Genomic DNA, 55,242 nt, shown 5'->3' on the forward strand with positions numbered 1-55,242 from the left:
ATGGCTGTTTTGTTGTCTGGCTGTGATGGTGGTAAATCTGTGGATTCTTTATCCTGCGAGAATCCGCAGATTATTTCTCAGGCGACCGAAAGCCTGACAAAAGACTTATTTAATAACCTGCCAGAAAAACAGCGCGGTTTCTTTAAAGGCTTCGACGATTTTGTCCAGCAGAACCACATCCGGTTTACTTATCAACCTGATGGCAAACCGCAAAGCACTTTCCCCGGCGAATTTAATAATCCTGACGTTAAAGGTTGCGTGTTCTCCTGGACGGCTTCTCCGGTACTGACGAAAGGCAAAAAGGTCAGTGACGAATTCACCGCGACCATTGGGAAAAAGCCTGAAGATAAAAGTCAGCTGTATATCGTCGCCATTCCGCATCAAATGAACGTAGCCAACAGTGCCGAGGGTGAGCCAACTCAGGAGCAGACGGCATTTGATGAGTTTATGTTTGGCGAAGAGCGTCGACAAGCCGCTCAGCAACAGGCTGAACGGGCTGCAAAAGTGAAAGCGGTTAAGGATATTCCGCTAAACCGCTACAGTTATGCAACGGCTGAACAACTGCAACTGGCTTATATCGCACATAATCCGCAGATGACTGACGATGAAAAAATGAGTCTGTTATCGGAAAAATATCGTCAGACGAATGACCCGTTCACCAAACAAGATTTACTCAAATCAGAACTTCCACGGCTGCTGTCAGAAGCAGAAAAATATAAAGATATCCAATATATTAAATATGTTGAGTCTTATCTGACCGACCGCCCGGCGGATGTCCCTGATGATGCGGTGTTTGTTAAAAGTTATACTAAAAGCGGCTTCTATTATCCGGAAAATTATGACTTTGACAAAAAATTATTTACCGTTGAGTCGGGAATGGGCTGTGAGAAAAATGACAGAGCGGCGTGGCGCGGATTTAATCTGACTAATGCCAACGGAAATTATTCTGTCGTGGTGCCGAAAGATAATGTGTTATTAAGCTGCACCAGCATTCCCGCCGATGAAAACCAGGCGCGCGAATGGAGTAAAGTATTCTCTGCGGGCAGTTTCAGAATGTTCCAGGTGCTGTATGTGGCACTGGATAACTGGACGCCGCAAAAAGAAAACGGCGTGGTCAGAAATAATGTGCAGGGTTTGCTGACGCATGTTGAATATCATATTATTGATAATCAAACCTCCAAAGATGTTGTAACAGGTCAGATAAATTAAATTATCAGCCCCTTTGCCGGGGCTTTATTTTTTGGCTTAAGGGGCGTCTGAGCTGAACCATCAGTCGGCAACAGACCGCTTCGCGCCTGTTATGTGCGCTTGAAGTTAATTTTTCTGGCAACAACTGTCGCTTTTTGTCACTGTAACTGACACATGCACAACGCTGGGATCGTTAACCCATGAAAAAGATCGGATTTCTCTCGTTTGGCCACTGGAACCCGTCACCACAGTCCGCGACGCGGTCGGCGGCTGATGCACTCCTGCAATCCATTGATCTCGCCGTCGCCGCAGAAGAACTGGGCGCGGATGGGGCGTATTTCCGCGTGCATCATTTCGCCCGCCAGCTTAGCTCGCCGTTTCCGCTGCTGGCGGCGGTGGGCGCTAAAACCCGGCGTATCGAGATTGGCACCGGCGTGATTGATATGCGCTATGAAAATCCGCTGTATATGGCCGAAGACGCCAGTGCTGCCGACCTGATTTCAGGCGGGCGACTGCAATTGGGTATCAGCCGTGGTTCGCCCGAGCAGGTGATGGATGGCTGGCGCTACTTCGGTTACCAGCCGGCAGAGGGGGAAACTGAGGCGGATATGGCGCGTCGCCATACGGAAGTTCTGCTGGATACCCTGCGTGGCGAAGGTTTTGCCGAGCCAAATCCGCAACCGATGTTCCCCAATCCGCCGGGCTTGCTGCGGGTGGAGCCGTTTTCTGCCGGATTGCGTGAGCGCATCTGGTGGGGTGCGGGCTCTAATGCCACCGCGCAGTGGGCGGCAAAGCTGGGAATGAACCTGCAAAGTTCGACGCTAAAAAATGACGAGACCGGCGAGCCGTTTCATATTCAGCAGGCCAGCCAGATTCGTGCTTATCGTGCTGCCTGGAAAGAAGCAGGGCACCGCCATCAGCCGCGCGTGTCGGTCAGTCGCAGTATCTTTGCGCTACTCGATCAGCGTGATCACGCTTATTTCGGCAATAGCGGCCAGCAGGGAGATCAGGTCGGTTATCTCGATCAGCAGACCCGGGCGATCTTCGGCCGTAGCTACGCGGCTGAACCGGAGGTGCTGATCAAACAGCTGGCACAGGATGAAGCCATTGCTGAGGCCGACACCTTACTGTTAACGGTGCCAAACCAGCTGGGCGTTGAGTATAACGTGCATGTTATTGAGTCGATTCTGAAGCATGTGGCCCCGGGGTTGGGCTGGCGCTGATTGTCGAGCCACCATGCCTGGCGTGACGTATCAGAAATCCTTTAGCGCCGAAAGAATGCGCTGGATCAGCGGCTTGGTATCATTTCTTTTCCACACCGCGTGAATCGAGACTTCCAGTGGGAACCAGGGCAGCTCGACGATCGACACATTAGCCGAGCTAATACGCGCCAGGCTTTTCTGCACAAAGGTGAATCCCAGACCGGCCTCGACGCAGGAGAGTGCCGCCAGCGGGCCGCTGACCTCTAATCTGATATTTGGCGTAAAACCACTGGCGGCGCAGGCGTTAAGCAGGCGAGCGCGCGCTGCGGGATTCAGTCCTTCCTGATCGGCAATCCAGGGTTGATGATCAAGATCTTCAGGTTGCGGAGCGGAGAGGGTCATATTTTTCGGCATGGCGAGAACGATCGGTTCAGAGAACACCTTCCGCTGCTCAAATTCTTCACTGGTCGCCGGTGGCGTGTGCAACAACGCCAAATCCAGTGTTCTGTCTCGCAGGCATTCAATCTGCTGTTTTGAACGGAAACCGTAAAGTCGAATATCAACGTCGGAAGTACAACCGAGACGAGCGAGGGTGTCGGGCAACAGGCGAGAATGAATGGCGGCTTCGACATAGCCAATGTCCAGTCGACCGGCGAGACCTTTCCCCAGATTTTTACCGCGATCTTTTAGCCGGTCATGATGTTTCAGAAAAGCCTGCACTTCACTGAGAAAGTGTTTTCCCTCCGAGGTCAGACGCAGACGTTTTTTTTCACGATGAAACAGTTCGACACCCAGCTCATTTTCCAGCAGCTGTATTTGCCTGCTTAAAGGCGACTGAGAAATATGCAATTTTTCAGCAGCTTGCCCGATATGCTCCAGTTCACCTACCACGGAGAAAGATCGGAGTATTCTTATGTCCACAACAATTTTGGTCTCAAATGTGCCAATTTTTAGTATAGCCGAGCCTGGCATTTATCACCATTATGTTTTAGCACCAACATCTTGAATGAGATGGCGTGGGCGAATGGGGTTATTTCAGTACACCAAAATTCAACAAAAAAAACCTGAAAATGGAACCGGTTCCATTTCATTACAGCAAATTAAAAGGGATGGTTTTAGCGATGCTAAACATAAATGAAATTCGTGTTGAGTCGGGTAAGCCGAATGGGCCACGCGCGGTGATGCTTTCGCCGATGATGGCACAATGGGATCAGGGTGCTTTTTGCCAGCCACTGCTGGATTGGCTCGCCGCTGCCGGTTACAGCGTGGCGGTCTATGACACTGTGGGTCTCTGTAAAGGCACAAAAGATTTGCAGGAAGCCACGGCGATGTGGGCAGACTTTCTGCGGGAACACGAGCCAAAGATTGATCTGCTTATTGGCCAGGCTTACGGTGGTGCCATTGCCCAGCACCTTCTGGCTGACGAACTTGCTTATGTGCCAGCATTTGTCGGTATTTCGGCTCCCACTTATTGCGACGCCAAACTGCGCAATAGTCTGAACGAAGTACTGATTGAACTTACCGAAGTTTCTGCTGAAGCCGGCTTGAAAAAACTGCTCTGGCGCATTCGCCCTGATACCGATAACACCATTCCTGAAGTTGAAGGTGTTGCACCGCAGGGCACCGTGGAAAGGCTTGCGACAGGATTACAACAGCTGCAAGCCGCAGATGCGCGCAGCATTATCGCCAATTATCGTGGCAAAGCATTATGGCTTTATGGCAGTCAGTCCAGGCTGGTCAGTACCATTAATATCGTCCCGGCACCGGCGCGTAAAGATCATCAAAGTGTCATGCTGCCAGAGTGCGGCATGCATCCTTTCCGTGACGTGCCTGATGCTGCGCTGCGTAGCCTCGAAAAATTCCTGCACGAAGACACGTTAAAGAAAAAAGTACTGGTGCTGCCAGGCGACGGCGTTGGCGCAGAAGTTTGTCATGCCGCGCTGCCGGTTTTTAACTTACTGAATCTCCCCGTCACCCTTGAAATTGGCCAAATTGGTTGGGAGTGCTGGCGAAATGGCGCTGAGCCGATTCCGGCAGAAACCTGGCAGAAAATTACCGACGCCGATGCCGTGCTGCTCGGAGCTATAACCAGCAAAGGCAAACAGGATGCTGAAAAAGAGTTGTTGCCTGAGCTACAGGGTAAAAACCACCAATATATTTCTCCATTGATTCAGATGCGCCAAAAGCTGGAGCTGTTTGCCAATATTCGACCGGTTTACAGCCTTAAAGCAGAACAGCGTCCGTTCCGCTGCGTCGTATTACGCGAAAATACCGAAGGTCTTTATTGTGGTCTGGATCGCCGCGGTATTCCCGATGAATATCGCAACTGGGTTAAGCATGCCAACATTGACCGCTCCGGGCATGGCGATGTGGCAATGAGTGTGCGAATCGTAACGCGCTTTGGCCTGGAGCGAATCATTCGTTATGCCTTTGAATATGCGACCAAAAATAATTACAGCAGCGTCACCTGGGCGGATAAGCCCAATGTATTGCGTGAAAGTGGACAGCTTTCCAGCGATATCTTTTGGGAAATCGCGGCGGAATATCCCGCTATTCGCGCTGAAATTCATAACGCGGATGCCGTTGCACTGTGGTTAGTACAGCGTCCTGAGCGTTTCGGTGTGATTGTGGCCGAAAATATGTACGGCGATATTCTTTCCGACCTCGCGGCGGGCGTGATGGGTGGCCTGGGCTTTGCGCCAAGTGCCAATATCGGTGCCGGTACGCCTTATTTCGAACCGGTTCATGGCAGCGCACCGCGTATGGCAAATAGGGGGAAAGCGAACCCGTCTGCGATGTTCCTCACGATTGGTCTGATGCTCGAACATCTGGGCTTTGCCCGCGAGGCTCGTCGAATTAATCAGGCGGTTGCATCAGTGATCAATTCTGGTGAGGCGCTGACCTACGATCTCGGCGGCACCGCCACCACGCTGGAAATGGCCGATAAAATTCTTGAGCGCATTCAGTCCGGTCTGGCGCTGACAAACAGCCGTCATGCTGAGGTTAAGGTGGTCTCAGACTTCATTCACAGCCTGGCAGAGGTATAAATATGAATAACGAATTTATCGCTTACTGGCGAAGCAAGATTTCATTTCTTGATGTCCATTACCACGTTTCGCCCGACACTTTTATCCGTCGGCATAACGTTATCTCGGCCGGAGAGATCTACAAGAGTCTCGGCGGTGCCGTGGTATTGAAGAATCATCTTGGCGACAGTGTCGCGTTAGCCGAGACCGCCAGACTATGCGGATTGCCGGTAATGGGCTCAGTGGTGCTGAATCAGGTGGCGGGTGGACCAAACTGGAAAAGTGTCGAGGAGTCTCTGTGTAAACGGCAGTCCGCGCACAGCGGCAGAATGATTATCCATTTGCCTACAGTGACGGCGGTTCACAATAAGAATAAGGTCGATCGTACGCTATCCAATCAATACTGTGCCGATGCGCGGGCGCAGGGGGTGTCGATTAGCGATGAAAGTGGGGCGTTACGCAAGGAAGTGATCGAAATCTTGCATATGGCGCGGGATAATCCGGTGGTGATTTCCAGTGGTCACACTTCTCGTTCAGAAACACTGACGCTGATTGAGATGGCCGACAAGATTGGCGTGCCGCGTCTGATGCTTAACCAGCCGGCTAACCCGATGACCGGCTTGTCATCTAAAGACCTGGCTAATCTGGCTGGCGCGGAGTGGTTGTTTATCGAGCAGACTGCGCTTACTTATCTGCTCGGCTGGCAGACATGGGAAGACTACAGCCAGGTGCTCGGTGAAATTCCGAACGTGGTTTACAGTTCTGACCTTGGCCAGACCAGCCAGCCGGACCTGCCGGAATGGCATCGTCAAAGCCTTGCCTGGTTTGACGAAATGGGTCTTTCGTCAGCACGCAGGGATGCTATCTGGCTAGACAACCCGCTGAAAATGCTGGCTCCATAGACAACGATGCCGCCGGGTTTTCAGTCATCACGGCGGCCTCAAACAGAGAAAGAACATGAAAGAAGTGATAAAGAATCGTTCCCTCCTGATGTGCGCAGTCGTCATGATGTTGGTGCTTAGCCTTTTCTCAAGCGATATTTTTCTTCCCGCACTGCCGGAAATTGCCCGTCAATTCAATGTCACGCCGAGCCAGGGGCAGAAAATGCTGGGGTATTTCCTGTTCGGCGTTGCGCTGATGCAGCTGATTTATGGCCCCTTGTCTGACAGCGTTGGCCGCAAACGACTGTTAGTGTTTGGCACTTCACTGTTTATTGTGGCGACTTTCGCCATCAATTTTGCCCGCAGCTTCGATCAGGTGCTGGCGCTGCGTATGATTCAGGCGGTGGGTGCCAGCGCCAGTATCGTGCTGGGCAGGGCGATCATTGGTGATCTTTTCTCAAAAGAAGAAGCCGGTAAAATCTTTTTAACCATTTTCCCGATAGTCGGCATGTCGCCGGCACTGGCACCGATGATTGGTGGGCAGATCGCTAATGTTTTTGGCTGGCAGGCCTGCTTTATTTTCGCCGGATTGTTCGGCATCGTGCTGCTGGGCCTCACGCTGACCGTGGTGCCCGAGACGCTGCCGCCTGCCAAACGTAATCCCCTGTCAGCAATCGATGTCGCACAGAGCTATACCAATCTGCTGATGTCTCGTCGTTTCTGGCACTATGCGCTGGTACCCTGCATTGCCTACGCCGTTTTCTATGCGTATATCGCCGAGTCTCCTTTCCTGCTGCTGAAGCAGGGCGTCTCCGATAAAGTGATTGGCTTTACCTATCTGAGCCTCTCGCTCACTTATGTGACGGGCAACCTGATTGCGCGCTGGAGTATGTCGAAAGGATTCACGCTGGACAGAGCGCTGGCGACCGGTTACACCATTTTTGCCGCTGGCGGGATCATGATGTTCCTGACCACCTGGATCGCACCCAATTTTTCCGCCGGTTCGATTGCCGCCATCTCTGTGATGACCTTAGGCAACGGATTCCTGCTGCCGCTTGGCACCAGCGGTGCGGTCACGGCTGTGCCATCCTGCGCGGGTTCTGCCTCTGGCCTGATGGGAGCAATGCAGATTGGCGCGGCGGCGATCATTGCCGGTATTATCGGTCCGCTGTCTGGTCATAATCCGCAGACCTTCGGGATGATCGTTTTCATTGTTGCAATGGCTGGCTTCTTTATTTTCCAGGCCACACGACATCTCTGTTACCGAGCCGATATCCGTCAACAACACTCCTGAATACAGCGATAACCAGGTTAAATCAGGTCGCTATGGCGATCTGATTTAACCTGAGCGATATAGCGGCAAAGTAATGATTTAATGATAGCAATGAAATGAAAAGTTAAGTTCAAATTATAAACTAATGATGGCCTTATTAAATAATTCCTTAAACTTCCAGGCTGAGTCTTAGCGCCAAATTTACCGTTGCGAATCTGGAAAAATAAATGCACGTCTGATACCCACCGGTGTCAGGCGATGTGCGGGTTAGCTTCAGTATTATTTAATGTGCGTAGTGTTAATTTTTTAGCGTATTTTTTGACTTGTTTTAAGTCATCACTCTGCGTGCATCGAGCGATATCATCACGGCGAAGTTTTAAGGGGTTATTTGGCTGCCTGGTAATAAAAAAGAGAACACACAGCATGAGTCAGAATAATATTGTCGATGTAAAGGCCTGGATAGATGAGCGTCCGGTTTCCGGCTTTCAATGGCTGCTTTTGTCACTATGTTTCATCATCATTATGTTTGACGGCTACGATGCTATTGCCATGGGCATCATCGCGCCCGCGCTGATGGAAGACTGGGGAATGCCTCAGGGAGCGATGGGGACGATTCTCGGTGCCTCCATGTTTGGCGTGGCTATCGGGGCGCTGGTGGCCGGGCCTTATGCCGACCGGTTTGGCCGCAAACGTATCCTGTTGATTTCCATACTCTGTTTCGCATCCTTCAGCTTGCTTAGCACGTTCGCCCGCACGCCGATGGAAATGGCAAGTGTGCGTTTTCTGGCTGGGTTGGGTATTGGTGCGGTTATGCCGAATACCGTGACGCTGGTAGCCGAGTATATGCCAGAGCGACGCCGCAGCCTGATGATTACCATAATGTATAGCGGTTTCAATATCGGGTCCGGGTTGGGCGGGTTTGTGGCGGCGGGTATGCTGCCGCACTACGGCTGGAAATCCGTGCTGTTTTCCGGTGGCGTCTTGCCGTTGCTGATGTTGCCACTGCTTATCCGCAGCCTGCCAGAATCCATCCTGTATATGGTGGCGCGCAACGTGGCCAAAGAAAAAATCGAAAATGTGCTGCGCCGGGCGGGTGGGGTATTTTCGCGCGAGACGCAATTTACTGTGCGATCGCCGGAGATTCAGCATAAAGCCAGCATAGTTCAGTTATTAACGCCGGGTTATGCCAGAGGCACATTGGTATTGTGGCTGACCTATTTTATGGGGCTGTTTGTTATCTACCTGCTGAATGGCTGGTTGCCGACCATTATGCATAACAGCGGCTTCTCACTGGAGCGTACCGCCATCATCGCCGGTCTGTTCCAGCTGGGCGGCACCTTTGGCGGTCTGATGGTCGGCGGGCTGATGGACAAATACATGGCGCGCCGGGTCATCGCGATCTTCTATCTGGCTGGGATGGCCTGCCTGCTGTTGCAGGGCATCGGCAACTTTGGCCCGACCACGCTGGCGGTTTTGGTGTTCTTCAGCGGCGTCTGTATTAACGGAGCACAAACTGGTTTGCAGGCGTTTTCTCCGGCATTTTATCCGACGGAAATCCGTGCCACCGGGGTGTGCTGGATGCACGGCATCGGACGCATGGGCGCGATTATCAGTTCCTCGACCGGCGGCATCCTGCTTGGCCTGTTCTCCGGTGAAAACGTGATTTTCCTGGTGCTGGCGCTACCGGCATTGCTGGCTGGGCTAAGTATTTTGATGCATCGCGCGGCACACAGCCGCGAAATGATTAAACCCGTCGACTCTGATTATCTGCCGGACGTGTTATGACCTGGCAATATACCGCTTAAACACAGAACCTTTATTCCTGAAGGATCAACACCTTCAGCCCTGACAAAATGCAGTACTGAGGTAAACAGAATGGCCAGAATTATCGGCGGATTAGCCGTTTCACATACTCCCACTATTGGTTTTGCCGTCGACCATAATAAGCAACAGGATAGCGCGTGGTCGCCCATTTTCGACAGCTTCGCACCGATGCAAAAATGGCTGGAGGAGAAAAAGCCTGACGTGATGATCTATGTGTTTAACGATCACGTCACCTCCTTCTTCTTCGACCATTATTCTGCTTTTACGCTGGGCATCGATGACAGCTATAGCGTCGCCGACGAAGGCGGTGGTGCTCGCAGTCTGCCTGCAATAAAAGGTCACGCCGCATTGTCACAGCACATTGGTGCCAGCCTGATGGCCGATGAGTTTGATATGTCCTTTTTTATGGACAAGCCATTGGATCACGGCCTGTTTTCACCGCTTTCCGCGCTGATGCCGCATAACGAAAATGGCTGGCCGGCGCAGATTGTTCCGCTACAAATTGGCGTGCTGCAATTCCCGATTCCTACCGCTCGCCGGTGTTATAAGCTCGGACAGGCACTGCGCCGTGCAACAGAAAGCTTCCCGGAAGATCTGAAAGTGGTGATTGTCGCCACCGGTGGAGTGTCTCACCAGGTTCATGGCGAGCGCTGCGGTTTTAACAATCCTGAATGGGACGAGCAGTTTGTCGATATGCTGGTTAACGATCCGCAGCGTCTGACTGAAATGACGATTGCAGAATATGCCACACTCAGCGGCATGGAAGGTTCTGAAGAGATTATGTGGCTGGTGATGCGTGGGGCGCTGTCAGCTAACGTTGAAAAACTGCACCATGCTTACTATCTGCCCTCGATGACCGGTATCGCGACACTGGTACTGGAGAATAAATCGCGTGAAGCGCCTGTCGACGTTCAGCAACGCCAGCGCGATAAAATTGCTTTGCAAATGGCGGGCGTTGAAAAGCTCGAAGGGACTTATCCATTTACTCAGGCTCGCAGCCTGAAGGCATTGCGCATCAACCGTTTCCTGCATCGCCTGATTCAGCCCGCCTGGCGTGAGCGCTTCCTGAGCGCGCAGCAGGCGATGTTTGATGAAAACAAACTGACCAGTGATGAGCAAACTATGTTGCGCGATCTCGACTGGCGTTCACTGATTCAGTATGGCGTCAGTTTCTTCCTGCTGGAGAAACTGGGCGCGGTGGTGGGCGTATCGAATCTGCATATTTATGCGGCAATGCGCGGCGAAACGCTGGAAGAATTTCAGAAAACGCGTAACCAGCAGGTGCTGTATTCGGTGGCAGGAAAAGCGAAAACCTGAGTATTACTCACCTGCTGAAAACAGCTCTTTCCGCTATCTAAACGCATCCATTTCCTCAATATTGCCCCTCGGGGCAATAGCCGTTTTCGCGGATAAACAGCGTTAACCGCAGCGGAAGGGGTTAGGGGCTAAAATGCAAAAAGCCCGCTCAGGTTTCCCTGAGCGGGCTTCTTAAATATGGCTCCCCTGACTGGACTTGAACCAGTGACATACGGATTAACAGTCCGCCGTTCTACCGACTGAACTACAGAGGAATTGTTGGAACGGGGCGAATATTAGCGAGTGGCTGTAAGCCTGTCAACAGCAAAAAACAGTTTAGCTTTCAACTGGCTGCGTTTACAGCAATGCGTTCGCTTAGTGAGCAGTTTCGCCGTTATCAGGTTGCTGCTGCCAGTTTTCGAGGCGCTTTAGCGGATCCTGAAGATAAAACTGTGTAAAGCGCTGATAAACAGCAGGAAAGCGACTGTTTAACAGCTCGGGCGCACTGAAGAAGTATTCAGAGAGCACCGCAAAGCATTCCGCCGGATCGCTGGCGGCATAAGCATCAATGGTTGCGCCATTTTCACCGACCAGATCGATCTCATCCTGAATCGCGTTCATCGCCGCATGCAGATCCTGCTCCCAGGCAGCAACGCTGCGCAGGGGAATGGCCGGTACGCCGTTGGCATGGTCGCTGCCACGCGAATCCAGCTTATGCGCCACTTCATGCACAATCAGGTTAAAGCCAGAGAGATCGAAAGAGTCCTGAATATCCAGCCAGTTAAGCACCACTGGCCCCTGTTGCCAGCTCTGGCCGGAGTGCACGCTGCGTTCGCGGTGCACCAGGCCAAAATCATCCTGCCACTCGTCATCAACCACAAACGGGGCAGGGTAGATCATCACTTCGTGAAAGCCATCCAGCCAGTCGAGGCCGAGTTTTAATACCGGCAGACAGAACAGCAACGCAATGCGCGCGCTGCGCAGATCGTCAAGCGCAAAATCTTGTAGTGGCACCAGGCGTTTTTGCTGCAGAAAGCGTTGAGCTGTCGTCGTCAGGGCCTGGGCTTCGGCCGGACTCAGCGAGGAAAACAGCGGGATCGCCAGCGCTTCCTGCCAGGGTAGCGATGAAAATTGTTGATGTTCAGCGTTTCCTTTCCACGGCCATTTGATCATTGCGCTTCTCACTGTGGTTACCCGCCTGCGATTCTGACTTATGTAATACTAGCCGACATTCAATCACTTACTGCCAGAAATGTCTGTGATTGGCGCCGCAATGTCAGTCAAAGGGACGCAATATCGCTGACACTGATTATGCTGACGTGTCATCAGCAGAATCAACTGCTATAACTTGATAAGGATCTCGTTTTATCTAAAGGGGTTACACAACTTGCAACAAGAGCGAGTTACATGTCATAAAAGTGTTATCATTTTTCGCTTATAACCCCACTGACGAGAGTGAAAAGCCGCGCATCGCCATCAGCCGGTGTCATGCAGCTTAGCGTTAGATGTTGAGAGTGCTGCAAACAAGCTAACTATAGGGAGAAGTCTATGTCGTCTATGTCGCTTGAAACCTGGCAATCGCGATTTGAAACCTGGCTCAATCAAAACTGGGCGCAGGATGATAAAGCCCATGACGTGGCGCATCTGCGTCGGGTATGGAAAACGGCGCAGCAGATAATGCAGGGTACGGATGCCAATCCAATGGTGGTGCTGGCCGCCAGCTATTTTCATGATGTGGTTAACCTGCCGAAAAATCACCCTGAACGTCATCTGGCATCCAGCCAGGCGGCAGTTGAAACGCGGCGTATTTTGCTGGAGGCGTTTCCTGATTTCCCTGGCAACCTGCACGATGAGATCGCCCATGCGGTGCATGCTCACAGCTTCAGTGCCGGTATTGCGCCGCGCACGCTGGAAGCCAAAATTGTTCAGGATGCTGACCGCCTTGAATCGCTGGGCGCAATTGGTTTAGCGCGAGTGTTTTACACTTCGGGTGCGCTGGGGCGTCCGTTATTTGACAGCCAGGACCCGTTAGGCAAAGAGCGTGAGCTGGATGATACCCACTGGACGCTGGACCATTTCCAGAAAAAACTTTTTACTCTGCCGGATACGATGCAAACCGTTGAAGGGAAGCGGCTGGCGAAACACAATGTCGCGTTTCTGGTGACCTTTGTGGCGAAACTGTGCGCTGAATTGCAGGGCGATCTCTGCGCGCTGGATGAGTCGGTGCTGCGTGATTTCACCCCGCGCGAGGCCGAATATTAAATTTTTGTGAACGTCTTTCTAAAATATTTAACCTGAGCTAACGTGGGTGAGACTATAATCAGGAGAATCAGGTATGACAGGCACCGTGAGTTTGACGATTAAGATCGATCCCGCGTTAAAAGAAACCTTGAAAAGCTTCGCTATTGAACACAATACGACCCTGAGCGATGAAGTTTGTCAGCGTTTGCAGTCCAGCTTGGGCACCTCTCAACCTCCAGCCATTGACAGCCAGCACACTGAAGAACACAGCGAAAGTGAAGAGGCGTCATTGCAATTAACCAGCAGCGAATTAAAACAAATTCGTGCATTGCTGAAAAAACAGAAAAAGAAAAAATAACCTCACGCTTTATTTTTTCCTGGGAAGGCGTTTTTCGGCTAATGCTGATGGTTAAGTAAAAAGCACCGGATTTTCTGGAATATCGTAGCGGAGTCGTTTTCGGCTCCCGTCCTGATGGCAGGCAGGCTGCTAACCTTCGGCACGGGCGGCGAGAACGCCGCCTCTACAGCAGCATCGGCACCAGACGTTTTCGCCGCCCCTGGAGGAATAAGGCATCAGTTACTCATCGTCACCGTAATAGAGTACGCCGAGCTTAATTAATGGCCGACCTTGCGATTTACGATGCAGGTTGCTGTCTCGTAATGAATAAACGCAGCCGCAATACTCCTGTTGATAAAAACGTTCGCGCTTGCTGATCTCAATCATGCGTGACGATCCGCCTTGTTTGCGCCAGTTGTAATCCCAGTAAACCATATCAGGATAGGGCGCGGCGGCGCGTTCACCACAGTCATTAATCTGCTGCATGTTTTTCCAGCGCGAAATACCCAGCGAACTGGAAATCACCGAAAAGCCATTTTCCCAGGCGTACAGCGCGGTGCGTTCGAAACGCATATCAAAACACATGGTACAGCGCACGCCGCGCTCCGGCTCCCACTCCATGCCTTTGGCACGTTCAAACCAGTTATCGGTATCATAATCCGCATCGACAAAAGGTACGCCGTGCTGCTCGGCAAAGCGGATATTTTCCTCTTTGCGCAGCAAATACTCTTTCTGCGGATGGATATTCGGGTTGTAGAAAAAGATCGTGTAATCAATACCGGAAGCCTGAATCGCTTCCATTACTTCACCCGAACAGGGGGCGCAGCAGGAGTGCAGCAGCAGTTTGTCCGCGCCATTGGGTAAGGTTAGCGGGGTACGTTGCAGTTCGCTCATCTGGATGGCTCCATAATAAAAAACAGGGCAAGTTTAGGAGTCCGCTAAACAAATGTCATCCCCTGGGGGCGATTAATCTGCGCGGTATAGCGGGTAAGCTGCTGAAAAATGACAGTTAGCGCCAATTCTGTCTCATACTGGGTCAATGAAGTGATAGACTGGCACCAGACTATCCCAAATTAAGCAGCCTTATGAGTGAATTTGATACCGTCGCGGGGCAGCTGGCAGAACTGGCACGCCAGCAGCAACAGCAGAAGAGTGAGCAGGATCGCCAGCTGTTACAGCGGGTGCTGGAAATTTACGATCAGAAGACCATCGCCAGCCTGCTGCGTAAAGTCAGTCAGCATGAGTGGACGCGCGAATCGCTGAATCGCTGGCTGAACGGTAAAAGTGTCGCGAAATCCCTGACCGAAACGGAAGTCAGCATGCTGGAAAAAATGCTGCCTGAACCGCCGTTACACCATCCTGACTATGCGTTTAAGTTTATCGATCTTTTCGCCGGTATTGGCGGTATTCGCAGTGGTTTCGAAGCCATTGGCGGCCAGTGTGTCTTTACCAGTGAGTGGAACAAGCACGCGGTGCGTACCTACAAAGCCAACTGGTATTGCGATGAGCAAACGCACCGGTTTAACCAGGATATTCGCGATATTACCCTCAGTGGCAGGGCGGATGTCAGCGAGCAGCAAGCCTATCAACATATCGACCAGCAGATCCCCGATCACCATGTGCTGCTGGCCGGTTTTCCCTGTCAGCCCTTTTCGCTGGCGGGTGTTTCAAAAAAAAATGCGCTGGGCCGCGCCCATGGCTTTGAGTGCGAAGCGCAGGGTACGCTGTTTTTCGATGTGGCACGGATAATCACCGCAAAAAAGCCGGCGATCTTTGTACTGGAAAACGTCAAAAACCTGAAAAGTCATGACAAGGGCAAAACTTTCCGCATTATTATGGAAACCCTTGATGAGCTGGGCTATGAGGTGGCGGATGCCGCCGTCAGCGGCAAGGACGATCCAAAAATAGTCGACGGGCAACATTTTCTGCCGCAGCACCGTGAGCGTATCGTGCTGGTGGGATTCCGCCGTGACTTGCAGTTGTCAGCAGGTTTCAGCCTGAGCAAGCTCAGCCAGCTGTATCCACAACAGCGTAAAACCATTGGCGAATTGCTGGAACCGTCGGTAGAGGCCAAATATATTCTTAGCCCAACCCTGTGGAAATATCTCTATCAGTACGCCAAAAAGCATCAGGCCAGAGGTAACGGTTTTGGCTATGGACTGGTCGATCCGGCACGCAGCAATGGCGTGGTGCGAACCTTATCTGCGCGCTACTACAAAGATGGCTCAGAAATTCTGATCGATCGCGGCTGGGATCGCGAGCTGGGAGAAGTGGATTTTGACCATGCTGAGAATCAGCAGCGTCGTCCGCGCCGCCTGACGCCGCGTGAATGCGCCCGCCTGATGGGTTTTGAAAGTGTCGACGGCAAAGCGTTTCGTATTCCGGTTTCGGATACCCAGGCTTACCGCCAGTTCGGCAATTCAGTGATTGTACCGGCCTTTGCCGCGGTCGCGCAGCTATTGCGGCCGTGGATAATCGAAGCCACGAAGAAAGTCTGATTGCCGGTTTGCGTTGTCGCCTGAATGAACGAGGAAGAAATGCAGCAGCAGGTTCGCTACTATCGTCCGGCAGCGATGCCGGGTTTGGTGTTAGGTGAGGCGCGTTTTTCTGACTTTAGTTTTGCGCCGCATTACCATCTGGATTATCACATCGGCGTAATTGCCGGTGGCGTGCAGCGTCAGCGTTTCGGCGGACGCTCAGAATTGCTGGGAGCCGGGCGTATTTCAGTGATGCCGCCTGGCGAGGTGCATACCGGCTGTCGGGAAGGGGAAAACGCCTATACGCTGCGTACCTTCCGCATCCGGCCTGAGCTGATGCATAGCCTGGCGCAAGAGATTGCCGGTAAGCCGGTTGAGCTGGCATTTGGCGGAGCGATGCTGATGGCACCGCAACTGAGCCCATTTCTGCTGGCGTTACATCAGCACTCAACCTAACGCACACTGCCGGATGAACAGCTGCTGAAGGCGTTTGAGGCACTATTTGTCCGGCTGAATACCCTTAAACCGCAGCAGGTTAACGGCGGCTTGTCGTCGGGTGATTTTCAGCGAGTGCGGGATTACTGCTATGCCAACCTTGCCGAGCCGGTCACGTTGCAACAGCTGGCGGCGCTCTGCCAGCTGAGCCAGTTCCAGTTTTTACGCCGCTTTAGCCAGCACACCGGTATGACGCCGCATGCCTGGCTGACGCGATTGCGGCTGGAGATCGCCTGCGGGTTGCTGGCGCATGAGAATAAACAGATTGCAGCGCTGGCCGCCGCAGTCGGATTTTATGATCAAAGCCATTTTAATCGCGCTTTTCGCCAGGCCTATGGCGTCACGCCATCCGTTTACCGATCGGCAAAAGCATAGCTGATGCGCACGCCATCTTTCACTTTAATTTTCGTCAGTTGCAGCTGTTGTAGCTGACGAGTTTCGGCCACATGAGTGCCGCCGCAGGCAAACGGGCGATAGTCGCCGATAGTGACCAGCCGGATCTCATCGGTTTGCGGAATCGCCGCCGCCAGTTCAGGGCGTAATTCGGCAATATACGCAAAGTTGCTACTGTTGATACTGACGGCCAGCCCGGCATCGATATCTGCCGCCACTTGCTCACGCACCTGTTGCAGAAAACTCTGCGCATCGCCGTTAAGTTCTCCGGCGAAAGCCACCCAGGCACCCGGCAGAAAATGGTGTCCCCTGGCTGGCACTAATCCGGGCATCAGGGTTTCCACCACGTGGGAAATCAGGTGTCCGGCAGTGTGGGCACGTGACGCCAGCAGGCGAAAACCGGCATCGATGGTCAGTGCCACCCGGTCACCAGGCTGAAACGCGTCGCTACCGCCGGTAAGGTAGTGACGCACTTCGCCATCGCGCAGTAATACCTGTGGGCAGCTAAACTGTTGTTGGTTAAGCTGTACGGTGCCGCGATCGGACATCTGTCCGCCACCCTGCGGATAAAATACCGTGCTGTCCACCAGCAGGTAATCGCCTTTATCATCGCGGCCGCTGCCAGTGATGTGGGTATGGCAGCTAACGGCATCCGGCTGGGTACGGTAAATTAATTCAGTCATAACAGGCTCTCGGTTATTTACAGACCGACTCACCATGCCAGCAATAGTTAGCCGGCGCTTGTAAAAAATTGCAGGGGTCAGGGTTTAACCGGGTAACAGGAGGTTCGATGGCCGATGTTCATTCTGCGGCGATTCGCAGCAAAAATATGCGCGCGATTCGCACCGAAAATACCGCGATTGAAAAGCGGCTGGCGCACTTGCTGGAGGCGCTGGGCTTCAGCTATCAGGTTCAGGACAAAACGCTGGCCGGCCGGCCGGATTTTGTGCTGGCAGAGCAGCGGACGATTATTTTCGTCCACGGCTGTTTCTGGCACCATCATCACTGCTATCTGTTCAAAGTACCGGCAACGCGCAGTGAATTCTGGCTGGAAAAAATCGGCCGAAACGTGGCGCGCGATCGACGCGATATCGCCACGCTGACCGCCGAAGGATGGCAGGTATTGGTGGTCTGGGAGTGCGCGTTACGCGGTAAACTTCGGCTGGATGATGAGGCCATCCATTCACGCCTTGAGGAGTGGATTATTGCCGGAAACGGTAATGCCGAGATTGATCATCAGGGCATTCACCGTTTCTGAGCGACTCAGCTCAGCGATTTAATGCGCGGTTTTGCCGGAAACAGATATTTACCCAGCGTCACCAGTACCACCGCAAAGATAATAATCGCCAGCGCCAGCCATTCCCGTGTCGACAGCGTTTCATTGGCAAAGCTCGTGCCGAGCAATACTGCGACCACCGGATTGACATAGGCATAACTGGTCGCCACCGCCGGGCTGACGTTGCGAATCAGGTACATATAGGCATTAATGGCAATAATCGAGCCGAAAATGATCAGAAAGCCGAGGGCTAATATGCCCTGTAAATCGGGCAGTGCCTGCAACTTTTCACCGCTGATGCCGCTAACCACCAGCAGCACCACGCCCGCGGCCAGCATCTCAATTGCCGCCGCCATCGCCCCTTTCGGCAGCTCAATACGCGAACCCCACACCGAGCCAAATGCCCAGCTGACGGCGGCCAGCAGGATCATCATTGCTCCCCACGGGTTACCGCTTAAATGACCACCGCTGTTGAGTAACACGATGCCGCTGAGTCCGACGGCGATCCCCAGCCACTCAATCCAGCGCGTGGCGATGCCAAACAGCTGGCTGAAGCACAGCGCGAACAGCGGAACGGTGGCGACCATTACCGCCGCCAGACCCGATGGTACATGCTGATGCTCGGCAAGGGTCACCAGTCCGTTGCCTATCGCCAGCAACAGCACGCCGACAATCGCCGCATTGAGCATCGCCCGGCGGCCCGGCATCGGATGCCCGCGCAGCTTTAAAAAGCTGAACAGAATGATACCGGCAATTAAAAAGCGTAACCCGGCCATCATCATTGGCGGCCAGCTTTCGACGCCAAGACGAATCACCAGGTAGGTGGATCCCCAGATGATATACAGGGTGAATAACGAAGCGACTAACAGTACGACAGGAGCGGCGAGGCGTGGCATGGTGCTGGCTCAGGCAAATTTATCAGGCGTTTACACTACCGCTAAATCAGCCGAAGCTCATCAAATTTGTTGGCTAACCGGCAGATTAATTCATCGTTTTATCATGCATTAATCGTTACAAAGATTGCCATTGTGACCCATAATTGTTTAGATCGACCGCTTCCATTAACCACACGCACAGGGTGAATATATGGCCAGCATCAAGCTGACGGTAAGACGCCTGTATAAACTGAACCAGCAACGTATGGTCAACACCCATGCGACGGCGCGTATTTTTGTCGGCGACACGCTTATCGCAACCGAAGAGGTCTCCGGTATGACGGAGAGCCCGGTCAGTAAATATCTGCATCATGATCAGGCGCAAGGCCAGCCGGTGCGGGTTGAATGGGATTGTGACGGAATTGCAGATATGGCGGTGGCGGAGATAGAGGTGTGTCCCTGCTGTCAGCACCATGAACATTGATAAAGGAAAACCACTTTGGCTGGAAGTAGCTTACTGACGTTATTGGATGATATTGCTACCTTACTGGATGATATTTCGGTAATGGGCAAGCTGGCGGCGAAGAAAACCGCCGGTGTACTGGGTGATGATTTATCACTGAATGCCCAACAGGTCAGCGGCGTAAAAGCCAATCGGGAAATTCCGGTGGTGTGGGGCGTTGCCAAGGGTTCATTCCTGAACAAGCTGATTCTGGTGCCGCTGGCGCTGTTAATCAGTTATTTTGCCCCCTGGGCGATCACGCCGCTGTTGATGATTGGCGGGGCTTATCTCTGTTATGAAGGCGTGGAAAAAGTATTACACAGCCTGCAAAGCGATAAGTCGCACTCGACGCCCGAAGCGCGCGAACAGCGTTTGCTGAAAGCCGCCGAGCAGAATCCGGCCGAGTTTGAAAAGAAGAAGGTAAAAGGGGCGGTTCGTACCGATTTTATTCTGTCGGCAGAAATCGTGGCGATCACGCTCGGCATCGTTTCTGACGCACCGTTGCTGAATCAGGTGCTGATTCTTTCCGGTATCGCCATTCTGGTGACGGTAGGAGTTTACGGAATTGTGGCCGGTATCGTTAAGCTGGATGATTTAGGTTTATGGCTGAAGCAGAAAAGTTCCGCCATTGCTCAGGCGATTGGCGGCGCGCTGCTGGCCGCTGCGCCGTGGCTGATGAAAATCCTGACGGTAGTCGGTACTCTGGCGATGTTTCTGGTCGGCGGCGGGATTATCGTCCACGGCGTACCCTGGCTGCATCATACCATTGAGCACTGGAGCAGCGGGTTTAACGGCCTGATTGCGGCGCTAATCAGTAACGGCGCTAATCTGGTGATCGGTTTTATCGTTGGTTCGATTGTGCTGTTTGTCGTAAATATGATTGCGAAGATACGCGGTAAATAAGTATAAAGGCAGCAGCTAACCTGTAAGACAATCCCTGGAGTTAAAAAATGAACGACGATATTTTCGAATTTGATATTGATGCGCAGCTGGAACAAGCTGAAGCCAATGCCGAAAAGAAAGCCAATGAAGTGCCTGCCGATCTGGGCGATGAAGCCGATTGTGAAGGTTGCAAAATCTGATTCCAGGTGATGAAGATCGATTGAAAACGGACAACTCAGGTTGTCCGTTTTTTTTTATTTTTCAGCAATCGTTATCATAAAAATGTTTATCCGGCTAAATCCCTGCATTTTCGCTATTTTCTGCCTGACTTTGTCGATTAGCCCCCATTTTTAGTCGCAGACTGCAGGCGAGAATGATTCGCACCTGCTATACCTGTTAGGGTGTTTTTCACCCTGAAACGGAGGCGCACGATGTTCTTTATTGTCAGTGACGAAGTGCAACACAGAAATGGCGGGCCAAGGATGATTGTCACCGGTTACGCCAGCGGCATGGTTGAATGTCGTTGGTACGATGGTTACAGCGTCAGGCGTGAGGCTTTTAAAGAAGATGAACTGTATTCTGCATCAGAGCGTCAACTTGCCAGTTAGATATCCCCGAGGCCGCCTGTCGATAGCGATATCACCGGCGGCTTTTCTTTGCTTGCCTGCGGTTTCAATGTAAACTTTAAGTACATTTTGGCATTTTTTTGAACCAGGTGAACTTATTGTGGACGATATCCAGCAACGTAACGCTTTTTCAGCGCGCCTTCATGAGGCTTGCCGCAAACAATCACTCGACCATCATGGTCGCGGCGTCATCCTTGCGCGGGCGCTGGGCGTTACGCCACGTGCAGTGGGTAAGTGGCTGAACGGCGAGGCGATTCCCCGTCATGGAAAAATTCAGGCGCTGGCCACCTTTCTTAATGTCACCCCCGAATGGTTACAGCTTGGCAGCGGAGAGTGGGATAATAATGTAAAAACCGTTGCCCAGCCGCAAGGCTACAGTAGTTTCCCGCTGATCAGCTGGGTCAGTGCCGGATTGTGGAGTGAAGCCATCGAACCCTGGTCGCGGGCAGAGATCGATCGCTGGCCGTCAACCACGCGTAACGTTAGCGAAAACAGCTTCTGGCTGGAAGTAAAAGGCGACTCAATGACCGCCCCGGTGGGGTTAAGTATTCCGGAAGGGATGATGATTCTGGTCGATCCGGAAGTGGCCGCCAGCTCCGGTAAACTGGTGATTGCCCGGCTGACGGATGCCAACGAGGCAACGTTTAAAAAGTATATTGAGGACGGCGGGCGTAAATATCTTAAGCCACTGAATCCTGAGTATAAAATGCAGGAAATCAGCAATAACTGTCGGATTATTGGCGTGGTGGTTGAGGCGAAATGGGAAAATCTCGGCTAGCAACATCGCTAACAATGGCGGGATTTTTACTTGCTGAAAATGAACTTTAAGTTCATTATTAATCCATTCCTCATCCAACAGGAGAGTGTGGTGGAGACAATAATGAATGCATTGCTGCTGCTGACTGGCATTGCCAGAGGCGCGCTGGTCCGGTTGACTATTCAGGAGTGGGGCTATCTGCTGGGCGTGCTGTTTACCCTGCTGCGCGGCCTGATGATCTGGCGTGATAAGCGCGCCGAACAGCGCAAGCGAACCGCGATTTTTCAGCAACTCGCCAACCGGCTCGACGCCAGTACACGACGTAAAGCGCAGAAAAAACTGCAGCAGCTGGATAAGGAAGAGTAAATTCGCTGACTGCGGCTGCAAGTTGTCAGCCTGATTTAACCGCGACTACACTAAATGATTGTTGTATCTCAGGATCGGGGGCAAGGTGAGGGCTAAAACTAACGCGTTTTTTCGACTTATTGGCTCCGAAAAAGATCCGCGAATTATCGTGCATCTGTGCTTCCTGACGGTATTTCTGTTTTCAACCTTTCTCACCTGGCGCGAAGCGCTGGTGCTGAAAAACACCTATGAAGTGAATCAGCAAATCAGGCTAACCACGGTGGCCGTGACGCTGGATCGCCAGTTCCAGTTCAGTCTGGATGCGCTGGGTTTTTATCGTTCGATGCTCAGCTATGCCCTGACCAGTCCAATTGACTCTGACAATAGTCGCCAGGCCGCGCGGCTGTTTGATCAGCAACGTAATAATCCTGTCTGGCGTCTGAACCTGAATACCCAGCGCAGTCTGCCGCTTAACGGGTTATCGGATAGCTGGATCAAGCATTACCCGGTTCTTAATCGTGATAATCCTCAGCGCTTACGGGATGAGCTGAGCGCGGCGCTGGAGTTCAGCTTTATCCTGCAATTCAGCGATCCCGAACGGGATTTTCAGACCCGCACCTGGTATCTCTCACGCGGTGGCTTTTACGTCAGTTCGACTCCACCACTCAACGACAACGATGTGCTGGAAAGTTATCGCGGGATGATTCAGCGTGACTATTTCACCTTTATGCACCCGGATAATAATCCTCAGCGCCAGCATTACTGGACGCCGGTGTATAACGGATTATTAAATGAAGGGGCGACTGTCACCGTAACCGTGCCGGTCGACAGCGGTCACTACTGGTACGGGGTACTGGCGATGGACTTTTCCCGCGAGGCGATCCACCGGCAGTTACAGCGGGCGTTGCAACAGAAGCATCAGGGCGTGGTACTGCTGTATGATCATCAGCTGAATGTGCTGGCCAGTTCCGATATGCAGCTGGGAATCAGCGGACATGCACTGAGCGCCAGCGAAAAGCAGCAGTTGCAGGCTGCGCTGCAACAGGGTGTCAGAGGGGAATTACGGTTCGGCACCCGCTTTGTTACCTGGGATAAGCTGCGCGGGTTTAACGGGGTGATCGTTAATATTCAGACTCTGCATGAGGGGCTGAAAGGTGACGCCGGACGGATCGTGCTGGTGTTGATACTGATGTGGCTGGTGTTCAGTTTAATTTTGCTGGGGTCACACTACGCGATTACGCGTTTGATTACTCAGATGATGCGATTGCAAAATAAGCTGGAGTGGCGCGCCAACTATGACGGTTTAACCCGTTTATATAATCGTGCTGCGTTCTTTGATCTGTGTGAACACAGCGCGGCGCAGTGTCAGCGCAGTGGCCGACCGCTGGCGCTGATTCAGATGGATATCGATTTCTTTAAGTCGGTTAACGATAACTATGGTCATCATGCTGGGGATTTAGCCTTGTCGCATGCAGCGTGCATCATCACGCAGTCGTTACGTAAAATGGATATTGCCGGGCGTGTCGGTGGTGAAGAGTTTTGCCTGCTGCTGCCGGAAACTCATCTGCAAGACGCCGTGGCGATTGCCGAGCGCCTCCGGCAAAAACTGGCGCAAAAAGAGCTGCTGGTCAGCAGCGATAAAACGCTAAAACTGACCGCATCGTTTGGCGTTGCCAGCAGTGAGGAGCAGGGTGATTATCAGCCTGCCAGCCTGCAATCACTGGCTGACGGCAGGCTGTATAAAGCCAAGCAGAGCGGCCGCAACCGCGTCTGCTGGCAGAGTTAAACGTCGCCGCTATTGTCCTCTTCTACCGCCTGGTAGATGCGTTGCAGAATATCCGGGAAGGCTGACTGAACGCGGCTCCAGCTGGGAATAAAGGGTTTATCATTCGGGCGTTCAATAAACGACTGACCGGCTTCAAGAATCGCCTGAGTAAACATCTCAACCGCCGCTTCTTCCGCATGTTGATCAAACGTCAGGCCATTCATCGCCGCTTCATGGTTATACACTTCCATCATATCCAGCGCGTTACGATAGTAAGTCGCTTTCAGTACGCGGAAGGAGTCACTGGTCAGACTGACGCCCATGGTGGCCATTTTACGCAGCAGCGACTGAACAATATCATTGCTCATGCGGCGCAGGCCACCGGTGCCATCCTCTTCCGACAGCGGCTGATGTTTATGGTCGTAGTTATCGGCAATTTCCACCTGACAGCTCTGCCGGGTCGTGTAATTACGATAGATCTCCGACAGCACGCCAATTTCCAGTCCCCAGTCACCGGGAATTTTGATGCCGTTCAGCACGTGGGTGCGCATGGCAAATTCACCGGAGAGCGGATAGCGGAAACTGCTGAGGTAATCGAGATATTCGGAGTGACCATAGACTTTTTGCAGTGAGCGCAGCAGCGGGCCGACCAGTAAGCGACCGACGCGGCCATTCAGCTTGTTGTCTGCCACCCGCGCATAAAAGCCTTTACAGAATTCATAGTGGAAGGAGGGATTGGCCAGCGGATAGAGCAGGCGCGCCAGCATAGCGCGTTCATAGGTGACAATATCGCAGTCGTGCAGTGCCACGCAGCTGGTACGATCGGACGCCAGCGTATAGCCGGTACAAAACCAGACATTACGCCCTTTACCAGGCTGACTGGGTGACAACCCTTCTTTATCCAGCTCGGCATCCAGCGCTTTCAGGCGCGGGCCATCATTCCACAGAATGCGGTGGCGTTGCGGCAGGCGGGAAAAGAATTCCCGCGCATGTAAGAACTGATCGCGATCGGCGCGATCCAGGCCAATTACAATCTCTTCGAGATAGGGGACTTTTGCCAGTTCGTCGACAATATGGCTTAATGCCGGTCCCTCCAGTTCTGAAAACAGCGAAGGCAGCATCAGCCCCATTTTGCGTTTTTCGGAAAACTGGACCAGATCTTTCTCCAGCGATTCAACGCTGCGGCCTGTCAGGTTATGGAAATTAGTAATAACACCATTCTGGAAAAAATCACTCATTATGTTCCCCTTCAGACAGCGTGCTGAGGCCCATCATGGGCAGGAAAATTGCCTTAGCGGCAGCACTACTCTTGCGCAATAAAGTAATCGAGTCCTTCAACCCAGCCATCCGGGCCTGAATGACGGGTTTCATAAATATTTAGCCGATCGGCACGGGATAACACGATTGGCGTCTTACTGTGGCCTTTAATCACCACAGCATAGTCGACGCTGTCGAGCATCGGCGCATCGTTTGGCCCGTCACCCAGGCCGACAGTAATAAAACGCTGTAGCTGGTGAGCAGGGGACGATTGCAGCAACCAGGCCAGGGCTGCGCCTTTACCACTGCCTTTTGCCATAACATGCCAGAAGCGACCGCCCTGAGTCAGACTGAAACCTTCCGCATCCAGTGCATCACGGAATGCGGAAAATTGCTCTTCACTGTCACGCCATACCAGCGATTCTGACGCTTCGCGTCGCCGTGCCAGCGCCGCATCGCTGACGGACAGGCCAGTGATATCGGCGACTTCTTTATCGGTAAAGTCGGCGAAACCACTGAATCGAAACTGATACTGCTGACGTAACCGGCGTAAGCAGTGGCAGATTTCACTGTAATCTTTACCGGCATGGTGGCGCACGGTATCGCCATTGGCGCTGTCCAGCTGCACTAAAGCCCCGTTTTCAGCGATAAAAGGTGCGCCACTGATGCCCAGCTGTTGCTGTAACGGGATAATTTCTGAAGCGGTTTTGCTGGAGCAGATAACCAGCGGGATCTGATGTTGTTTCAGGCGATCCAGCCATGGCTGAGCGGGTTGCCAGCTGTAAGTATGGTGATCCAGTAGCGAGCCATCTAAATCAGTCACTATCATTAATGGGTCATGCAAACCTGGCATGGTATTCACCTCGGATATAAGACAGATTAGTGAGATAACGTCCTGATTAATGGCTAAGTATAACTAACTCTGCGGCGGATGAAGGGTTATGGGTAGGAATTAATAGCCAGCGACGGATTGGGAATCTGCTGTTTGAGAATGTTCTTAAAAGACGCCATAAAATCTTGCTGTTGTACAGTTAGTCATCAGTCTGAAGGCCGCAACGGCCAGGGCTTCAGGCTAGCAACAACATTTAACTAAAGTTTTATTATTGAGCATTTTGCTGGCATAAGACTTGTCTTAATTACGTGAAAGGGTAATCTATCAGCGTTATGAATTGCCCTGGTGTAACGAATTTCATTTGAACGCTTTTCTTTCCCGGCCACTGGCCGGGATTTTTTTATCCGCGAATCTTCAGCGATTCACCTCGCTGATGGAGAAATCGCGGATATCCAGCTCAAAAGCCTCAGCCAGTTCGCTGTAAGAATTATACTGTCTGCCGTTCACGTCTACCCGATGTGCATCCTCATTAGCCACGAACTCCTGGACTTCGCCCGATGAACGACGCTGAATCGCATCTAACAGTGCTTCGACGTCGATATTGACTTCGCGCTGAACGTTATCACTGTACTCTTTCGCTGTGCCCATGGTTGCAACCCTCACAGAGCAAATGTTCTGTCAGTATAGTCGCTGAGCAAAAGGGGAAGGTGGGGGAATTGACAAAAAAAAGCCCGCGCTGCGCGGGCAAAAATCCTTGTTACTTTTAGGTTGTCTGCCCCCTTTGGGGGGGAGGCAGTGAGAAAATTTTAACGGCAGTTAATGTCGGAAGTCTCGCGGCGAAATGTTAAGAAAGTGAAAAGGTTAGGCGTTGTTGCTCACACTTACGATGATTTACATGCTTCGGGCAGCAAAAACAGAGATAAATGCTATCTTTATAAAGAGTTAAAAATATTTTTAATAATTTACGTGTATCTACCAGGAGTCAGTATGGATTTTCTGCGCATTGTCATCGCTATTCTGTTGCCACCACTGGGCGTATTTATGCAGGTTGGATTTGGCGGCGCGTTTTGGCTAAATATTTTACTGACCCTATGTGGTTATATCCCCGGTATTGTCCATGCGGTATGGGTTATTGCCCGTCGCTAACTGCATGATCGAGGTCAGGAAAAAAACGGCACAATCGTTTAAACTTCCTCTATTATTCGGGGGAGAAAGCCAATGAAGGTTAATGATCGGGTAACAGTAAAAACCGACGGCGGTCCACGTCGTGCTGGCAACGTTCTGGCGGTGGAAGATTTTAGTGAAGGCACTATGTATCTGGTTTCGTTGGATGATTATCCGCTGGGAATCTGGTTTTTTAACGAACTGGGCCATGAAGACGGTATTTTTGTCGAGCCGCACGACGACACCGTGTAACCACGGCTGCCGAAAAACGGGCCTGACTGGCTGTCAGGCCCGTTTTGTTTTATTCGGCGCTCAGACGAAACGCCGCCACTGCCTGAGTCAGCCGTGCTGCCTGCTGTTCCAGCGATGCGGCGGCAGCGGACGCTTCTTCTACCAGCGAGGCGTTTTGCTGCGTCACATTATCCATTTCGGTTACTGCCTGGCTGACCTGCTGAATGCCGCGACTCTGCTCATCGGAGGCGGCGGCAATTTCCGCCATAATGTCGGTGACGCGGCGTACCGCGTCGACGATTTCGGTCATGGTGTCACCGGCGTGGCCTGCCTGCGTCGATCCTTTACCGATCAGATCGACTGATTCCGCGATCAAGCCATCAATCTCTTTTGCCGCCTGCGCACTACGCTGCGCCAGGTTGCGCACTTCACTGGCGACCACCGCAAAACCCCGTCCTTGTTCACCGGCGCGCGCGGCTTCCACCGCCGCATTTAACGCGAGGATATTGGTCTGGAAAGCGATGCTGTTAATCACGTGCGTAATTTCGGCAATTTTCCGCGAACTATTGGAAATATTGGTCATTGTGCTGACCACGTCGTTAACAATATCGCCGCCTTCACGGGCTTTACCCGAGGCGTCAGCCGCCAGCTGACTGGCATGATGAGCATTTTCCGCGTTCTGTTTTACGGTAGCGGTCAGTTGTTCCATGCTGGCGGCGGTCTGTTCCAGCGCGGCGGCTTGCTGTTCGGTGCGGGAAGAGAGATCGGTGTTGCCCGCCGAAATTTCACCGGAACCCTGATAAATGGCGACGGCACCTTCACGCACGCTACCGACGGTATTCACCAGCGCCAGCTGCATCGCCTGCAGGTTGCTGCCCAGCATGCCAATTTCATTTCGTCCCCAGTTTTGCAGCGGCGCGGTTAAATCGCCCTGAGCGATCCGTTCAATACGGCCAACGGCCTGACGCAACGGAGTAATCATCACGCGGCGCAAAAAAATAAAAGTCAGCAGCGTCAGTAATAGCGCCAGTGCAAAGGCAGCGGCCATCATAATAAAGCCAAGGCGTGCGTGCTGTTGAGCCTGAGTATTAATCGCCTCTGCGCGATCGGTGCGAATCTTAATCGCTTTCAGCAGTACGTCGTTGTACTGGTTATCAAGTTTTCGCGTTACATCGGTTTCCTGCGCAATAATCCCCTCGAAACTGCCCTGGCGGGCAGCGTTGAGCATGGGTAACAGCCCCTGATTAATATAAGCCTCAAAATGCTGTTTCAACGGTGCATCGAGCGCGAGGTCTGCGGCGGTTTTATCGGGACGATTGCGGTAGATAAGGAAATTATCCTGCGCCTGCTTAATTCGTTTATCGCTGGCGGCCAGATTGGCTTTGAACTCATCCATTTCACCTATTCGCGCAGCAGCACCGGCATGAATGACATTCAGGCGTGCCGTGCGCAAATGATTGGAGCTATTGGATATTGCCATGCGGATTTGAATTTCCTGCGTAGCGTCATTCAATGACTGGTTACTTTTAATCAGAAAATAGCTCGACAGGCCGATACACAGCGCAAAAAGCAGCAGAATTGCGCCAAAGATGACGGCAAATAGCGGAACCAGGCGCAGATGTTGCCAGAAACTTAATCGGCTATGTTCGCCAATGGGGGGGGTAGCTTTCATATTCTGTTGCTCTCTGTCAGATGTAGGGCGAAGCAGTGCTCCGGTATCGATCTGAACATCGGCAAACTGACGAAAACAATTAGCGATAAGAATGGGATCGCTGTCGCAGAATTGACAGTAAGGAGCAAATAAAAAAAGGCCGGTATCGACCGGCCTTTTCCTGGGGTGATTATCTCACGTTGACATAAATACCCGAGGTGACATTATCAGTTAATCGGACAACATGATAAATAACTTGCTTGTTATGCGTTTTAATTTTTCGCTTGATATTACCTTTGTGCGATGAAACTGTTTTCGCTTTAATTTGCATCTTGTCGGAGATTTGTATCGTGTCGTGACCGGACATCCACATTTTCAGCATATTTGATTCGGTCTGGCTTAATGTTAATGGATGAACTTCAGGGCCGGATGTAATACGATTTGGGGTGTTAAGTCTCTTTTGCAAATAGGTACTAAGCAGATGATCCAGTACGGCTGGTTTGATCGATTTTGAGGTGATAATCAAGTTCTTACGAACATAAAGGTATTCCTCAAAATGAATATTCGAGATAGCCATAAAGATGAAAAAGAGTGTATCAGGGTGCTGCATCAGGATATTTCGGATACGCTGGCTGGCATCAGGTTCGTGTATAAAACACTCTTCATTGATAAAAACAATGCCGGGTTTAACCTGTTGGCACTTATTATGAAGCTGATCGATATCGTTGACCGAAGAGATATTTTTCTTCTTAACTCCCTTTACAGCCATATAGTCCATCAGACCTAGCCTTGTGTAGCTGCATGAATCCATAATAATCGTTGGCATGTTAGCGACCCTCACCAAATTGTTATCCGTTAAATCAACGATGAATTACGCGTATCGCGGTACGAAAAAGATTGCCTGGCACAATTTTTTTATTGTTTACGAACTACCCGTGAGCAGACCGATGTTTTGCTCAGGCTAACGACTCATCCTTGCTGATCACCGCGTAGTTTGAGTTTGGGAGATGAAGCTATGTTTTACTAAATGCAGTGAAGCAGTGTGGGTCGGAACGACCGGCGGCAGTTTGCCACCATACTACTCGAACTGCAATATTTCATTACATTGCCACTATCACCCAGAATCGGTCAATTTCTGATAAGATAATTCCTAAAATGATTTATTGCACGAATGTTTTGTGTACCTGGGAGTGTTGACAATGCCGCAAAAACCATTTTAAGACAAGAAAAAAAAACTCAATTTAAAAAGGCTTAAAAAACATTCATTTGCGCTATTTTTCATCAACACGCACGCGCCAGGGTGCTGTAAGACAGCTTTTTTAAAATACGCGAAATGCCGTTTGATAAGAATAGTTTTCATTTGAAAGCGGGATTTATAAGAATTTCCTTAGTGAAATTCTGATAAACAGTAGTCAGAAAATACGCAGATAGGTTTTGAATGCTTAAGTTAATTTAAGCGATTGTTTAGCAGGGTTAATGTTTATGAGTGGGGCATTTCAGAAAGTATGTCAGAAAGTAAATCAAACACTTCACTGAACAAATGCTCGCAGAACGGAGCCAGCAGCGGCATCATAATGCCCATGGTCAGGATGCCAATTGATAAGGTAATCGGAAAGCCAATCGCGAAAACTGACAACTGAGGTGAAACGCGGTTTAACAAACCCAGCGCCATATTAAGCGTCAGTAACAGCGTGATTAACGGCAACGCCAACATCATGCCGTTAAGGAAAATTAATCCCCCGGCTTTGGTCAGTGCCAGAAAAGCGTTGGCATTTAGCGGATCGCCACCGATCGGCAGGGTATGAAAGCTGTCAGCCAGCAAAGAGATCAGCCAAAGGTGACCGTTAAAACTGAGAAACAGTAGCATGGCCAGCATATCGAGAAAGCGGGCCAATACTGGCATATTCAGGCGACTCCCTGGATCAAAAAAGGTCGCGAAGGATAATCCCATCTGTAAGCCAATCACTTCACCCGCAGTGCGCACCGCCGCAAAAGCAAACTGCATGGTAAAGCCAAGGGCGATGCCGATCAGCATCTGCTGGATCAGTAGCCAAAACCCGCCGACAGAAAATAGCGTCACCTGGGTAGCCGGTAACGTCGGCACCAATAACCAGGTGATCATAAAGGCCAGCCCCACTTTCACTTTGCGGCTGATCGAGCGCTCACTGAGAATCGGTGCGGTGGCGATCAGTGCCAACACCCGCGCCATTGGCCAGAAGAATTGACTGAGCCAGAACATCAGCTGACTGCTGTCGAAAGTGATCATCAGCCGATGAGATACGGCAGGTTATTGAACAGGGTGCGCATATAGTCAAGGATCAGACTGAGCATCCATGGCCCGGCGATCACTGCGGTGGCAGCCACGGCAAGAATTTTGGGGATAAACGACAGTGTCTGTTCGTTGATCTGGGTCGCGGCTTGCAGCAGGCTGATAAGCAGGCCGCTAATCAGTGCGGCCAGCAGCAACGGGGCGGCCATTGCCAGCGCGACTTTCATGGCTTCCTGGCCAAGAACCATTACCGATTCAGGTGTCAATTTTGCATTTCCTGGTCGTAGGAGCGACGTGTCGCCGTCCGTTAATATTAAGAATAAAAACTTTGCGCCAGCGAGCTGACCAGCAGTTGCCAGCCATCGACCAGCACAAATAACATCAGCTTAAATGGTAGCGAGATGGTCGCCGGTGGCACCATCATCATCCCCAGCGCCATCAGCACGCTGGCGACCACTAAATCGATAATCAGAAACGGAATAAAGACGGTGAAACCTATCTGGAAGGCAGTTTTCAGTTCGCTGGTGACATAGGCCGGCAACAGAATACGCATCGGCACCGCTTCGGGACCGGCAATCGGTGGGGTATTCGCCAGGCGGGCAAATAACGCCAGATCCGCTTCGCGCGTCTGACGCAGCATAAATTCTCGCAGCGGCTGTACACCCTTATCAATCGCCACTTCCATACTGATCTTGTCCTCACTAAAGGGCAGATAAGCATCCTGATAAATTTTGTCGAATACCGGCGCCATAATAAAAAAGGTCAAAAACAGCGCCAGGCCGAGCATCACCTGGTTTGGCGGCGCTGACGGGGTGCCGAGTGCGTTACGCAACAGGCCAAAGACAATAATGATGCGGGTGAAACTGGTCATCATCAGCAAGATCGCCGGCAAAAAAGTCAGCGAAGTGATAAATACCAGCGTCTGCACCGGTAGCGACCAGCTTTGTCCGCCATTGGCCAGCGGCTGACTGACCAAACCCGGAAGCTGGGCATGCACCGCAGGTGTCAGCAGTAACAGTGGCAACAGCGATAACAGTCGACGAATCATTGCGGTTTTCCGGAGCGTTTCAGTAACGTCTGTAACAGGTGACGAAAGTCTGCCGTCGCCACAGGCGCAGGCGGTGAGTCCGACGTTTTTGGCGGCAGGGTGTGCAGATGGGTAATATTTTGCGCGGTGACACCCAGCACCAGACGTGCGTCCTCGATATCAACAATCACGACGCGCTCACGCTGACCGATACTCACGCTGGCGCTGACATTCAGCGACTGCGAGCTGACGCGCTTGGGCGCAAAGCCACAACGACGCGCCAGCCAGGCGCAGGCGAGGATCAGTAATACAATCAAAGCCAGCACCGAGCTGACCTGCGTCAGCATCGAACCCGCGGAAGCCACGGGGGGAGAAGGCGGTATGGATTGAAGCGGCTGGGTGCTGCTGTTCATTTATCGGCTCAGACGACGCATACGTTCAGACGGGGTGATAATATCGGTGATACGCACACCGTATTTATCCGCCACCACCACCACTTCGCCCTGGGCGATCAGATAGCCGTTAATCAGGATATCCAGCGGCTCACCGGCCAGCCCATCCAGCGCCACCACCGAACCTTGCGACAGGCGCAGCAGTTCTTTTATCGTCATCTTGGTGCGGCCCAGCTCCACGGTCAGCTTGACCGGGATATCCATAATCAGGTCGATATCCTGTAACGAACCGGCAATATCATTGTTTTCAAATGACTTAAACACGTTGTCCGTTGACGGTGAGCTGGCGGATGCCGCTTGCTCATTCATCGCCTCAGCCCACAGATCGTCCGCAGACGCGTTATCGTCGGACGGTTTGTTACTGTCAGTCATGGGCCTGTTCCTCATTCAGCGAGTTCAAAATTGGATTAATCAAATGTTCCACACGTAGCGCATATTGGCCGTTCAGCGTGCCATATTGGCTGGTTAACACCGGTACGCCATCGACGTGGGCAAGAATACGGTCGGGCTTTTCAATCGGCAGCACGTCACCGGGTTTCAGTTGCAGAATGCGCGACAGGCGCAATGAAACATCGGCAAAGTTAGCCACTAACTCCAGCTCCGAGTGTTGCACCTGTTTAACCAGCGTTTCACGCCAGCTCTGATCTTCCTGGCGCGAGTTCTCCAGCGGCGGGTTGACCAGCAACTCGCGCAGCGGCTCAATCATGCTGAACGGAATACAGATATTAAATTCACCGACCAGGTTACCAATCTCCACCTGAAAAGGCGTCGTCACCACAATGTCATTCGGCGAAGTGGTGATATTGGTAAATTTCACCTGCATTTCTGAGCGCACATACTCCACTTCCAGCGGGTAGATCGCTTTCCAGGCGTCGCTATAGCCATCCAGCGCCAGCTTCAGCATGCGACGAATGACGCGCTGCTCGGTGTGGGTAAATTCGCGACCTTCAACCTTGGTCGGGAAGCGGCCATCCCCACCAAACAGGTTATCCACCGCGATAAACACCAGTGCTGGTGAGAAAACAAACAGTGCCGTGCCGCGTAGCGGTTTCAGGTGGATCAGGTTCAGGTTGGTCGGCACCGGCAGGTTGCGGGCAAATTCATGATAAGGCTGAATTTTAATCGCACCAACGCTGATATCCGGGCTGCGGCGCAGCAGATTGAACAACCCCATACGAAACTGACGTGCGAAGCGTTCATTGATGATTTCCAGCGCCTGTAAGCGTTCGCGCACCACACGACGCTGGGTGTTGGGATCGTAGGGGCGAATATCGCTTTCGCCCAAACCTTTAACTTTTTCGTCTTCCGCACTGTCGCTGTCGCCGTTAAGCAACGCGTCGATTTCAGCCTGGGAAAGAATGCTATCGCCCATCAGATTCACCTCAAAATGAAGGCGGTAAACAGGACGTCGTTTACCCCCTGCGGAGGTTGACCTTTAACCAGCGGAGGCGCCAGCACCTGTTTGATCTGCGTGATCAGATCCTGCTTGCCCTGTTCACTTACCAGCATTGATGCATTCTGGCGCGAAAGCAGCAGCAGTAACCGACTACGGATCTCAGGCAGATAGTCGTTCATGCGGCGACGTGTCTCTTCATCGGGCAGACGCAGGGTAAAGCCTACATACAGCACGCGATCGGGATCGTTATCGGCATTGACCAGGTTAACCGTAAAAGTATCAAGAGCAAAAAACACGGGTGCGGCTGGTGGTTCCTGTTTTGCCGTGGTTTCTGTGGCATCGGCAGGTTTTTTCATCATTCGCCAGACTGCATAGCCTGCCACGCTGCAAGCGGCCACGGTGAGAACCAGTAACAGCGGGATCATTATTGAACGTTTGCGGCCTTTGGCTTTCGCGTTATCAGACATTTTTGCAGTAACTTCCTGTGAATTATGGGGGCGACGCCAGCCGGCGAGCCAGGTCAGATTATCCCGCGTCTCTCGCCGTTCAATAGGAAGAAAAGACGCGAGTTTTGCTATTACCTTCTGCGTTTGCCGCGATCAGGCGAAAATATCAACAGCACTGCTGCCGATCGCGCGCGCCTGAAGGACGGCCGGGACAACAATTGGCGTGATCTCGTTATCATTATCTCGCGCATCGGCAAAGTTGTTGTTGCCGTCACTTCGTGACTGCTGCTGCCCACCGAAAGAGTGGCTCTGGGCAAAGGCATCACTGCTGACATTGCTCTGCGCGAGATTGATTCCGCTCTCCGCCAGCGCCGTGCGCAGCTGCGGCATCGCCGCCTCCAGCGCGGCGCGTACCTGGCTGTGACCCGAAACCATATTCAGCTGCGCCTGGTCGTTATCCAGCTTCAGGCTGATTTGAATCGAGCCAAGATCCTGCGGATGCAGGTGTAACTCGGCATTCTGCTGGCCGTTGCGGCTGAACATCACCACTTGCTGGCTCAGTGCCTGCTGCCACTCCGGGCTGCCCAGCTGCGAATTCAGCTGCGGCGTGGCCGGTGCCATTACGCTGGCATTTGCCACTGGCGTCAGCGGCGCGCTGGCTGCGCTAAGAGTGGGAGTCAGCGGCGAGGTGGCCGACTGATTCGCTCCTGTGTCATCTTTACTGACGCTGCTTAACGCCTGCTGGAATGCAGAACTGGCCGACAGGCTGGCGCGGCTCTCCGTGGCGGGCTGCTCGGTGGTGCTGTGACTGTTCAGGCTGCTGAGTATCGCGTTTAAGCCGTTCTGCTTGCTGCCGTTAGCGTTATCACTGTCTGTCGCACCGCTGAGATCGCTGTTTTTCACCGTGCTGATAACCGGCTGAACCGGCGTCTGTGGCAGCATGGCAAACAGTGCCTGTAATGCCTGTTTATCGCTGTCGCTTAAATCTGCGGGCTGAAGCTTTTCTTTATCATCGGCGGATTCTGGCTGGCCTTTAACCTTTTCCGTTTGTAGCAGTGCGTTTAATGCTTCCGGCTTATCCAGCGCGGCGAGCAGGGCACTGAGTTCGCTGGCAGGAAGCGACTTATCATTGGCACTCGGCTGCGCGGGCAGTTCGGCGGTTTCACCAGAAACGCTGCCAGATTGCTGGGCCAGCGTTAACAGATGGTTGCCTAACAGGGTTAAAAACGCCTGCGGCATCGTGCCGGAGGCGGAAGAGTGGTCGCCGGCCGCGGAGAGTTCCACACTGTTATCGGCGGTGACGGCAGTCGGAAGTGTTGGCAGCGTAATCATTCGCCTTTCCTCAATGATGCCCGTTGGGCAAATTCATCCATCCGTTTCTGATCGAGACGGTTTTCTTGTCGTAATGCAGTGGCCAGTGCGCGGCTTTGCAGGGTTTCATAGGCGTGAAGCCGCTGCTGTTTATCGCGCCAGAAGCGTAAAGCCTGCTCCACTTTGCCGTTCCACTGCGCCAGCTGATGGCGATGCTGCTCAATCGCTTTTTCCAGCGTCAGGATAAACTGGTGATAGTTATGCCAGCGGGTGCTGGCGATACCCGATGACATGCCATGGTTAAGCTGGTTGCGATATTCATGCTGGTAGTCGAGCAGCATGGAGAGTTGTTCGTCGGCCTGCTGATGCGCGCGCCGCACAGCGCCTAACTGCTGCGCGGCTTTCTCAACCTCTTTTTGCGCCAGATCGCGCAGTGTCTCAATCGCGGTGTTTTGTTTCGCCATACTGGCCTCACCTGAACTGTTTATACCGGGCCGGGGTTTGCAGGCCGCGAAGGGCGATTAACCAAAAATAGCCTGCAGATGCAGGCAGGCATCGTCGTAACTGCTGCGCTCGGAAATGCCCTGTTGCAGAAAGGCTTCCAGTTCCGGATAGAGCCTGATGGCTTTATCCAGCATCGGGTCACTGCCCGCGGCATAAGCGCCGACGCTGACCAGATCGCGGTTGCGCTGATAGCTGGAGAGCAACTGTTTGAACTGGCGCACTTTGGCATAATGGTTTTCGTCGATCAGCGAGGTCATGGCACGGCTGATCGAGGCTTCGATATCAATCGCCGGATAGTGGCCCGCTTCGGCCAGTCGGCGTGACAGCACGATATGGCCGTCAAGGATAGCTCGCGCCGAGTCGGCAATCGGATCCTGCTGGTCGTCGCCCTCGGTCAGTACGGTATAGAAAGCGGTAATGGATCCGCCGCCATCAATGCCATTACCGGCGCGCTCAACCAGCGCGGGCAGCTTGGCAAATACCGACGGTGGATAGCCTTTGGTAGCGGGAGGCTCACCAATCGCCAGCGCGATCTCACGTTGCGCCATGGCATAGCGCGTCAGGGAGTCCATGATCAGCAACACGTGCTGACCGCGATCGCGGAAATCTTCGGCGATACGCGTGGCGTAGGCGGCACCTTGCATGCGCAAAAGCGGAGAAACGTCGGCGGGGGCAGCGATCACCACCGCGCGCGCGCGACCTTCCACGCCGAGAATGTTTTCGATAAAGTCTTTTACTTCGCGGCCACGTTCGCCGATCAGCCCGACCACAATCACATCGGCTTTGGTATAGCGTGCCATCATACCGAGCAGCACACTTTTACCGACGCCGGAACCGGCGAACAGTCCCATACGCTGGCCACGACCGACGGTCAGCAGGGCATTAATCGCACGCACGCCGGTGTCCAGCACATCGGTGATGGGCGTGCGCTGCAACGGGTTAAAGGGCGGAGTGATCAGTGGCGCACGGTAGCCGGTTTCCGGTGAGGGCAGGCCATCCAGCGGACGTCCGCTGCCATCCAGTACCCGGCCGAGCAGTTGCGGGCCCAGCAACAGCTGTTTTCCGCTGTGCTGACTGTCACCGGCCACGCGGGCAAATACCCGTGCGCCTGGCAGAATGCCTTCGACTTCTTCCAGCGGCATCAGAAACAGCTTCTGACCACTGAAGCCGACCACTTCACTCTCGACTTCCGTCACCTGCTGACCATCATGGCGTTCAATCACGCAGGTTGCGCCAAGCGGCAATTGCAGGCCAGTCGCTTCCAGTACCAGCCCGGTGGCGCGCGTCAGGCGACCATAGCGGCGCACGGTCGGCAACTGGCTGATGCGTTGTTCAAACGAGTCGAGTGCGCCAAGCCAGCGCGAGAGACGCGAGGTCATTACAGCTCTCCCGGCGCGGCCAGGCGGCACAGTTCATGCCAGCGGGTGGCGATGCTGGCATCCAGATCGCCATCTTCCGCACTGACCTTGCAACCGCCGGGATGCAGCGTGTTGTCGGCCAGCAAACGCCAGCCGTGCAGATTCAGGGTCGCGCCCAGCATCTGCTCAACTTGCGGCAAATCGTTCGGGTTTACGCGCAGCTGCGGTTTGCCGCTGAACATCGGTTCCTGCTGGATCATCTGCTGAATCTGACGCATCAGCGCGGAACCATCGACCGCGGTCGCCTGACCGATTACCTGACGCGCCGCTTCCAGCGCCAGCTGCATCAGGCGTGCGGCAATAACGCTGTCCAGCGCTTCCAGCGTATGCTGAAACTCGGTGACCAGCTGCTGCATCCGCGCTTGTAATGGGGCCTGTTGCTGCTGCGCCGCCGTCAGACCTTGCTGATAGCCGGCGTCGTATCCGGCTTTCTGGCCTTCGCTATAGCCTTTTTGCTGGCCTTCCGCGTAGCCTAAGCCCTGAGCTTCATTACGCACTTGAGTCTGCAACATCTCCAGTTGGTTCTGTTGCAGGTCGAACGCGTCAGCTTCAACCTCAGGGGCGGTAAATTCCTCAACGGGCGGTTTTACCGGCTGCGCAAAGTCATCAGGCTGCCAGGTTTGCCACGGGCGGGAAGAGAAGGCATCAGACATAGGTTTCCTCGCTGCTGCCAATCACCATTTCGCCACTCTCTGCCAGGCGGCGAACAATCAGCAAAATAGCTTTCTGTTCGTTTTCCACTGCGGACATGCGCACCGGACCACGGTTGGCGAGGTCGTCGCGCAGAATATCGGCGGCACGTTGCGACATGTTTTGCAGGAATTTCTCGCGCAGCGGCTGCTCGGAACCTTTCAGCGCGATCAGTAACTGTTCGGACTCCACTTCCTGTAACAGGCGCTGGATGCTGCGATCGTCCACCTCGACCAAATTTTCGAACAGGAACATCTCGTCGATAATTTTTTGTGCCAGTTCGCCATCGAATTCGCGCACCGCTTCGATAACCGCTTCTTCCTGCTGAGTTTTCATCAGGTTGATGATCTCGGCTGCGGTTCTGACGCCGCCCATCTTCGCGCGCTTGAGGTTTTGACCATCGAGCAGGGTGTTCAGCACTTCGGTCAGTTCGGCCAGTGCTGCTGGCTGCACACCGCCAAAAGTGGCGATACGCAACATCACATCGTGACGTAAACGGTCGTCGAACTGCGCCAGAATATCGGCTGCCTGACCACGTTTCAGGTGCACCAGGATGGTGGCGATGATCTGCGGATGTTCGTCGCGAATCAGATCGGCCGCCGCCTGCGGTTCCATAAAGTTTAATGTTTCCATACCGCTGGTGGTTTCACGGGTTTCGAGAATATCCTCCAGCAGGCTGGCCGCGCGCTCTTCGCCCAACGCTTTAATCAGCACGGAGCGCAGGTAGTCGTTGGAGTTAATGCTGAGCGCGGCATACTGCTCGGCATCGGCTTCGAACTCACGCAGAACCTCGGTCAGCTGCTTATGCGAAACCTGGCGCATATTGGCCATCGCCGCACTAAGGTGTTGCACTTCGCGGGTATTGAGATGTTTAAACACCTCAGCCGCACGCTCTTCGCCAATTGTCATCATCATAATGGCGCTTTTTTCAGTACCGGTCAGACTCATAGTTCGTTACTCATCCATTGGCGAATCACCAGCGCCACGACGCGTGGATCGTTCTCAGACATATCGCGAATGCGTTGACTCAGGACTTCAGCACTTATCCGCTGCTGCGATTTACGGTCCTGATCCTGCTCATCTTTGCTGAGCTTCACCGAGAAGGCGTCCTGCTGTTCCTGCTGCTCAAGGCGCTGAGCGCTGGCTTCCGCCCGGGCTTTCTCTTGCTGCTGTTTGCGCAGCAACTGCGGACGTACCAGCTTGCGATAGAGAATAAAGGCGACTAACAGCACCAGCAGCCAGCGTCCGGCATTGATCAGCTGATCAAAGAACGACTGCTGTTGCCAGAATGGCAGCTCGCTACCGCTGACATCGCTCTGAGTAAACGGTGAGTTCACCACATTGACGCTATCGCCACGGTCGCTGGAGTAGCCCATTGCTTCGCGGGTCAGATCTTCGATTTGTTTGATTTGCTGTGCGTTAAGCGCAATCTCTTTGCCTTTATCGTCGAGGCGATAGTTCACCACCACCGCCACCGAGAGGCGTTTGACGCTGCCGACATTCATTTTGGTATGACGAATGGTGCGATCAACTTCGTAGTTGGTGGTGTCATCCTTACGCGTGTTGGACGGAACGGCGCGCTCACTGCTGCTGGTGTTGCTGGCACCATTACTGGCATTGGCGGCATTGCCAGTATTGGCAGTGTTATTGTTGGTATTTGCCGGCGTAATCGGTGCTGCATTGGCCGGCGCGGGCTGATTAGACAGCGCGCCCGGCACGCCGCCCGGATACTGGCCGCCCAGCTGCTCGCTGACGCTGCTCTGACGTGAGCGAACCGCCGCATTAGTCGGGTCGGTGTTCGGTTTATACTGTTCGTCGGTTTGCTCACGGCTGTCAAAGTCCAGCTGTGCGGTAACCTGCGCATGCACGTTGGCCTGACCGACAATCGGGCCGAGAATCGCTTCGATTCGCTGCTGATAACGGCTTTCCACCTCAGTGGTGTACTTCAGTTGCGCATCATTAAGATCGCGTCCTGCGCCATCCGCATGCGTCAGCAGGCGGCCTGTCTGATCAACCACCGTCACATTACCCGGCGGTAAGCCCGCGACGCTGCTGGAGACCATATGCACCACCGCGCTGATTTGACCTTCATCAAGCGCCCGGCCGGGTTGTAAATTCAGCGTGACGGAGGCGGAAGGGGACTTCTGCTCGCGCACAAACAGCGTCGGCTTGGGCATCGCCAGATGCACGCGTGCGCGCTTTACCGGGCCGAAAGTTTCAATGGTGCGTGCCAGCTCGCCTTCCAGCGCGCGCTGATAGTTAACCTGCTCACTAAACTGGCTGATACCGAATTTTTCTTTATCCAGCAGTTCAAATCCGACCGCACCCCCTTTTGGCAGCCCTTGTTGAGCCAGGCGCAGACGCAATTCATGCACCTTTTCTGCCGGAACCATCAGTGCTCCCCCTTTCTCCTCAAAACGGTAGGGGATATTCATCTGAGTCAGCTGGGTAACAATCGCGCCGCCGTCTTCGTCGGTAAGGTTGTTATAAAGGACGCGGTAGTCGGGCGCTTTTGCCCACAGAACCATGGCAATAACCACGGCGATGGCGGCTGCCGCGGCGATAATAAGAGGAATGCGTGGGTTTGCGCGCAGGCGAACCAAAAGGTCATTAAAGCCTTTCTTTTCAGCTGAATCCTGAGTAGTAGCATTCATGACCGTTTCCTGCCTGACAGATGACCGGACTGTTTCACGTGGTGTGGTAGCAAAACTGACTCCCTGATGCGGCTTGCAATAAAAGTTCCACCTCGATGGATGGCCATTATTTTCTGATTCGTAAAATTCGATGGCCTGATAAGCCGTAACTTTTGCGCTTATTTGCAGGCTTTGTCCGATTGACACTGTGATAAGTTTGCTGTCGTAAAATCATCCGTTATTCAGTTCGAGGTAAAAAATGGCTATTCAGGGCATCGAAAGTGTGGTGCAGCAGTTGCAGATGGCGACGCTTCAGGCCAGTAATAAAAGCACTGACGCCATCGCACATGCGGATTTTGCCGGTCAGCTTAAAGCGGCATTAGGTAAAATCAGCGAAACGCAAAATGCTGCACGCAGCCAGGCGCAGGACTTCGAACTGGGTAAAGCGGGCGTATCACTGAATGATGTGATGGTCGATCTGCAGAAGTCATCAATTTCCATGCAGATGGGAATTCAGGTGCGTAACAAGCTGGTATCGGCGTATCAGGACATCATGAATATGACAGTGTAAGGCCTGACTCATATTTGCCAAAAATGTGCGCTGTATAGCATTTGTTTAACTCTGTTTATGCATAATGAAATCAGACCTTTTTACAGAGCTAACGCCACGACCCCGTGAGTGCCGGAGATAAGCGCCGGAGGAAGGCCATGGAACCCCTGAAAGCTGCCAGTATTTAACTGGCAGTTTTTTTTTCGTCTGTAAAATGCACACTGACCATCTTCCGATTATTCCTAAGGTTAAACCGCAGTTAGCGACTATATTTAACCATGAAGTTTGTTTTTCTTACGCTAATTAACCAGAAAGGGAACCAGCATGAGTGATAATGAAACGCTGAAAACGCAGACCGATCATTTACGTGATGTGACTTCGCAGCTGAAAGAGATGCGTCACTATGCGCAGACCAATACGGAAACTCTGTCTACACACTGGCTGGCGTTTGATGCAGGTGAGTATCAGAACAAAGCGTTCGCCGAAGCGATTAACGACCTGCTGACCAAACAGGGTGCGGTGCTGGATACGCTGGAAAAAACCGTCCAGGATCTTGAAATCGAAGCTAACCGCATCGAAAACGAAGCCTGACAGCACGACACACTCGGCGACCGACCCGCATTATGCGGGTCTTTTTTTAAAGTTAAAAAATATAATCCTGCCGTATTTACACTACGCTGACAAAATAAATCAATGATAATGCTTGCTTAAAAAAGCGTTACATGTGTAAATAGCGCATCGGTTTGTGGTACAGACCTATTTATGCCAAGCGGTTTTATTAAAGCAGTTCTCAGTTCGAGCGTTATCTCCGATATCTCTTTCCCTGATTCTTCTTATTACCTTGCTCATAAGTATTATCTGCAAAGCAATCCTGTCCGCCCGTTAAAAGGCTTATGAAATTCAGAGGAAAGTATTATGTCTAACAAAATGACTGGTTTAGTAAAATGGTTTAACGCTGAGAAAGGTTTCGGCTTTATTTCTCCTACCGATGGCAGCAAAGATGTATTCGTACACTTCTCTGCAATCCAGGGCGATAGCTTCAAGACCCTCGACGAAGGTCAGAGCGTTGAGTTCTCTGTTGAGAACGGCGCTAAAGGTCCTTCAGCGACCAACGTTATCGCACGTTAAGTGATAACGCCGCAGGCGTCTTACAACAGCGATGATGGCAGCGACCGGAGCAGTTAAGCGCCTGTAAAAGAAAACCCGCCTTGTGCGGGTTTTTTTGTCTCTGTCGAATGGCAAAATGATGGCAAATAAGCGTAACGGCAATCAATATCAGAGTCGAAAAAATTAATTAGCCATTTAACAGCCAGAATTAAGATATTTTTTCTTTGTCGCGCTGAGTTAACGTGAAATAGTGGCCGCAATGTGAGCAGATCAGCGTCTGGCTTTTAGTAATTTTTGATGACAGCTGTTTACTGCTATTGGCACAGGACGGACATTTTATTGACGTAGTGCGGTTACGAAAAAAGCGTAAACTGTCGAGATTCATCATTTTGTTGATCTCATTGTTCCAGGTAGCTCAGTTTACACCCTGCAATTTTCAATAGCCCGCCTTATATTGTCTATTTATTCGGCAGGCGATAATCTTAATAAAGATCAATATGTCCTCGGCAGATTTAAAAATCTGCTACCAGCCACATATCGGCCTCTTCAAACATCTCTTCAATAATTCGCGCCATAATGGCTTTGTCACTTTTACTGGCATCCGTTTCAATGGCGTTACGCTGCATTGGCTTCACTTTAACCAGTGCATGAGGAAAGGCGCGGTGGATGCGTTTTTCCAGTTCCTCATGAATCATTTCATTGGCATTGCTCAGCCCTGCCACATTGCGCTTATCGTAAATCAACTCGACGAACATTGCTGTCAACCTCTCTGTGAGAAACCTTGTTATTGTACTTTGCTTCGCTAATAATACTGGATAATAATACAGTATCAATGGTTGTCGCTGACTGATTGACGATTTGTTGGCCGATCGTGGTAATAATCGCCGGTAAACGCACTGACTCGCTTCCCGCAGCGCCAGCAGCGGTGGTAATTTACCTGGGTTATCAAACGCTGTGATGTTGCCAGCGGTCATGAAATTTTGCAGGAGTAAGTATGGCTAAGCATCCTACGGGTAAACATTTAAAAGCAGAAGTGCTGCACGATGATAAGCAACTGCTGATTTACGTCGTAAAAGGGTCGCGCATTGAAGATATGCCGGTGGACGACAACGAAGATTATCCCGGCGAGATGTTGTTGGCGTTGCCGAACTTGACCAAAGAGTTTGACAGTGAACTGGATGAGATGCTCAGCGAAGCGCAGTCGGGTGATGTGCTGGTGCTGGTCTGTCCGGGCGACCAGACTTTCAGCTACGGTTACGCGCGCGTGAAGGCGATGAGCGCTACCTGAAATTTTTCCGCAGGGTGGTTTACCAGATTGACCGTCTGGTGATAGTTTCATTGCAGGAATAAAAAGAGGAACAATAATGAAGCAACTGGTTATCGATATTTTAATGAAAATGGCAAAGATGGACGTCGATGCCAAAGAGCTGACCGCTCAGGTTGAGGCTCAGTCTCTGCTCATTGCCGCGCTGTTGCTGACTGCGGGTAAAGAGGGGTCCAACAATATTTCTGAAAATATCCAGAATGCAATTATGACGGCGGCGGGGACTTCCGTTGAATTTTTGCAGACCGATGTTGATCTGTTGCTGACGCATGTGAACCGTCTGCTGGCGGTAACGCGCTATGTTGATGAGCAATCAACGGTTACCGAGTAATACGGCACAATTGAGCCCGCGACGGCGGGCTCATTATCGGCTATTTACGGCCAATCACTTTCGCAAGAACAAAACCAATTCCTGCTGCGACTACCAGAGAAGCCAGTGGAGCACTTTTTGTTTGCTGTTTTACAGTATCCACAAAGTCATCCACCGCATAGCTGCCACGCGCCAGCTGCTGACGCACTTTGCCTTTTACTTCATGTTCAGGTGAGCGTGTGGCTTTACCAAACTGCTCCTGACCGGCACCGATTGCTTCATCAACTTTGTCTTTTGCCTGTTCAAACATAGCTTCTCCTTAGATGTGTTGAGTCCTCAATACGAGACACTATTAATCGTAGACCATAATCCGGAAAGCTTGCAGAGTCAGATGTTTATAAATGTTGCATTGGGGAGTGGGGAAGAAAAAATGAACCTCTGGAAGTGGAAATCCAGCAACACCTCCAGAGGCCGTGCAAGCGCACGATTCGTTACAAGGGTAATCAGCGATGTTAGTCGCTCATTAAACTTATACAATAAATACTATCTTGTACAACTATAACTGAATTAATTAGTCTGGTTGGAGGAGTATCTGTAATGCATGTTTGAGCAATTCAGCGGGTATCACTGGCTGAATACTATAACTCATTCTTTATACAAAACTCTTCCCAGGTCATGCCCAGCGCTTCGGCGTGGGTACGCAGGTATTTTTCAATCGCTTTAGCCGCCACCTCTTTATCCGGTTCGGCCAGCTGAATGGAGAACAGCATTGCGTCCTGCTTTTTGGCGCGCAGGAAAGCGGCATAAATACGATCGGCCTGGATCTCTCTCAGTTTCTCCTGCGTCACACCCAGCACTTTTGCATCCTGTTCGCTGATTTTATCCAGCCCGGACTGGAAATCAGGGTGCGCCTGTAAAAACATGGCGCGGGCAAGGGTGTAGTACTCTTCAGGGGTTTTCATGGCAGTTATCCTTTTGATTCAATCCGCCTAGTTTACACTTGATGCACCGCCGATGCCTCCCCGATGCCGCTGTCGGGCAAATTTGTTGAATGTTTCTTGCGGTATTTACCTGAAAAATTATAACTTACCCGCGTACGCATCGAGGACAGGGACATTAAATGAAGAAGTGGATTGTATTTTGTGCGGTGGCGCTAAGCGGCTGTACGCAGATTAGCAATTACGATCAGGCGGTAAAAACCCCTGCACCGGCCACGTTGCAAGGTAGCTGGCAGAGCGTCGGGCCGCAAAGCGGGCTGATTAACGAGCAAGCGGTGGCCAGCCTGTTAATCACTGCTGAAGGCGATACGTTGGACTGTCGTCAGTGGCAACGGGTGATTGCTAAACCGGGCAAGCTGACGGTGCTTGGCGATGAGTACGTGAATGTCAATAAACAGCTGCGAGTGATGCCACTGGAGCTGGCAGGGACGACCCTGCACTATGATGGACTGGAGCTGCGCAAAATGGAGCATCCGACGGCAGAGTGTCAGCAGGCACTGGATGCGCTGTCAAATGACCCGACTGCCAACTCGCTACAAACGATTGAGCCAGCGCTGATGAAAGTAAAGCAGACGGCAAACTAGTTTTGTTGCCGGTTCACAGCCCGGAGTATGGCGCTCCGGGCTGAATCTCTGTTACTGAGCGACCCAGACGCTCAGGCTACCCGCATTACAGTAAAACTGACCGTTACCTTGTTCATCACAGCTGATCGTTTCTTCACGATGGCCGAGATAATCCCGCCACTGCGAATGGGCAAAGTTCTCCCCCAGCGCCACGGTTTTCTCACCCTGTTCACCGTTCGACATAATCACCACGCAACCCGGCTGTTCTTCGGTGCCGCTGCGGCTGAAGGCAATGCAGTTGGCATGATCGAAATAGTCGGTCTGCACGCCGTGAGCATACTGCTGGCGGGCACGGATTAATGCCTCCAGTTCGGGAATCGCGGGCATCTCAATTTTATACTGTTCACCGTCGCCGCCTTGATCCTCATAGCTGGCACCAAACAGATCCGGGTAGAAGATGGTCGGTACGCCTTGCTCACGCAGCAAAATCAGCGCATAGGCCAGCGGTTTAAACCACGGCTCAACCGGCGCTTCCAGCGACTGGAGCGGCTGCGTATCATGGTTGGCGACAATAGTGACCGCATGGAACGCATCGGTGGCAACCAGCGTATCGTTAAAGATCTGGCTGAGATCGTAGTCAGCACCCTGTTGCGAGGCGTGATGGAAATTCATATGCAGCGGGGCGTCAAACAGCATGGTTTTGCCATCGACCTGATCGATATACTGTTGCAGCTTATCCACTTCATGTGACCAGTATTCCGCGACGATAAACATCGGCTGTTCGGCGACTTCCTGAATATGGTCGATCCACTCTTTATAGAACCAGGCAGGGATATGTTTTACCGCATCGAGTCGGAAACCGGTGCACGGCACCTCATTCATCACCCAGCGCGCCCAGTATTTCAGCTCTTCGGTCACCGCGTGATTGCGGAAATCGATATTGGCGCCCATCAGATAGTCGAAATTGCCCAGTTCATCATCGACCTGCTCGTTCCAGCCCTCGCCGGTATAGTCATTGACGATTTTAAACACGCCGTTTTCATCCGGGTTTTCAATATGGTCGACGCCGCTAAAGCATTTGTAATCCCAGACAAACTGCGAATATTTCCCCGCCCGCACCGGGAAGGTAAAGCGTGTCCAGGCTTCGGCATCGATCACTTCTTCGTCGATCTCTTCGCGATTATCGGGATTGACCCGGTTAACCTGCACCGCCTCTTTCTCATCGGCACCCATTTTATGATTGAGCACCACATCCAGCAGTACGCCGATATTGTGCGATTTCAGCGCCGCTACCGCCGCCAGCAGCTGCTCTTTATCGCCATATTTCGTCGCGCGGCTGCCTTTGGTATCAAATTCGCCTAAGTCGAACAGGTCGTAGGTATCGTAGCCGACCGAATAACCGCCGGAATCCCCTTTATAAGCGGGCGGTAGCCAGACAGCAGTAATACCGATTTCTGCCAGCCATGCCGCGCGCTCAGCTGCTTCAGGCCACAATTTTCCCCCGTCGGGGTAATACCAGTGAAAGAACTGCAACAGCGTGGGGTTATGCATCGTAAGCTCCATTTATAACCAGCTAAAAATGAAGTATGGAGTAAGCGCGAGGAAAAGCGCGGGCCGTAACAGATTTATTTTTTACTGTTGGCCCGCCTGAGGTTATGCGGGGAAATCATGGGTGATGGATGCCGGATAATGGCAATTATTCTGCCGGATATAATACCGTGCCAGCCAGTTTGCCGTAGGCGGAGTTCATCGATTTTTGCCGGTTAGAGTGGCCAATCAGTGAACTCAGTTCTTCCATGCGCGCCTGTAACAGTTTTTTGATTTCTGCTTCGTTATCCAGCAGATGACGTAGCACCGGGCGCAGCTGATCCTGAGTATGTGGTGGGATCGGTTGCTGCCGGGTTATCTGGCTTAACTTTTCGACCGCACTGATATAATTGACTTCCATATCAATTAGCGCTTCCCAATTTCCCTGGCTCGCCAAACGTAACATTGACTGGCTGAGAGATAATAATTGTTGGTAAATCGTAAATAAGTGCGGTGCCATATCCATCAGATAGCGTCCTGAACCAGAGCGGTAGAAGCGGATACCTCTTTCCAGGCATCGGCTATATTGCGCAGTAAGGCTTCGACTTCTTCAATCGCCGCAACATCATTATGCAGATTGGCCTGCAACAGGCGACGCGTCATATAGCTGTAGAGGGCGGATAAATTATCGGCCAGCTCGTCGCCATTGCTGTCATCCAGCCCCATTTTCAGGCCGTTATCAATAATATTGATCGCTTTCGACAAGGATTGCCCTTTACCGGCCGGGTTGCCATCCTGCAAAAACAGGCGGGCGCGCACCAGCGCACTGAGCGCGCCATCGAATAACAGGGTCATTAACTGGTCGGAACTGGCGCTCATTACTGAGCTTTCCAGACCGATTTTGGCATAGGCCTGAGTGCCGTTTGCGCTATACATCATGTCCTCTCTTATGACGAGCTGCTGGAAGAACTGGTTGAAGTACTGAACTGTGAAGTTAAGTAGCTGCTGGTACTGTTCAGTTTGGTCATCAGCACGTCCAGTTGGGTGAACTGCTCTTTGTAACGGGCGATGGCGTCATTGATGCTGTCGTTGGTTTTGTTGTACTGCGTGGTCAACGACTTCAGCGTACTGTTTACGCCGTTGGTGGCGCTGGTCAGAATGCCGTCGGTAGCGAGGTAGCTGGTAATCGAGTTATTAATTGTGGTGCTGATGCCGGTGGTTTTGCCGTCACCATTGATCATCGCCATGACGCCTTTGGAATCATTTGACAGCGCCGTCGAGAGTTTATCGCTATCCAGCTCCAGCTTGCCGGTGGTCGGATTCGAGGTAATGCCAATCTGTGACAGGGTTTTGTAAGTCGAAGAGCTGGAACCGTTAGTCAGATGGCTTTTAAGCTGAGTCTGAATGGTGCGCAGGGTGCTGTCACCGAGCAGCGCGCCATTGCTGCTGTCCTGCTCATCGGTACCCGCATCAACGGCAGTGTAAGCCGTCAGACTGCTGAAACTGTCCTGCAAGGCGTTGTAGGCATCGACCCAGGCTTTAATCGCGGTGCTGGCTTTTGAGGTGTCTTTCGCGATGGTCAGCGTCTGAGTATCAGTGGTTTTATTCAGCAGGGTTAAGGTGACACCCTGAGGCGCATCGGTGATGGTATTGCTGTCGCGCTCAATATCGACACCGTTCACCGACAGCAGGGCATTTTGCGCGTTAACCGTTTCTGTCATGCCGTTAGTGTCGGAAGTAGCATCATAGCCAATAAAGCTTTGCAACTTCTCATCGCCGCTGACGCTAAGGGTCATTGCGTTGTTTTCGCCGGTTTCGGCGGAGGTCACCACTAACTGATAGTTACTGTCATCCACTTTAATAATGCTGGCGTTAACGCTGCTGTCAGCATTATTAATCGCGTCACGTATGCCGGTGAGGGTGCTCTGCGCATCGGTCAGCTTAATTTCCAGCGGCTTCTCTTGTCCCGGTTGGGTAATGGTCAGCGTGCGGGTGCCTGCGCCGCTGGTGCCCAGGTTACTGGTCGTGCTGTCGACTTTTCCTGACAGCAACGACTGCGCCTGCGCCAGCTGGGTGACCGCAACGGAATATTTGCCGGTTGCCGCCCCAGACTCAGTGGTGGCGGTAAAGGCGTCGGCCGCGCTGCTGGTGGCGGTGGTGCTCTGGAAAATCGCGTTGGTATTAATCGCCGTGTTTGCGGTCTGGAAGCTGGTCAGCGCGCTTTTCAATGTACCGTAAGCGCTTAGCCTGGCGGTATAAGCAGATTGTTGCGTGGAAATTGGCGTCAGACGCCCTTTCTCAGCAGTCGTCAGGCTGGTTAACAGCGTATCCAGCGGCAGCCCGGATCCAATACCCAATGAAGAGATGGAAGCCATAACAGTCCTTATTTTATTTGGGGGTGAAAGTACCGGGTTTATCGGCATAACATCAGCGAAGTTTACAATTTTTTTTCACCAGTCAATAAAGTGAACAGCGACAGCAGAGAAGGGCATTTCCAGCCATTAATATGCGAATAAGGAAGGAGGCGAGCGGCAGAAAAAAATTGCGCCAAAGAGTGAAATTTTTCTAAAGGTTAGGTGACAGACGCCGATACATGGTGGGACGGCGATAAAGCCGAGGGCAACAGCCCAAACCTAACCGACTTGAATGAAAGGATATTATCATGGCACAAGTTATTAACACTAACAGCCTGTCGCTGTTGACCCAGAACAACATGAATAAATCACAGTCCGCGCTGAGCACCTCAATTGAGCGTCTCTCTTCCGGTCTGCGTATCAACAGCGCAAAAGACGATGCGGCGGGTCAGGCGATTGCCAACCGTTTCACTTCTAACATTAAAGGTCTGACTCAGGCTGCGCGTAATGCTAACGACGGTATCTCTGTTGCACAGACTACCGAAGGTTCACTGTCAGAAATTAACAACAACTTACAGCGTATCCGTGAACTGACCGTACAGGCAACTAACGGCACCAACTCTGATTCTGACCTGAGCTCCATCCAGGACGAAATCACTTCCCGTCTGGGCGAAATCGACCGCGTATCCGGTCAGACTCAGTTCAACGGCGTGAAAGTGCTGGCTTCTGACAACACCATGAAAATTCAGGTTGGCGCGAACGATGGTGAAACCATCTCTATCGACCTGCAGAAAATCGACTCAAAAAGCCTGGGTCTGAATGGCTTTAACGTGAACGGCGCGCAGAAAGCGACCGGCAGCGAGTTAATTTCTCAGTTTAAAGCCACCGGCACTGATAACTATAAAGTGGGTGCAGATACCTTTAACGTTGATGTTGATAGCGGTGCGGTGTCTAAAGGCGGTAAAGCGCAGTATATCGGTGCGGCAGACGGTAAATTTACCGATAGCGCGACGACGACTAATGATGCGGCTATTGCTGATGCGGAAGATTTAGCAGCTGCGCTGGTAGGTAAGAAATCGGGCGAGACCGTCGATTACAATGGTTTGTCACTCACCTTAACGACTGATGCAACTGCACAAGGTAACGCAAGCTTTAAAACCACCGTTGATGGCAAAGATGTCAACATGTCCATCACTGGCAGCACCGATACGTCGGGCGCTGATGCTGTTCTGGGTGGCGATAAGCTGTACACCAATGCCGTATCTGGCCAGCTGACGACTACCGAGACTATCGATAACCGTGCAGCGAAAATGTCAGACCTGGATCTGCAGAGCGCAACCAAGCAAGGCAGCACCCTGAAAATCAACGGCAAGCAGTACGATGTTAACGCCGCTGGCGATCAAGTGACTGCTCAATTTGATGATGGTAAAGGGACCAATACCACCGTAGCTAAAACCGTTTATCTGGGCCGTACCGAAGCCGGTGCTGCAACCCTGATCAACGAAGATGCGGCTAAATCCCAGCAGTCTACTTCCGATCCACTGGCTGCGCTGGATGATGCGATCAGCAAAATCGACAAATTCCGTTCAAGCCTGGGTGCGGTACAGAACCGTCTGGATTCTGCCATCACCAACCTGAACAACACCACCACCAACCTGTCATCTGCCCAGTCCCGTATTCAGGATTCTGACTACGCGACCGAAGTTTCCAATATGTCTAAAGCGCAGATTCTGCAACAGGCAGGCAACTCGGTACTGGCTAAAGCAAACCAGGTTCCACAGCAGGTGCTGTCTCTGCTGCAGGGCTAACTGGCGCTGTAATACCGTAAATAAAACCCTGCCCCGGCAGGGTTTTTTTGTTTCATGCCGGTGGCTGAACTACCCGCCGCGCCGCAGGCTTTTACAGCAATCCGATCTTTCCTTGTTCAATCAGACAAACCCGAAATAACCCGCCTTTTTTATCCCTATTCACTCAATCGATATTGCTACAGAAACGGATAATTATGCCGATAACTCAATAACGCAGGGTAGTCAGAGTGAACGATCTATATACCGCCGAAGGCGTGATGGATAAACATTCGCTGTGGCAGCGATACGTGCCGCTGGTGCGCCATGAAGCATTGCGCCTGCAGGTGCGGCTGCCCGCCAGTGTCGAGCTGGACGATCTGCTGCAAGCCGGAGGAATCGGGCTGTTAAACGCCGTGGATCGCTTCGATGCGCTACAGGGCACTGCCTTTACCACCTATGCGGTACAGCGCATTCGCGGTGCGATGCTGGATGAACTGCGCAGCCGCGACTGGGCACCGCGCAGCGTTCGGCGTAACGCACGCGAAGTGGCCGGGGCAATGCATCAGGTGGAGCAGTCACTGGGCAGGGCAGCCACCGAACAGGAGGTTGCCGGGCAGCTGAATGTCTCGATGGAAGAGTATCGACAGATACTGCTGGATACCAACAATAGCCAGCTTTTTTCCTACGACGAGTTTCGCGAAGAGCACGGCGATAGCGCGGAGCTGGTGACAGAAGGGCATGAAGAAGCCAACCCGCTGCACCAGTTGATGGAAGGGAATCTACGTGATCGGGTCATCGAAGCGATTGAGGGGTTGCCCGAACGCGAAAAGATGGTGCTGACACTGTATTACCAGGAAGAGCTGAATCTGAAAGAGATTGGCGCGGTGCTGGAGGTCGGGGAATCCCGCGTCAGCCAACTGCACAGTCAGGCGATAAAACGCTTGCGCACCCGGTTAACGGCAGCGCGCTGACAGAGTCAGTTCTCGCTTTCAAAATATTAACCGGGGAATCTCACATGGTATCCAAAACAAAAACAAGGCCATTAAGCCGATATCTGAAAGACTACAAACACAGCCAGAGCAACTGCTCACACTGCGATAAAGTGCTGGATCGCATGGCGCTGGTGTTTCGCGGTCAGATCATTAATAAAGAAGCCATCGTGCGGATGGATCAGCTGATCGACGATCAGGTGTGGCAAAAGCTGCAAAGTGAACTGACGGCGCTGTGCCGTTTTTGCAGTGATATTTACTGCAACAGCCAGCCCAATTACTTCGATATCATGGCGTTTAAACAGTATCTGTTTGAGCAAACTGAGATGAGTCACAGCACCATTCGTGAGTATGTGGTGCGCCTGCGTCGCCTCGACGATATGCTGTCAGCACGCAATTTCCCGGCGGACAGGCTGCGCGGAAATAGCTGGCATGCTTGCCTGGAACAAGACCTGCCGGATGCCGGGCAAAACAACTATCGTATTGCGCTGCGCAAGTACGACCAGTTCCTTGGCTGGCAACGTAATTAGCCGACATATTAAATCGAAGATGACCATTCGGTCATCTTCTGTAAAACTACAGGGATAATTGAAAACGCTTTCGCTGGAGGCGACATTGTCCTTACATCATCTTATGCAGTTCCCCCGCCTGGAATTTATTGGCGCACCGACGCCGCTGGAACACCTGCCACGTCTTTCCGACTACCTTGGCCGCGATATTTTTATTAAACGTGACGATGTCACGCCGGTCGCACTGGGTGGTAACAAGCTGAGAAAACTCGAATTTCTCGCCGCTGATGCGCTGCGCCAGGGGGCCGATGTGCTGGTCACTGCCGGTGCCATCCAGTCTAACCATGTGCGCCAGACCGCCGCTGTTGCCGCAAAATTGGGGCTGAAGTGTGTGGCGCTGCTGGAAAACCCGATTGCGACGCAGGCGGAAAACTACCTGACCAATGGGAATCGCCTGTTGCTGTCATTGATGGACAGCGAAATCGTCATGGTTGATGCTTTAGATGCGCCGGACAGCCAGCTGGAACAGCAGGCCACGCGACTGGAAGCACAAGGTTTTCGTCCGTATGTGGTGCCGGTCGGGGGCTCGAATGCGCTGGGTGCGCTGGGTTACGTCGAGTGCGCGCAGGAGATTGCTCACCAGATTGAAGGGGTAACGGATATTGCCGCGGTGGTGGTCGCTTCGGGCAGTGCCGGCACCCATGCCGGGCTGGCGGTCGGGCTGGAGCAGTTGCTGCCGGACACCGAGCTGGTCGGCGTGACGGTATCGCGAAACGTTGCCGATCAACTGCCGAAAGTGCAAAGCCTGCAACAGGCGGTGGCGCAGTCGCTGGAGCTGAGCGCCTCGGCCAGTATTACCTTGTGGGATGACTATTTTGCCCCCCAGTACGGCGTGCCGAATGAAGAGGGCATGGAAGCGGTAAAACTGCTGGCGCGGCTGGAAGGCATTATGCTTGATCCGGTATATACCGGCAAAGCGATGGCGGGACTGATTGATGGTATTGCGCAGCAGCGTTTCCGCCGTGAAGGGCCGATTGTCTTTGTGCACACCGGTGGTGCACCGGCGTTATTTGCTTATCATCCTTCGGTCTAAGTCACTGCCGTAAAAACGTCTATAATCCGGGCGATATTATTGCTGGAAATTTTTGGAAACGGCGGCGTAAACGCCGCTCTGACTCGATGCCGCCAGCGTTATGGCTGGCGGTATTCAATCCTGGCATGGCATAAACTCACAATAACGAGGTCGATATGAATTTCTCTCTGGTACGTCGCCAGCTGGTGATGGGTGTGATGGCGGTTGCGCTGGTGGCTGGCTTTAGCGCCAACACCTTCGCGGCGGAAAATCTGCTGAATAAAGTCAAAGAGCGCGGTTCACTGCGCGTCGGGCTGGAAGGCACCTATCCACCGTTCAGTTTCCAGGATGAAAACGGCAAGCTGGCCGGCTTTGAAGTCGACTTCGCCACTGCGCTGGCACAGCACCTCGGCCTGAAAGCCGATCTGAAACCGACCAAATGGGATGGTATGCTGGCGTCATTAGACTCTAAACGCATTGATGTGGTGATCAACCAGGTTACGCTGTCTGATGAGCGCAAAAAGAAATATGACTTCTCCACGCCTTACACGATTTCCGGTATTCAGGCGCTGACCAAAAAAGATAACGCCGGCAGCATCACCAAACCGGAAGATCTGAACGGTAAAAAAGTCGGTGTCGGCCTCGGTTCTAACTACGAACAGTGGCTGCGTGAAAACGTGAAAGAGGCTGATGTGCGCACCTATGATGATGATCCAACCAAATATCAGGATCTGCGCGTAGGCCGTATCGATGCGATTCTGGTCGACCGCCTGGCGGCACTGGATCTGGTGAAGAAAACCGGTGATACGCTGGCGGTGGCTGGCCCGGCCTTCTCGCGTCAGGAGTCTGGCGTGGCTATCCGTAAAGGTAACGAAGATCTGGTGAAAGCCATTGATTCCGCCATCGCTGCAATGCAAAAAGACGGTACGCTCACTAAACTGTCTGATAAATGGTTTGGCGCGGACGTTACTCAATAATGCAAGAAAGTATTCAACTGGTGCTGGATTCAGCACCATTTTTATTGAAAGGTGCCGTTTTTACTCTGCAACTGAGTATCGGCGGCATGTTTTTTGGTCTGCTGCTCGGTTTTATGCTGGCGCTGATGCGCCTGTCCCGCTTCTGGCCGATCTCATGGCTGTCGCGGTTCTACGTGTCGATCTTTCGCGGTACGCCGCTGATCGCCCAGCTGTTTATGATCTACTACGGCCTG

Annotated in this window: 65 protein-coding genes and 1 tRNA gene (1 of these 66 running past the window's edge); 34 read left to right on the forward strand and 32 right to left on the reverse strand. The window is 52.4% G+C overall.

Annotated features, from left to right (window positions below):
- Positions 1–1,209, forward strand: a 1,209-nt coding sequence (locus NG42_RS14945) for a hypothetical protein (protein ID WP_052900350.1), incomplete at its 5' end; no start/stop codon positions are given.
- Positions 1,210–1,388: 179 nt separating this feature from the next.
- Positions 1,389–2,411, forward strand: coding sequence for an LLM class flavin-dependent oxidoreductase (locus NG42_RS14950; RefSeq protein WP_052900352.1), 1,023 nt, complete (start codon positions 1,389–1,391; stop codon positions 2,409–2,411).
- 30 nt (positions 2,412–2,441) lie between these two features.
- On the opposite strand, the gene NG42_RS14955 is transcribed toward NG42_RS14950, so the two are convergent.
- Positions 2,442–3,362, reverse strand: a complete 921-nt coding sequence (locus tag NG42_RS14955) for a LysR family transcriptional regulator (protein ID WP_072133258.1) — start codon at positions 3,360–3,362, stop codon at positions 2,442–2,444.
- Positions 3,363–3,511: 149 nt separating this feature from the next.
- On the opposite strand from NG42_RS14955, the gene NG42_RS23565 reads away from it, so the two are divergent.
- The 5 genes from NG42_RS23565 to NG42_RS14980 all read left to right on the forward strand — a co-directional run bounded on the left by NG42_RS23565 (position 3,512) and on the right by NG42_RS14980 (position 10,711).
- Entirely contained in the window at positions 3,512–5,437 is a 1,926-nt protein-coding gene (locus NG42_RS23565) for an isocitrate/isopropylmalate family dehydrogenase (RefSeq protein WP_241488364.1), read from the forward strand.
- A gap of 2 nt (positions 5,438–5,439) precedes the next feature.
- Positions 5,440–6,318, forward strand: coding sequence for a DUF6282 family protein (locus NG42_RS14965; protein WP_052900354.1), 879 nt, complete (start codon positions 5,440–5,442; stop codon positions 6,316–6,318).
- An 88-nt stretch (positions 6,319–6,406) separates the two neighbouring features.
- Complete coding sequence (locus NG42_RS14970) at positions 6,407–7,591, forward strand: multidrug effflux MFS transporter (RefSeq protein WP_072133261.1); 1,185 nt, start codon at positions 6,407–6,409, stop codon at positions 7,589–7,591.
- A 402-nt stretch (positions 7,592–7,993) separates the two neighbouring features.
- Positions 7,994–9,355: an MFS transporter gene (locus NG42_RS14975; protein WP_052900356.1), complete on the forward strand. Its 1,362-nt coding sequence runs from the start codon at positions 7,994–7,996 to the stop codon at positions 9,353–9,355.
- Between the two features lie 90 nt (positions 9,356–9,445).
- Positions 9,446–10,711, forward strand: a complete 1,266-nt coding sequence (locus NG42_RS14980; RefSeq protein ID WP_052900359.1) for a gallate dioxygenase — start codon at positions 9,446–9,448, stop codon at positions 10,709–10,711.
- Positions 10,712–10,889: 178 nt separating this feature from the next.
- On the opposite strand, the gene NG42_RS14985 is transcribed toward NG42_RS14980, so the two are convergent.
- Positions 10,890–10,965 (reverse strand) — tRNA-Asn (locus tag NG42_RS14985).
- A gap of 100 nt (positions 10,966–11,065) precedes the next feature.
- Positions 11,066–11,863: a DgsA anti-repressor MtfA gene (gene mtfA / locus NG42_RS14990; RefSeq protein WP_052900361.1), complete on the reverse strand. Its 798-nt coding sequence runs from the start codon at positions 11,861–11,863 to the stop codon at positions 11,066–11,068.
- Positions 11,864–12,247: 384 nt separating this feature from the next.
- Between mtfA and NG42_RS14995 the strand changes: the two genes are divergently transcribed.
- Complete coding sequence (locus NG42_RS14995; protein WP_052900363.1) at positions 12,248–12,952, forward strand: phosphohydrolase; 705 nt, start codon at positions 12,248–12,250, stop codon at positions 12,950–12,952.
- 73 nt (positions 12,953–13,025) lie between these two features.
- The gene (locus tag NG42_RS15000; protein WP_052900366.1) at positions 13,026–13,289 is read left to right on the forward strand and encodes a hypothetical protein; all 264 of its coding nucleotides are present in this window, start codon (positions 13,026–13,028) and stop codon (positions 13,287–13,289) included.
- Between the two features lie 219 nt (positions 13,290–13,508).
- Here NG42_RS15000 and NG42_RS15005 read toward each other — a convergent pair whose 3' ends face one another.
- On the reverse strand, positions 13,509–14,162 hold the full coding sequence (locus NG42_RS15005; RefSeq protein WP_052900368.1) for an epoxyqueuosine reductase QueH: 654 nt from the start codon (positions 14,160–14,162) through the stop codon (positions 13,509–13,511).
- 191 nt (positions 14,163–14,353) lie between these two features.
- Here NG42_RS15005 and NG42_RS15010 point away from each other — a divergent pair, with 191 nt between their 5' ends.
- The 3 genes from NG42_RS15010 (at position 14,354) to NG42_RS23150 (ending at position 16,615) form a co-directional block, all read left to right on the forward strand.
- Entirely contained in the window at positions 14,354–15,766 is a 1,413-nt protein-coding gene (locus NG42_RS15010; RefSeq protein ID WP_052900370.1) for a DNA cytosine methyltransferase, read from the forward strand.
- Between the two features lie 39 nt (positions 15,767–15,805).
- Positions 15,806–16,201 (forward strand): AraC family ligand binding domain-containing protein, encoded by a 396-nt coding sequence (locus tag NG42_RS23145; RefSeq protein WP_206541917.1) that lies wholly within the window; start codon positions 15,806–15,808, stop codon positions 16,199–16,201.
- 90 nt (positions 16,202–16,291) lie between these two features.
- Positions 16,292–16,615 carry a helix-turn-helix domain-containing protein gene (locus NG42_RS23150; RefSeq protein ID WP_206541918.1) on the forward strand — a complete coding sequence of 108 codons (324 nt, stop codon included), beginning with the start codon at positions 16,292–16,294 and terminating at the stop codon, positions 16,613–16,615.
- Here NG42_RS23150 and NG42_RS15020 read toward each other — a convergent pair.
- Positions 16,594–17,316: an alanine--tRNA ligase-related protein gene (locus NG42_RS15020; RefSeq protein ID WP_052900372.1), complete on the reverse strand. Its 723-nt coding sequence runs from the start codon at positions 17,314–17,316 to the stop codon at positions 16,594–16,596. The genes NG42_RS23150 and NG42_RS15020 overlap by 22 nt on opposite strands.
- Positions 17,317–17,423: 107 nt before the next feature.
- Here NG42_RS15020 and NG42_RS15025 point away from each other — a divergent pair, with 107 nt between their 5' ends.
- Positions 17,424–17,891 (forward strand): very short patch repair endonuclease, encoded by a 468-nt coding sequence (locus tag NG42_RS15025; protein WP_052900374.1) that lies wholly within the window; start codon positions 17,424–17,426, stop codon positions 17,889–17,891.
- Positions 17,892–17,896: 5 nt separating this feature from the next.
- Here the strand turns inward: NG42_RS15025 and yedA are convergent, their stop codons facing one another.
- Positions 17,897–18,805, reverse strand: coding sequence for a drug/metabolite exporter YedA (gene yedA, locus NG42_RS15030; RefSeq protein ID WP_052900376.1), 909 nt, complete (start codon positions 18,803–18,805; stop codon positions 17,897–17,899).
- 190 nt (positions 18,806–18,995) lie between these two features.
- On the opposite strand from yedA, the gene NG42_RS15035 reads away from it, so the two are divergent.
- The 7 genes from NG42_RS15035 to dgcQ all read left to right on the forward strand — a co-directional run bounded on the left by NG42_RS15035 (position 18,996) and on the right by dgcQ (position 23,682).
- On the forward strand, positions 18,996–19,268 hold the full coding sequence (locus tag NG42_RS15035; protein WP_052900378.1) for a hypothetical protein: 273 nt from the start codon (positions 18,996–18,998) through the stop codon (positions 19,266–19,268).
- A 15-nt stretch (positions 19,269–19,283) separates the two neighbouring features.
- Positions 19,284–20,189: a DUF808 domain-containing protein gene (locus NG42_RS15040; protein WP_052900380.1), complete on the forward strand. Its 906-nt coding sequence runs from the start codon at positions 19,284–19,286 to the stop codon at positions 20,187–20,189.
- A gap of 47 nt (positions 20,190–20,236) precedes the next feature.
- Entirely contained in the window at positions 20,237–20,368 is a 132-nt protein-coding gene (locus tag NG42_RS23775) for a hypothetical protein (protein ID WP_277619529.1), read from the forward strand.
- A gap of 231 nt (positions 20,369–20,599) precedes the next feature.
- On the forward strand, positions 20,600–20,776 hold the full coding sequence (locus tag NG42_RS22095) for a YodC family protein (protein WP_072133259.1): 177 nt from the start codon (positions 20,600–20,602) through the stop codon (positions 20,774–20,776).
- A 115-nt stretch (positions 20,777–20,891) separates the two neighbouring features.
- The gene (locus NG42_RS15045) at positions 20,892–21,572 is read left to right on the forward strand and encodes a LexA family protein (RefSeq protein WP_052900382.1); all 681 of its coding nucleotides are present in this window, start codon (positions 20,892–20,894) and stop codon (positions 21,570–21,572) included.
- A gap of 102 nt (positions 21,573–21,674) precedes the next feature.
- A complete protein-coding gene (locus tag NG42_RS15050; RefSeq protein WP_052900384.1) occupies positions 21,675–21,917 on the forward strand; it encodes a hypothetical protein in 243 nt (80 codons plus the stop codon).
- An 85-nt stretch (positions 21,918–22,002) separates the two neighbouring features.
- On the forward strand, positions 22,003–23,682 hold the full coding sequence (gene dgcQ, locus NG42_RS15055; protein WP_053115901.1) for a cellulose biosynthesis regulator diguanylate cyclase DgcQ: 1,680 nt from the start codon (positions 22,003–22,005) through the stop codon (positions 23,680–23,682).
- Here dgcQ and NG42_RS15060 read toward each other — a convergent pair.
- The 3 genes from NG42_RS15060 to yodD all read right to left on the reverse strand — a co-directional run bounded on the left by NG42_RS15060 (position 23,679) and on the right by yodD (position 26,398).
- A complete protein-coding gene (locus NG42_RS15060; RefSeq protein WP_052900386.1) occupies positions 23,679–24,899 on the reverse strand; it encodes a glycosyltransferase family protein in 1,221 nt (406 codons plus the stop codon). The two genes, dgcQ and NG42_RS15060, sit on opposite strands and share 4 nt — an antisense overlap.
- A 65-nt stretch (positions 24,900–24,964) precedes the next feature.
- Entirely contained in the window at positions 24,965–25,771 is an 807-nt protein-coding gene (locus NG42_RS15065) for a mannosyl-3-phosphoglycerate phosphatase-related protein (protein ID WP_052900388.1), read from the reverse strand.
- A gap of 393 nt (positions 25,772–26,164) precedes the next feature.
- Positions 26,165–26,398, reverse strand: a complete 234-nt coding sequence (gene yodD, locus NG42_RS15070) for a YodD family peroxide/acid resistance protein (RefSeq protein ID WP_052900390.1) — start codon at positions 26,396–26,398, stop codon at positions 26,165–26,167.
- A 339-nt stretch (positions 26,399–26,737) separates the two neighbouring features.
- Between yodD and NG42_RS22100 the strand changes: the two genes are divergently transcribed.
- Complete coding sequence (locus NG42_RS22100; RefSeq protein WP_017800079.1) at positions 26,738–26,896, forward strand: YqaE/Pmp3 family membrane protein; 159 nt, start codon at positions 26,738–26,740, stop codon at positions 26,894–26,896.
- Positions 26,897–26,968: 72 nt separating this feature from the next.
- Positions 26,969–27,166, forward strand: coding sequence for a protein DsrB (gene dsrB, locus NG42_RS15075; RefSeq protein ID WP_052900391.1), 198 nt, complete (start codon positions 26,969–26,971; stop codon positions 27,164–27,166).
- Positions 27,167–27,215: 49 nt separating this feature from the next.
- On the opposite strand, the gene NG42_RS15080 is transcribed toward dsrB, so the two are convergent.
- The 15 genes from NG42_RS15080 to fliF form a co-directional block, all read right to left on the reverse strand.
- A complete protein-coding gene (locus NG42_RS15080) occupies positions 27,216–28,817 on the reverse strand; it encodes a methyl-accepting chemotaxis protein (protein ID WP_052900393.1) in 1,602 nt (533 codons plus the stop codon).
- 169 nt (positions 28,818–28,986) lie between these two features.
- Positions 28,987–29,622 carry a transcriptional regulator RcsA gene (gene rcsA / locus NG42_RS15085; protein WP_052900395.1) on the reverse strand — a complete coding sequence of 212 codons (636 nt, stop codon included), beginning with the start codon at positions 29,620–29,622 and terminating at the stop codon, positions 28,987–28,989.
- Positions 29,623–30,276: 654 nt separating this feature from the next.
- Positions 30,277–31,062 (reverse strand): flagellar biosynthetic protein FliR, encoded by a 786-nt coding sequence (gene fliR, locus NG42_RS15090; protein ID WP_052900397.1) that lies wholly within the window; start codon positions 31,060–31,062, stop codon positions 30,277–30,279.
- On the reverse strand, positions 31,062–31,331 hold the full coding sequence (gene fliQ / locus NG42_RS15095) for a flagellar biosynthesis protein FliQ (protein WP_052900399.1): 270 nt from the start codon (positions 31,329–31,331) through the stop codon (positions 31,062–31,064). Before fliQ ends, fliR begins: the two co-directional genes overlap by 1 nt.
- 47 nt (positions 31,332–31,378) lie before the next feature.
- Positions 31,379–32,110 carry a flagellar type III secretion system pore protein FliP gene (gene fliP / locus NG42_RS15100; RefSeq protein ID WP_052900513.1) on the reverse strand — a complete coding sequence of 244 codons (732 nt, stop codon included), beginning with the start codon at positions 32,108–32,110 and terminating at the stop codon, positions 31,379–31,381.
- Positions 32,110–32,505 carry a flagellar biosynthetic protein FliO gene (gene fliO, locus NG42_RS15105; protein WP_052900401.1) on the reverse strand — a complete coding sequence of 132 codons (396 nt, stop codon included), beginning with the start codon at positions 32,503–32,505 and terminating at the stop codon, positions 32,110–32,112. Before fliO ends, fliP begins: the two co-directional genes overlap by 1 nt.
- Positions 32,506–32,916: a flagellar motor switch protein FliN gene (gene fliN, locus NG42_RS15110; protein ID WP_052900404.1), complete on the reverse strand. Its 411-nt coding sequence runs from the start codon at positions 32,914–32,916 to the stop codon at positions 32,506–32,508. It abuts the gene before it with no gap.
- Positions 32,909–33,916: a flagellar motor switch protein FliM gene (gene fliM, locus NG42_RS15115; RefSeq protein ID WP_052900405.1), complete on the reverse strand. Its 1,008-nt coding sequence runs from the start codon at positions 33,914–33,916 to the stop codon at positions 32,909–32,911. The genes fliN and fliM overlap by 8 nt, the downstream gene beginning before the upstream one ends.
- A gap of 5 nt (positions 33,917–33,921) precedes the next feature.
- The gene (gene fliL, locus NG42_RS15120; protein WP_052900406.1) at positions 33,922–34,407 is read right to left on the reverse strand and encodes a flagellar basal body-associated protein FliL; all 486 of its coding nucleotides are present in this window, start codon (positions 34,405–34,407) and stop codon (positions 33,922–33,924) included.
- 132 nt (positions 34,408–34,539) lie between these two features.
- A complete protein-coding gene (locus tag NG42_RS15125; RefSeq protein ID WP_052900408.1) occupies positions 34,540–35,718 on the reverse strand; it encodes a flagellar hook-length control protein FliK in 1,179 nt (392 codons plus the stop codon).
- A complete protein-coding gene (gene fliJ, locus NG42_RS15130) occupies positions 35,715–36,161 on the reverse strand; it encodes a flagellar export protein FliJ (RefSeq protein WP_052900410.1) in 447 nt (148 codons plus the stop codon). Before fliJ ends, NG42_RS15125 begins: the two co-directional genes overlap by 4 nt.
- Positions 36,162–36,218: 57 nt before the next feature.
- Positions 36,219–37,580, reverse strand: a complete 1,362-nt coding sequence (gene fliI / locus NG42_RS15135; RefSeq protein WP_052900412.1) for a flagellar protein export ATPase FliI — start codon at positions 37,578–37,580, stop codon at positions 36,219–36,221.
- Positions 37,580–38,272 (reverse strand): flagellar assembly protein FliH, encoded by a 693-nt coding sequence (fliH, locus tag NG42_RS15140; protein WP_052900413.1) that lies wholly within the window; start codon positions 38,270–38,272, stop codon positions 37,580–37,582. The genes fliI and fliH overlap by 1 nt, the downstream gene beginning before the upstream one ends.
- The gene (gene fliG / locus NG42_RS15145; protein WP_052900415.1) at positions 38,265–39,257 is read right to left on the reverse strand and encodes a flagellar motor switch protein FliG; all 993 of its coding nucleotides are present in this window, start codon (positions 39,255–39,257) and stop codon (positions 38,265–38,267) included. Before fliG ends, fliH begins: the two co-directional genes overlap by 8 nt.
- Entirely contained in the window at positions 39,254–40,963 is a 1,710-nt protein-coding gene (fliF, locus tag NG42_RS15150) for a flagellar basal-body MS-ring/collar protein FliF (RefSeq protein ID WP_052900417.1), read from the reverse strand. Before fliF ends, fliG begins: the two co-directional genes overlap by 4 nt.
- A gap of 238 nt (positions 40,964–41,201) precedes the next feature.
- Here fliF and fliE point away from each other — a divergent pair, with 238 nt between their 5' ends.
- The 3 genes from fliE to cspE all read left to right on the forward strand — a co-directional run bounded on the left by fliE (position 41,202) and on the right by cspE (position 42,620).
- Positions 41,202–41,513, forward strand: a complete 312-nt coding sequence (gene fliE, locus NG42_RS15155; protein WP_052900419.1) for a flagellar hook-basal body complex protein FliE — start codon at positions 41,202–41,204, stop codon at positions 41,511–41,513.
- 303 nt (positions 41,514–41,816) lie between these two features.
- Positions 41,817–42,083, forward strand: coding sequence for a hypothetical protein (locus tag NG42_RS15160; protein WP_052900421.1), 267 nt, complete (start codon positions 41,817–41,819; stop codon positions 42,081–42,083).
- A gap of 324 nt (positions 42,084–42,407) precedes the next feature.
- A complete protein-coding gene (gene cspE, locus NG42_RS15165) occupies positions 42,408–42,620 on the forward strand; it encodes a transcription antiterminator/RNA stability regulator CspE (RefSeq protein ID WP_052900423.1) in 213 nt (70 codons plus the stop codon).
- Positions 42,621–42,807: 187 nt separating this feature from the next.
- On the opposite strand, the gene NG42_RS23890 is transcribed toward cspE, so the two are convergent.
- A complete protein-coding gene (locus NG42_RS23890) occupies positions 42,808–42,987 on the reverse strand; it encodes a YnfU family zinc-binding protein (protein WP_072133260.1) in 180 nt (59 codons plus the stop codon).
- Positions 42,988–43,111: 124 nt separating this feature from the next.
- Positions 43,112–43,354: a DinI-like family protein gene (locus NG42_RS15170; RefSeq protein WP_052900425.1), complete on the reverse strand. Its 243-nt coding sequence runs from the start codon at positions 43,352–43,354 to the stop codon at positions 43,112–43,114.
- 239 nt (positions 43,355–43,593) lie between these two features.
- Here NG42_RS15170 and NG42_RS15175 point away from each other — a divergent pair, with 239 nt between their 5' ends.
- The gene (locus tag NG42_RS15175; RefSeq protein WP_052900427.1) at positions 43,594–43,887 is read left to right on the forward strand and encodes a hypothetical protein; all 294 of its coding nucleotides are present in this window, start codon (positions 43,594–43,596) and stop codon (positions 43,885–43,887) included.
- Between the two features lie 76 nt (positions 43,888–43,963).
- Complete coding sequence (gene iraP, locus NG42_RS15180) at positions 43,964–44,254, forward strand: anti-adapter protein IraP (RefSeq protein WP_052900429.1); 291 nt, start codon at positions 43,964–43,966, stop codon at positions 44,252–44,254.
- Between the two features lie 40 nt (positions 44,255–44,294).
- On the opposite strand, the gene NG42_RS15185 is transcribed toward iraP, so the two are convergent.
- Positions 44,295–44,543 carry a hypothetical protein gene (locus NG42_RS15185; protein WP_052900431.1) on the reverse strand — a complete coding sequence of 83 codons (249 nt, stop codon included), beginning with the start codon at positions 44,541–44,543 and terminating at the stop codon, positions 44,295–44,297.
- Positions 44,544–44,871: 328 nt separating this feature from the next.
- Entirely contained in the window at positions 44,872–45,195 is a 324-nt protein-coding gene (locus tag NG42_RS15190; RefSeq protein WP_052900433.1) for a DUF6388 family protein, read from the reverse strand.
- A gap of 158 nt (positions 45,196–45,353) precedes the next feature.
- Between NG42_RS15190 and yedD the strand changes: the two genes are divergently transcribed.
- Positions 45,354–45,815: a lipoprotein YedD gene (yedD, locus tag NG42_RS15195; RefSeq protein WP_052900435.1), complete on the forward strand. Its 462-nt coding sequence runs from the start codon at positions 45,354–45,356 to the stop codon at positions 45,813–45,815.
- 51 nt (positions 45,816–45,866) lie between these two features.
- Here yedD and amyA read toward each other — a convergent pair whose 3' ends face one another.
- The 4 genes from amyA to fliD all read right to left on the reverse strand — a co-directional run bounded on the left by amyA (position 45,867) and on the right by fliD (position 49,696).
- The gene (gene amyA, locus NG42_RS15200) at positions 45,867–47,345 is read right to left on the reverse strand and encodes an alpha-amylase (protein WP_052900437.1); all 1,479 of its coding nucleotides are present in this window, start codon (positions 47,343–47,345) and stop codon (positions 45,867–45,869) included.
- Positions 47,346–47,490: 145 nt separating this feature from the next.
- Positions 47,491–47,847, reverse strand: coding sequence for a flagella biosynthesis regulatory protein FliT (gene fliT / locus NG42_RS15205; RefSeq protein WP_052900439.1), 357 nt, complete (start codon positions 47,845–47,847; stop codon positions 47,491–47,493).
- Positions 47,847–48,257, reverse strand: coding sequence for a flagellar export chaperone FliS (gene fliS / locus NG42_RS15210; protein ID WP_052900441.1), 411 nt, complete (start codon positions 48,255–48,257; stop codon positions 47,847–47,849). Before fliS ends, fliT begins: the two co-directional genes overlap by 1 nt.
- A gap of 11 nt (positions 48,258–48,268) precedes the next feature.
- Positions 48,269–49,696 (reverse strand): flagellar filament capping protein FliD, encoded by a 1,428-nt coding sequence (gene fliD / locus NG42_RS15215; RefSeq protein ID WP_052900443.1) that lies wholly within the window; start codon positions 49,694–49,696, stop codon positions 48,269–48,271.
- A 287-nt stretch (positions 49,697–49,983) separates the two neighbouring features.
- Between fliD and NG42_RS15220 the strand changes: the two genes are divergently transcribed.
- From NG42_RS15220 to tcyL, 6 genes are all read left to right on the forward strand, one after another.
- Positions 49,984–51,483, forward strand: coding sequence for a flagellin N-terminal helical domain-containing protein (locus NG42_RS15220; RefSeq protein WP_052900445.1), 1,500 nt, complete (start codon positions 49,984–49,986; stop codon positions 51,481–51,483).
- A 227-nt stretch (positions 51,484–51,710) separates the two neighbouring features.
- Positions 51,711–52,433: an RNA polymerase sigma factor FliA gene (locus NG42_RS15225; RefSeq protein WP_052900447.1), complete on the forward strand. Its 723-nt coding sequence runs from the start codon at positions 51,711–51,713 to the stop codon at positions 52,431–52,433.
- A 44-nt stretch (positions 52,434–52,477) separates the two neighbouring features.
- The gene (gene fliZ / locus NG42_RS15230; protein WP_052900449.1) at positions 52,478–52,981 is read left to right on the forward strand and encodes a flagella biosynthesis regulatory protein FliZ; all 504 of its coding nucleotides are present in this window, start codon (positions 52,478–52,480) and stop codon (positions 52,979–52,981) included.
- An 85-nt stretch (positions 52,982–53,066) separates the two neighbouring features.
- The gene (locus tag NG42_RS15235) at positions 53,067–54,053 is read left to right on the forward strand and encodes a D-cysteine desulfhydrase (RefSeq protein WP_052900451.1); all 987 of its coding nucleotides are present in this window, start codon (positions 53,067–53,069) and stop codon (positions 54,051–54,053) included.
- A 155-nt stretch (positions 54,054–54,208) separates the two neighbouring features.
- On the forward strand, positions 54,209–55,009 hold the full coding sequence (tcyJ, locus tag NG42_RS15240; RefSeq protein WP_052900453.1) for a cystine ABC transporter substrate-binding protein: 801 nt from the start codon (positions 54,209–54,211) through the stop codon (positions 55,007–55,009).
- Positions 55,009–55,242: the beginning of a cystine ABC transporter permease gene (gene tcyL, locus NG42_RS15245; RefSeq protein WP_052900455.1), read on the forward strand. 435 nt of this gene lie beyond the right edge of the window; the window shows 234 of its 669 coding nt (coding positions 1–234); it begins with the start codon at positions 55,009–55,011; its stop codon lies beyond the right edge, outside the window. Before tcyJ ends, tcyL begins: the two co-directional genes overlap by 1 nt.

This window comes from Winslowiella iniecta (assembly GCF_001267535.1).
GTDB classification, from domain to species: Bacteria; Pseudomonadota; Gammaproteobacteria; order Enterobacterales; family Enterobacteriaceae; genus Erwinia; species Erwinia iniecta.

Excerpts from the sequence above, each read along its gene's own strand:
- fliJ (WP_052900410.1), bottom strand. The coding sequence starts at position 36,161 with ATGGCGAAACAAAACACCGCGATTGAGACACTGCGCGATCTGGCGCAA.
- fliI (WP_052900412.1), bottom strand. The coding sequence starts at position 37,580 with ATGACCTCGCGTCTCTCGCGCTGGCTTGGCGCACTCGACTCGTTTGAA.
- fliT (WP_052900439.1), bottom strand. The coding sequence starts at position 47,847 with ATGGATATGGCACCGCACTTATTTACGATTTACCAACAATTATTATCT.
- NG42_RS14970 (WP_072133261.1), top strand. The coding sequence starts at position 6,407 with ATGTGCGCAGTCGTCATGATGTTGGTGCTTAGCCTTTTCTCAAGCGAT.
- yedD (WP_052900435.1), top strand. The coding sequence starts at position 45,354 with ATGAAGAAGTGGATTGTATTTTGTGCGGTGGCGCTAAGCGGCTGTACG.
- NG42_RS15000 (WP_052900366.1), top strand. The coding sequence starts at position 13,026 with ATGACAGGCACCGTGAGTTTGACGATTAAGATCGATCCCGCGTTAAAA.
- mtfA (WP_052900361.1), bottom strand. The coding sequence starts at position 11,863 with ATGATCAAATGGCCGTGGAAAGGAAACGCTGAACATCAACAATTTTCA.
- amyA (WP_052900437.1), bottom strand. The coding sequence starts at position 47,345 with ATGCATAACCCCACGCTGTTGCAGTTCTTTCACTGGTATTACCCCGAC.
- fliN (WP_052900404.1), bottom strand. The coding sequence starts at position 32,916 with ATGACTGACAGTAACAAACCGTCCGACGATAACGCGTCTGCGGACGAT.
- NG42_RS15080 (WP_052900393.1), bottom strand. The coding sequence starts at position 28,817 with ATGAAAGCTACCCCCCCCATTGGCGAACATAGCCGATTAAGTTTCTGG.
- NG42_RS15065 (WP_052900388.1), bottom strand. The coding sequence starts at position 25,771 with ATGCCAGGTTTGCATGACCCATTAATGATAGTGACTGATTTAGATGGC.
- cspE (WP_052900423.1), top strand. The coding sequence starts at position 42,408 with ATGTCTAACAAAATGACTGGTTTAGTAAAATGGTTTAACGCTGAGAAA.
- iraP (WP_052900429.1), top strand. The coding sequence starts at position 43,964 with ATGAAGCAACTGGTTATCGATATTTTAATGAAAATGGCAAAGATGGAC.
- NG42_RS23890 (WP_072133260.1), bottom strand. The coding sequence starts at position 42,987 with ATGATGAATCTCGACAGTTTACGCTTTTTTCGTAACCGCACTACGTCA.
- fliL (WP_052900406.1), bottom strand. The coding sequence starts at position 34,407 with ATGTCTGATAACGCGAAAGCCAAAGGCCGCAAACGTTCAATAATGATC.
- fliR (WP_052900397.1), bottom strand. The coding sequence starts at position 31,062 with ATGATCACTTTCGACAGCAGTCAGCTGATGTTCTGGCTCAGTCAATTC.
- NG42_RS15050 (WP_052900384.1), top strand. The coding sequence starts at position 21,675 with ATGAATGCATTGCTGCTGCTGACTGGCATTGCCAGAGGCGCGCTGGTC.
- NG42_RS14965 (WP_052900354.1), top strand. The coding sequence starts at position 5,440 with ATGAATAACGAATTTATCGCTTACTGGCGAAGCAAGATTTCATTTCTT.
- NG42_RS14975 (WP_052900356.1), top strand. The coding sequence starts at position 7,994 with ATGAGTCAGAATAATATTGTCGATGTAAAGGCCTGGATAGATGAGCGT.
- NG42_RS15175 (WP_052900427.1), top strand. The coding sequence starts at position 43,594 with ATGGCTAAGCATCCTACGGGTAAACATTTAAAAGCAGAAGTGCTGCAC.
- fliG (WP_052900415.1), bottom strand. The coding sequence starts at position 39,257 with ATGAGTCTGACCGGTACTGAAAAAAGCGCCATTATGATGATGACAATT.
- NG42_RS15125 (WP_052900408.1), bottom strand. The coding sequence starts at position 35,718 with ATGATTACGCTGCCAACACTTCCGACTGCCGTCACCGCCGATAACAGT.
- fliS (WP_052900441.1), bottom strand. The coding sequence starts at position 48,257 with ATGTATAGCGCAAACGGCACTCAGGCCTATGCCAAAATCGGTCTGGAA.
- fliO (WP_052900401.1), bottom strand. The coding sequence starts at position 32,505 with ATGAACAGCAGCACCCAGCCGCTTCAATCCATACCGCCTTCTCCCCCC.
- tcyJ (WP_052900453.1), top strand. The coding sequence starts at position 54,209 with ATGAATTTCTCTCTGGTACGTCGCCAGCTGGTGATGGGTGTGATGGCG.
- NG42_RS22100 (WP_017800079.1), top strand. The coding sequence starts at position 26,738 with ATGGATTTTCTGCGCATTGTCATCGCTATTCTGTTGCCACCACTGGGC.
- NG42_RS15025 (WP_052900374.1), top strand. The coding sequence starts at position 17,424 with ATGGCCGATGTTCATTCTGCGGCGATTCGCAGCAAAAATATGCGCGCG.
- NG42_RS14980 (WP_052900359.1), top strand. The coding sequence starts at position 9,446 with ATGGCCAGAATTATCGGCGGATTAGCCGTTTCACATACTCCCACTATT.
- fliF (WP_052900417.1), bottom strand. The coding sequence starts at position 40,963 with ATGAATGCTACTACTCAGGATTCAGCTGAAAAGAAAGGCTTTAATGAC.
- yodD (WP_052900390.1), bottom strand. The coding sequence starts at position 26,398 with ATGGGCACAGCGAAAGAGTACAGTGATAACGTTCAGCGCGAAGTCAAT.
- NG42_RS14950 (WP_052900352.1), top strand. The coding sequence starts at position 1,389 with ATGAAAAAGATCGGATTTCTCTCGTTTGGCCACTGGAACCCGTCACCA.
- NG42_RS22095 (WP_072133259.1), top strand. The coding sequence starts at position 20,600 with ATGTTCTTTATTGTCAGTGACGAAGTGCAACACAGAAATGGCGGGCCA.
- NG42_RS15220 (WP_052900445.1), top strand. The coding sequence starts at position 49,984 with ATGGCACAAGTTATTAACACTAACAGCCTGTCGCTGTTGACCCAGAAC.
- NG42_RS14995 (WP_052900363.1), top strand. The coding sequence starts at position 12,248 with ATGTCGCTTGAAACCTGGCAATCGCGATTTGAAACCTGGCTCAATCAA.
- fliH (WP_052900413.1), bottom strand. The coding sequence starts at position 38,272 with ATGTCTGATGCCTTCTCTTCCCGCCCGTGGCAAACCTGGCAGCCTGAT.
- fliZ (WP_052900449.1), top strand. The coding sequence starts at position 52,478 with ATGGTATCCAAAACAAAAACAAGGCCATTAAGCCGATATCTGAAAGAC.
- NG42_RS23145 (WP_206541917.1), top strand. The coding sequence starts at position 15,806 with ATGCAGCAGCAGGTTCGCTACTATCGTCCGGCAGCGATGCCGGGTTTG.
- NG42_RS15005 (WP_052900368.1), bottom strand. The coding sequence starts at position 14,162 with ATGAGCGAACTGCAACGTACCCCGCTAACCTTACCCAATGGCGCGGAC.
- dsrB (WP_052900391.1), top strand. The coding sequence starts at position 26,969 with ATGAAGGTTAATGATCGGGTAACAGTAAAAACCGACGGCGGTCCACGT.
- NG42_RS15185 (WP_052900431.1), bottom strand. The coding sequence starts at position 44,543 with ATGTTTGAACAGGCAAAAGACAAAGTTGATGAAGCAATCGGTGCCGGT.
- yedA (WP_052900376.1), bottom strand. The coding sequence starts at position 18,805 with ATGCCACGCCTCGCCGCTCCTGTCGTACTGTTAGTCGCTTCGTTATTC.
- NG42_RS23565 (WP_241488364.1), top strand. The coding sequence starts at position 3,512 with ATGCTAAACATAAATGAAATTCGTGTTGAGTCGGGTAAGCCGAATGGG.
- NG42_RS15035 (WP_052900378.1), top strand. The coding sequence starts at position 18,996 with ATGGCCAGCATCAAGCTGACGGTAAGACGCCTGTATAAACTGAACCAG.
- NG42_RS15170 (WP_052900425.1), bottom strand. The coding sequence starts at position 43,354 with ATGTTCGTCGAGTTGATTTACGATAAGCGCAATGTGGCAGGGCTGAGC.
- NG42_RS15190 (WP_052900433.1), bottom strand. The coding sequence starts at position 45,195 with ATGAAAACCCCTGAAGAGTACTACACCCTTGCCCGCGCCATGTTTTTA.
- NG42_RS23775 (WP_277619529.1), top strand. The coding sequence starts at position 20,237 with ATGAACGACGATATTTTCGAATTTGATATTGATGCGCAGCTGGAACAA.
- fliD (WP_052900443.1), bottom strand. The coding sequence starts at position 49,696 with ATGGCTTCCATCTCTTCATTGGGTATTGGATCCGGGCTGCCGCTGGAT.
- NG42_RS15020 (WP_052900372.1), bottom strand. The coding sequence starts at position 17,316 with ATGACTGAATTAATTTACCGTACCCAGCCGGATGCCGTTAGCTGCCAT.
- NG42_RS15160 (WP_052900421.1), top strand. The coding sequence starts at position 41,817 with ATGAGTGATAATGAAACGCTGAAAACGCAGACCGATCATTTACGTGAT.
- NG42_RS15060 (WP_052900386.1), bottom strand. The coding sequence starts at position 24,899 with ATGAGTGATTTTTTCCAGAATGGTGTTATTACTAATTTCCATAACCTG.
- fliM (WP_052900405.1), bottom strand. The coding sequence starts at position 33,916 with ATGGGCGATAGCATTCTTTCCCAGGCTGAAATCGACGCGTTGCTTAAC.
- NG42_RS14955 (WP_072133258.1), bottom strand. The coding sequence starts at position 3,362 with ATGCCAGGCTCGGCTATACTAAAAATTGGCACATTTGAGACCAAAATT.
- rcsA (WP_052900395.1), bottom strand. The coding sequence starts at position 29,622 with ATGCCAACGATTATTATGGATTCATGCAGCTACACAAGGCTAGGTCTG.
- NG42_RS15010 (WP_052900370.1), top strand. The coding sequence starts at position 14,354 with ATGAGTGAATTTGATACCGTCGCGGGGCAGCTGGCAGAACTGGCACGC.
- fliE (WP_052900419.1), top strand. The coding sequence starts at position 41,202 with ATGGCTATTCAGGGCATCGAAAGTGTGGTGCAGCAGTTGCAGATGGCG.